This window comes from Bacillus sp. COPE52 (assembly GCF_003355115.1).
Taxonomy (GTDB): domain Bacteria; phylum Bacillota; class Bacilli; order Bacillales; family Bacillaceae_G; genus Bacillus_A; species Bacillus_A toyonensis.
Genome location: NZ_CP031292.1, coordinates 1,862,675 through 1,920,345, shown reverse-complemented (window position 1 = coordinate 1,920,345; position 57,671 = coordinate 1,862,675). Strand labels below are relative to the sequence as shown.

Below are 57,671 nucleotides of genomic sequence, written 5' to 3'. Positions count from 1 at the left end.
AATTCTTCTACTAAATGAATCAATCGGTCTGTCTCACCGGAAATAATCCCCATACCTTGCTTGATTTCTTCTTCTGTTAAATGTTCTACTGTTTTAAGCGTCTCACTCCAACCTTTAATTCCTGTTAAAGGTGTTCGTATTTCATGAGAAATAGAAGCGATAAATTCATTTTTCATCTGTTCCGCTTTTTCTATTTTATCAGACATATAGTTTAAACTATGTGCTAATTCACCTAATTCACCAGGATAATCTTCTTTAATTTTATTTTTCAACGTTCCTTCTGCGATTTGTGAAGAAGCTTGAATGATAGATTCAATTGGCTCAACAAAAGAATTTGCCAAGCGTCTACTAATTGAGAAGACAATACATGAAATAACAATACCAACGGCAATAGTAAACATAATAATTTCAATAATCTTTGCATTCACATGTGTTAATACTGTCGTATATTTTAAAACACCGATTGTTTGTCCTTGATGTATAAGTGGGCTTAGCACTTCTAGTTGTTTTTCATTATCTTTCGTAGTAGTAACTTGATTATACATTTCACCTTCCAATAAAGATTGTGGGATATTCACTTTACCTTCTACTTTTTCACCACTTGAAGATTGTATAACCGAACCATGACGATCAATTAACTGTAATTCCGTTCCATCTAATTGAAAACTACTAATTATGTCACCACTATATTCTTGCAAACGAATAAAATATAATGAATTGTATTCTGAGAAAAATCGAGTACTCGTCTTCGCATGAGATTCTATATATTGCACAATACCATTATAATAATATCGATAAATTGAGACCGAAAATACTACCTCAAACAATACAAGCATAAGTGTAATGACCGTCATAAAATATAAAGTCACTTTCCGTTTCATCTTATACTTTCCTTCCACACATATCCTTTTCCCCACACTGTAAGGATAAATTCGGGTTCTGATGGATTACATTCTATCTTTTGGCGTAACCGTCTCATATTTACATCTACGACTTTCGTCTCGCCTACGTAATTCGTTCCCCAAATCATATTTAAAATTTCATCACGTGAAACCGGCTTTGAGGATTGATTCATTAAGTATTGTAAAATCATATACTCTGTAGGTGTTAAATCAACCAATTGTCCATCTCTATATAATCTTTCTTCTATAATATTTAACGAAAACGGACCAGACGTAATTGTATTCGTTTTTTCTTTATGCACTTCTATTCTTCTTAATAGAGATTGTATACGTGCAGTTAACTCTACTGGACTAAACGGTTTTGTAATATAATCATCTGCACCAATTCCTAGTCCTTGCACCACATCTCCATCTTGTACACGTGCGGTTAACATAATAATGCCCATTTTTTTATTTTCTTCCCGAATAGTTTTACAAACTTGAAAACCATCAATTCCTGGTAACATGACATCAAGTAACGCTACATCAACAGTGTGATCACATAAAATCTGTAACGCTTCTTCTCCAGTACTAGCTTCTAATACATAAAATCCAGCACGCTTTAAATTTAAGACAATAAAACTACGGATTGGCATTTCATCTTCTAAAACTAAAATTGTTGACATAATTTCCACCTCCCTACTCTTGTTGATAATCCGCTAGCGGTTTTATATATGCTTTCACTTTTTTAAACTTTGATCGCTTCGGCACTGCATATACGTGAGAAGCCGTTTTCACCGCTGCCTCGAATCCTTTTATTTTGAACCATTCTTTCCGCTTAAAAATTTGGACTTCAAGCCATATTTCATTTGTATTTACGTCCAAAAACTTTTGAGAATTTGATTCCTTCTGCTGATCTGGGATAGTAATTTTCCCAATCAACTCTTCAGGGATTTTCACAAAATACCCTTTTTCTATATCGATATATCTTTCTTCTATAGGTTTCGTTCCATCTTCACTCCACTGTATGTAACGTTCAAAGAGCGGACTATCTCCATGTGATTTATCTTCCCAACCTTTTGGTCGTACAGTACGAACAAATTCAATAATACCATCTTCATTTACATCTTTACTTTCCACCACATATTCATTGAATAAATCTTCTTTCCCATCTATAGGTAGTACCTCATAATGATCCTTATCAAATTTTGCTACATAAGTTATACCTGAATGAGCCCCAATTCCTGCATCAATTACAATCGCCTTTAATGTTTTAGAAATATGGCCCATTTGTATTCTTTGAATACTATTTATAAATGGATCAAATGTAACTTCTGATATTGTCTTAAACTGCTCAATAAGCTCAACTGTCAACTTCTCATCTTTTTCATAAGTAACAAGGCTTATATCATTAAGACCATTTCTATTTAGATCCTCTATAAATAACTTCGTGTAACGCCGATTATAAATCTCCTTCATATCATCATTTTCTTCTGAAAAAGCATACATAACATGTTCTAACGATTCACGATTTACAGAGATTCCAATTAATAATTCTCGCTTCCCATTCCCTGTAAAATCACCGACTTCAACGATATCTATATCCTCACCATCAAATTTATGCGTGGACTTTATTTTCCACTTATAGCCGATTTCCTCATATACAGCTAAATATACGCTACGATCTTCATTCGGCAATTTATAAAATACGATGGCTTCTTTTTTATTATCTTGTTTAAAATCCATTGACCAAATCATTTGTTTATCTTTATTAGACTTTGGAGTAAGCAACCGATAATTAACAGGCAAATCTTTATCTATTTGCTCTTTTAGTTCATTAATCCACTTTTCATTTGCAGGAGCTCCCATTAAACTGGTTGGAGCTTCAGACATTTTACATCCAGTCAATATAAAGACGATTCCCATAATGCTTATCCATTTTTGCATATGTTATCTTTCCTTATAACAGTATTTATCTTTACTTTTTGCTTATCCAATAATCTCATACATATGAGTATAATTTTTCTAGAATAAAAAATCGTTACAGAAAAGTTACAAATCCATTTCCATAAAAAAAGATTGGCAAAGGCCAATCTTTTTTACTTTTCATTTAGAACTGATTTTGGCGTTACACCTAGATGTTGATTCAGTTTATTTGAAATATCTTTCACATTTTTTTCATTTGGAATGTAATAATAAATACCACCAATACGTTTATCAGTACCTTCAATTTGCATCTTTTCCATTTGTAGATCCGATCCTGCCATGTTTTTCGTAATAGCAAGCATATCATCAAATGTTAAGTTTGTTTTCATGTTTTTATCAACTGCATCAAGTAGAGAGCCCATTTTGCTAATTGATTGAACAGACATTGCTTTTTTCGCAATTGCTTCTATTACAAGTTGTTGTCTCTGTCCGCGCATTGCATCACTATCAATTTTACGTGTTCTTGCAAGTGCAAGTGCCTGTTCTCCATTTAAATGTTGGAAACCTTTTTCTAAATGAATCATACCTGCTTGGTCTTTACTATCTTGCTCTGTGAACGTAACAGGTACATCAATATCAATACCACCTAGTGAATCTACAATTTGAACAAATGACTCAAAGTTAAACTTCACATAGTAATCAACTGGAACATTTAAAAATCTTTCCACAGTATCTCGTGTACTTTCAACACCACCAAATACATGTGCATGCGTAATTTTATCTAATTTTTTTCTAGATGGAATATAAACACGTGAATCACGCGGAATACTAACTAATTTAACAGATTTATCATCTTTATTAATTGTTGCTAATAAAAGTGCATCTGTTCGAACCGCTTCACCATATTGACTTTTCCGCATTTCACTACCGTCTACACCCATAATTAAAATTGAGATATTATCCTTTAAAGGTTCCACTTCTTTATCACGTTTTGATGATTTATCAATTTGTGCATATGCATCACTTACAACCGCTTTTGCTTTATTATATATTAACGACCCATATCCTACTCCACCAAAAACAAGTAAGAACAATGGAATTATTATAAACCACTTTATTGACTTTCTTTTAGAACGCTTTTTATTACTTCTCGTATTTTGTTCTAATTCAGAGCTCATACCCATTCGCCTCTCTTTCTCTTTCCCTAGTATAATGTATGTCTAGTAATCTTCATATTGAATTTCCTTTCAATTACCTTACAAATTTGTAAGGTTACATTGTGGATTCAATATGTATTCCATTTCACATTATACTCTCGTACTTATTTTTGGCAAGTCACTATTTACTAACTTCAAAAATTTAGCACTTCGTAACATTCGAAATTACAGATTTATCAACCTTTTCATTTCAAATAATCTGACTTTCAACTGAAAGAACGAACAAAATAGTGAGTCAAGTTATTTATTAACTCTCTATTCATACAGTTATATTTCACATTATTGTTTCGCCAACGGCGTATACATGATTTTCTTCCCATTATTATAAATTAAAGCAGTCTTTGCTTTTAATTTCGTTTTTTCTATTTCCACATCTTCATTTGAGAAATTCACAATAATTTTAATATCATTTCCATATGAAGTAGATTGTACTAGCTTATCTTCTGACAAGTATGCAAAGTTTGTCATTTCTTCTTTTACTGCCTTTTTATGAACTTCATTCCAAACTTTCAGATGCTCTGTAATTTCTTTTTTATGCTGATTCCACTCTACTTCATCTAAATGGTACAAAGGAGGAACATTATACAATAACTCATATAGCATACGGTTTCCTGCCTCATCTTTTACTTTCAAACTTCCCCATTCCCAGTGGTGCGTTGTAATAACGGAATCGTTGTATACTAATTTATATAAAGGAACCGAATATACTGGACTTAAATATACTTGTTTATATTCTTCTTTCAACGGTACTTGTTTTGCATATTTTTCTGGAACATTTTGATTTGGTGAATAATATCCACCGACATAATACGGGCTTGTTTTGTTTTTCCGCATATCTTCATCGTCCCATTTAATAACTGGAGTTTCAATTCCATGAGCAAATGCAATCGTACTACTTGCAAAATCATTTCCGCCCTCAGAGCCAACTACCATACCTTTTTCTTGGGCGATATAATCCATTCGTTGTAATCTCGCTTTTAAATCTTGTTCTTGTGTCGTTACATGTTTTGATGAATAGTCATCATAAATTTCACCCGTTGCATCACAATCAATAAACCAGGAATTATATTTAGGGCCATTTTGTAATATATCGTTTATCCGTTCTTTTACACTAGGAAGTGATAATGTTGGATTTAGTTTTCGCCCTCTACCTAAAAACCCTTGCACCTTTTCTCCATTTCTCTTCGTTACAGTTGCCTCTTCATATAACGATGGATCATTAAAGGAAGCTGTGTTCCAATTTTTATCACCTTTCTCATGAATAGAATGATAAGAATCATACGGACCAACTAAATATCCCATTTTCTTAGCTTCTGTAACAAAATTAGGTTGCATAAATCCTTGTTCCCAGTTCGGTAGACCAATCCAAGCTTTGTCTATCCCTGCTTCTTTCATTTCTTTTGTTATATCCGTTCCATCTGCGTTTCCCCATTTACTTATATCTTCAACTGAATCACCAAGTACTGACTTTAATAAATGCTTATTTAAGCTATACAGTTCTGCTTTCGATAATTGATCTACACTTTTGTTTAATAACTCACTAGCCTCCTGATCAACTTTCGAGAAAATATCCTCTTTATATAAATCCTTCATTGATAATACTTCGTTTACATAACGCAAAATAACATTTTTTTGATACTTATCAATGAAGTCTTGTTTACTTACTTGCTCAAATACATTCAATTCCCCAGGCTCTGAACTATTTTTTTGAATAAGCTCTTTTATATGACTAAACACTGGGCTATTTATTTGCTCTCTTAACTTCGGCCAATTTACATTACTTGCTGATAAACCATTTTGATTCCAAAAATAAAAATGAGCCGCTCCATAAAGTTTTTCAATTTCTTTATTTCTTCTTGCCTTTTCTTGTAATGTTTTAAATTCACCTTTTTCCATAATGTTATCCTTATACAGCTTAGCAATACTTACTGCATCAGTATTTGTGACATATAATTGAAAACCATATGTTTTATTTTTATTTATACTCGGGAATTCATGTATAAAATCAAACCCTATTTTCGGATCTGAATGAAATTTCACTTCATTATTAAATATATTATTCGCAATATATACAATGGAATATTTCGAACCATTTAATGCAAAAAACTTCATAGAAAATGATTCAGCAAATGAATATGCATCATCCTTTAAAAACTTCTTCCAATTCTCATCATTACTTGGAATTTGTTTACCTTCCCATAACGGAAGTGTATAATTTTCAGCCTGTACTTTCGGCCATGTAAAGCTTTCTGCACCAATCGATTCTACTTCAATATTTAAGTGGTCTTTTTTCTTTTCTAAGTTTACTTTTACTTTTTGATCTGGATATTCCCACGACGTACGATCCTTATCTTTTTTTACATTCGACACCTTCATTTTCGGCAGAGCTTGCGATGCCTGTTCCTTTACACCATCATGTTCTACAGTTAACGTGAAAGTCTCTGGATTTACATCGTAAGTAAAATCTTTATACGTCGCTTTCTTTATTTTAGACTCTTGTACAGCATTATTACCTTTTACATCACACCCGACTAAAGTCGAAAATGACATAGTTGTAAGAAGACATATCGCTATCATTTTTTTCATCTCCTGCACCTCCATCCCTGAATATACAGGGGCTTTGTTACAGGAATATGGCAAAAAATAATAGAGCTAGCATAACGCTAACTCTATTATGAGTATAAAAAATTCTCAAATAACTATAATTTATTTTTTAATATGTAATACAGAGGGACTTTAATCCTTGTTTTTTATTCTCACAAATAATGTGATTAAACAAATTAAAGTTTCACTAGGCTTTCCTTACCTGAAAAAGTAAGTGTATATAATATATCCTAAAACTAGCACTAAAATTAATATCCCTGTACCTTTCCAATTCATGCCCCCTGTCATATCAACAGGGCTACCTGATTCCGCTCTATTGAGCCCATCATTCAAAGATCCGGTAGGGTTATTTTTTAGCTCGCTTTGTCTTATACGTTCTCTTTTTTCTTCTGATGACTCTTTTGAACTCATATAATCACCTCCAAAATTAATACGCTCTTTACGGAATTATACAATACTCATTTTCATTTTATATGCTGATTTAAAGTATATGTACAACAAAAAAAGCTAGCGATGCTAGCTCTTTTTATAATCCAATATGTTCTTCCTTATTTACAGTAATCCCTTTATGATCGATTTCAAGCTCACATACTTTCATAGCGGTAAATACTTTCGCTAATTGCTCAGCGATTTCTTGACGTTTCTCATACGGCGTTAATATAAAAATAGATGGTCCCGCACCGCTAAGTGCTGTGCCGTACGCACCGAATTCTTTTGCGCATTTACGAATAGATGGTAATAACGGTACGAGTTCTAAACGATATGGCTCGTGAAAATGATCTCTTTCCATCATTTCACCTACAACTTCCCACCGCTTTTGGCATAATGCTGCTACTAATACGTTGCTTATCGCACTAGCTTTAACTGCTTCATGAAACGGAAACATTTCTGGTAATACAGATCGACTTTCATCTGTATTTAGCTCTTCATTTGGAATAAGAGAAATTACGCCTAATTCCTTACTTTCAATCCTTACAACTGAAACATTCTTTCCATCAAGTGCTCCGATTACAGTTCCACCTAATATAGAAGCTGCAACATTATCTGGATGCCCTTCAAAATTTGTAGCAATTTGAACCTTTTGATCAGTCGTTAAGTTCAAATTAGCAAGTTGATTCGCAAGCTCTATTCCTGCTACAATCGCTGAGGCACTACTTCCTAGTCCTCTTGTTAGCGGAATATTACTAGTAACTTCTATTATATGGGGTGATAAAGAAGGACATACTTTACATGCCGTGCTAACGATTAAATTTTTATCATCTGTCGGAATTGAATCTTCAAAGGAATGTATTACTTGCCATTTATCAGCTGTTCCCTTTACAACAACCTCTAAATATAATGACAAAGCTATTCCTACTGAATCAAATCCAGGTCCAACATTTGCTGTACTAGCAGGAATACGAACGCTTAGTGGTATCACGACATGATCACCCCTTTAATATGATCTTTAATTTGTTCTATATCATTTGACACACTTGCAATGTCTAATTTATTAGAAGAAATAGCGATATCAGGATCTTTCAAACCATTTCCAGTTAATACCACAACTACTGTTTCTCCTTTTTTGATTTTTCCAGATTGAACATGTTTCATTACGCCAGCTAATGAAGCATTTGATCCTGGCTCAGCGAAAACTCCCTCCGTTTTTGCTAACAATCTATACGCATGTAATATTTCCTCATCTGATACCATATCTATCTCACCTCGAGACTGCTCAGCAGCCTCTACTGCATATGACCAACTCGCTGGGTTACCAATGCGTATTGCTGTTGCAATTGTTTCAGGTTCTTCAATTACATGTCCCTTTACAATTGCAGCTGCTCCTTCCGCTTCAAACCCGTGAATTCTTGGCTTTTTGTAGCCTTTTTCTTTCTCATATTCACAGAACCCTTTCCAGTATGCTGTAATATTCCCTGCATTCCCAACAGGAATAGCGAGAACATCTGGCGCTTTTTGCAACTGGTCACAAATTTCAAACGCTGCTGTTTTTTGCCCTTCAATTCGATAAGGGTTCACTGAGTTTACTAATGTAATTGGCTCTTCCGCAGCAATGTTTCTTACAGCCTTAAGTGCATCATCAAAATTTCCTTCTATTGAAATGATTTCAGCTCCATAAGCGACTGCTTGCGCTAATTTTCCATGCGCAATCTTTCCTTCCGGGATTACGATAATACATTTCATTCCGAGGCGTGCCGCATATGCTGCAGCCGCTGCCGATGTATTACCTGTTGATGCACAAATGATTGCCTCAGAACCTTCTTCTTTCGCTTTAGCAACCGCCATTACCATACCACGATCTTTAAAAGAACCTGTTGGATTCGCTCCTTCATACTTACCATATAAGTGAATCCCTAATTGTTTTGATATATTTAATAATGGAATTAGAGGTGTATTCCCTTCCATTAAACTGACATCAGGTGTGTTTTCATTCACTGGTAAATAAGCAGCATACTGTTTTAATAGTCCTTTATACATATTGTTTTTCCTCCTCAATAATGTAATAACTGTTTATTTCACTTGCGACAGCTTCTATTGCTTCTAAAACTTTTTCGAATTGATATTTTGAAGTTTGATGTGTCACAACAACGACTTCTGCAAGCTCACGATTCAAAGGTAATTGAATCACTTCTTTTAAACTTACAGAATAATTAACGAAACATTCTGTTACTTTTTGCAACATCCCTGGCTCATCTTGTAATGAAATACGTAAGAAGTATTTCGAAACAACTTCTTCATCTCCTTGTAATTCATACGGCACTGGTTCTTTTAACGCACTTTTATTTTTCGGAACTTGATTCATATTTTTAACGATCGAAATAATATCACTTACTACAGCAGAGCCAGTCGGTAACTTCCCAGCTCCAGGTCCGTAAAACATCACTTCCCCTACTGCTTGACCGTGAACATACACTGCATTAAATTCATTATTTACATTTGATAACGGATGACGGCTTGGTAAAAGAGTCGGTTCTACACTTAAATGAATAGCTGATCCTTGTTTCTTCGCTTTACCAATTAGTTTCATAGTAAATCCTAACTTTTCAGCCATTTGTAAATCTTCTTTTTCAACCTTTCGAATCCCTCTCACTTGCACATCATCTAATGAAACATTCATCGAAAACCCTAAATTCGCAAGGATCGCTACCTTTCTCGCCGCATCTAGTCCATCTACATCTGCTGTCGGATCTGATTCTGCGAATCCTAATTTTTGTGCTTCCTGTAAAGCCTCTTCATACGACCATCCATTTTGACTCATCTTTGTTAACATGTAATTTGTTGTTCCATTTACAATTCCCATTATTTTTTCAATTTGATCTGAAGCTAATCCGTCTGTTAATCCTCTTAACACTGGAATACCACCCGCTACACTTGCCTCATAACATAGATCACAATCATTTACGTTCGCTAATTGAAGAAGTTCCGCACCGTATACAGCCATTAAATCTTTATTTGCTGTTACGACATGCTTCTTATTTCGTAAAGCCTTCACAATATGCTGTTTTGCTTCTTCAATTCCGCCCATTACCTCTACTACAATATCAATATTTGAATCATTTAGAACTTCATCTGCATGACTTGTTACTGCAATTCCATCAATACAAACATCGCGTTCTTTTTCCAAATCACGTACAACGACTGTTTTTACTTTCACTTCGTATCCTGTATCAAGTGCGATTTTTTTATAATGTTCTTTCAAAATGTGGACAACACCACTTCCGACTGTACCTAATCCTAACACCCCAACATTAATAACGTTATGCATCTTCTAATCTCCTCCTACAATTTTATTTTTTATCTCTATCAATCACCTTGTTCTGCTTTTTAATCATGCAGGTGGTGGTTATTTCCGTACGTACGAATCGTTTCATGTTACAGCACCTCCTTTCAAAGTAATAAAGTGAAACTTTAATCAGTGGAGATTTTGTCCATTCCTCACTGATTATTAGTTGAACCAATCGGGCTTTTACGGACAGTTGATCTCCCATCTAACTCCCTCGCATCTTCCAAATTTTGAGATGGGAGTCTTACTGACCGTTAATGCGGGATAAAAAAACACACTCATCCCTAGGAAAGGGACGAATGTGTTTTCGTGGTTCCACCCTTGTTCCAATCTAGACGTATCTCCTCCTAGATTGCTCAAGTTCAGATAACGGCTGATACCGTCAATAATTACTAGATTACTCGTTCACTATTGAAGTTCAAAGGTGGTAAAATCATTTCTCGTGTTAGGAAGCTCACACCCTTGGCTTCCCTCTCTGTAAACCGTAAAAATGATTTCGTGTCCTTATCGTTACTTTTTGGTTCATGTTTATTTGTTAACTCATTATACTCGCATAAAAAACAAAATTAATACCATTTTTTAATTATCCCAAATTTTCAATCTCTAAGGCCGTAAAAAAACACACTCATCCCTAGGAAAGGGACGAATGTGTTTTCGTGGTTCCACCCTTGTTCCAATCTAGACGTATCTCCTCCTAGATTGCTCAAGTTCAGATAACGGCTGATACCGTCAATAATTACTAGATTACTCGTTCACTATTGAAGTTCAAAGGTGGTAAAATCATTTCTCGTGTTAGGAAGCTCACACCCTTGACTTCCCTCTCTGTAAACCGTAAAAATGATTTCGTGTCCTTGTCATTACTTTTTCGTTCATGTCTATTTGTTAACTTATTATAGTTATCAAATTTTTAAAAAGCAAGCCTATTTTTATTAACTATTTTCAAGATCATTTTTTATTATATTTCACAATAATATTTTATACCGGCCAATCTATTTACCTATTTCGTAATTTCCCAACTTGTAAATTAATGTTTCACATAAAAGTATTCCATTCTAAGACGAGTAGATCTCTTCCTTTTAAAACTATACTAATAAAGGATTTTTAATACAATCTTTTCGTATAACTTTCTTCTAAAGAACGTGCAACATCTTCTTCTGAAGTATTCATTTTCGCATGCTCCAACAACATTTTTGCTGCTGAAGGTAACCCTTTTTTATTTAACCAAGATTCTGGATCCCACATCTTAGAACGAATAAAAGCTTTTGCACAATGAATGTAGCATTCTTCTATTTCAACAACAATTCCAAGTAACGGATTACGTCCATTCGCCTGCATCTCTTTCAAAATTTCTTCATCGTTTGTAATATATGCTTTACCGTTTATTCGGAGTGTTTCCCCAAGACCAGGAATAAGAAAGATTAACCCTACGTGCGAATTTGAAATAATATTTAAAATGGAGTCTATACGACGATTGCCCGGCCTTTCCGGAATGATAATTTTATTTTTATTCAATACATATACAAATCCAGGTGCATCCCCTCTTGGCGAAGCATCACACTCTCCTAATTTATTTGCAGTAGATAATACTAGAAAAGGAGATTTAGACAGAAAATCTACACAATGATGATCAAGTGATGAAATAACTTTTTTCAAAGCTCGCTCACTTGGTTGCCCCAATATTTGTCGTAATTCTTCCTCTGTTGAAATAATCGATTTTATTTCCTTACTTTCTATCCCCATTTACAACCACCCCTTTTTTCTTTATTTTCCCAAAATTCAATACAAATATTTTATAATAAAATTTGCAGAAAGGGGAATTAAAATGACAGAGTGGTTAACGATATTTGATTCTGAAAAAAATACACTTGGAAAGAAATTACGTGATGAAGTGCATCGTGACGGTGATTGGCACGAAACATTCCATTGCTGGTTTATAGAAAAAGATGATGAAGATATGTTCTTATATTTCCAATTACGCTCTAAAAATAAAAAAGAAGCTCCGGGTATATGGGATATTACTTCAGCTGGACATATTATGCATGATGAAGATGTACAAATTGGCGGCCTTCGTGAAATTGAAGAAGAATTGGGGCTTTCCTTTCAAAGGACTGATTTAGCATACAAAGGAATCTATAAAATAGATTATGAAATTTCAGATCTTACTGATCGTGAGTTTTGTCATATGTATTTTCACAACGTAATAAAGCCTCTTCCATTTGCACCAGGTGATGAAGTAGACGATGTGATGAAAGTACATGCAACTGCTTTTCTACAACTATTAAAAAGAGAGATTTCATCTTTTTCGGCTATTTCTGTTTTAAACAATAAACCAATTACAATAACATTTGAAGATATTTATCCGTATGATCTTACATACTATGAATTTGTTGTTGAAAAAGGAAAAGAATTACTAAAAAATAATGATTAATAAATAGAATAGGACTCCCTACCCATATTGGCCGGGAGTCCTATTTTTCATTATTGCTCAAGTGTCTTCAAACTTTTCTCTACTCGTATGAATAAGCGAATGATTAGTACTAACATAAAGATCATTATCGCTAACGTTGTATGGGGATATCTAAACAGTATACTAATAACACTTCCTATCAACATCATAATGAACCCATTTTGTTTCATCACTTCTGCACTATACCTGTTACCTGCATCCCATAACTTCTTATTTTTCATAGACCGTTTCGTCCGATAACCATACGCTGCGTTAATATCTGTCGGTGGATTCTTTTGAAGAATACGTGCAGCAAATATAAATATAATACCGATCAACATGCTTATTCCTATGTTTACTAGTGCATACATCAATTATATCCACCCCCTAATTTACACCTTCATTATACTATACAATTATCAATATTCCAATTATTAACATTTTCATTTTCTCTCTTTAGATGTCTGGAACATACTTGGAAGTGTTACAAAGCGTGCTCCTTTCGTTTTCAACTGTGGAATGATTTTGTCTAGCGCATCTACAGATCCTTGCAAATGTCCACCTGGAGTTGAATGCTGAAGTATGACACTACCTGGAAATGAATTCCCTAACACATTATTTGTAATTGTATCAGCACTTACCCCTTTCCAATCAACTGTATCGACACTCCACTGTACAATCATAAAATTTTGCTCTGTTGCCCACTTCAATTGATTTTCAAGTATTTCACCGTACGGCGGACGTATAAACTTCGGTGCATAACCAGCTAACCGATTTAATATTTCTTCCGTTTTTATAATTTGATTATGGTACTCAGCCTCATTTACTTTCGCTAAATTTGGATGACTATACGTATGATTACCAATTACATGCCCTTCATTTGCAATACGCTTTACTACATTCGGAAACTTTTCTGCATTTTCACCGAGCAAGAAAAAAGTAGCTTTCACATTATGTTGTTTTAACTTATCTAAAATTTTTGGCGTAAATACTAAATCTGGTCCATCATCAAATGTAAGAGCTACTTCCGCTTTATTGTATGGTCCTGAAAATGCATACGCATATTTTTCGACCCATGAAAATGGTGTCCATGATCCACGATCTTCTTCTTTCATTTGGGCTTCATAATTTTGAGGAACATGTAATGCGTATGGTAGCGCATTTACATAGTCTCCATAATAAAATGAATGATATGGCATATAAGCGTACGAAATATTACGTTCTAGCCCTAAAGGAAATGGAACGAACATTTCTGGTGAATAAAAATAATACATGATAAAAACCTCCCTAAAATTTCATATGTGATTCATCTGTACTTTGTTAGAGAAATTCTGATTCCTGAACAAAAATAAGACTGTCCGTAATTAGGACAGTCTTACTGATTTATATACTTAATAAATTACTTTACTATCTTTCGGTAATTTTCTTACATGCTTTAAATAACTCGTCACTTTGTTATCATCATCTTGCGGATATTGATATTCATAAGTGTTAGCAATTTCGTTCGCAACTTTCCTAAATAAATTACCCATTATGAAAAATGAATCCCAAATATTTTCATACTCTGCATTTGAAAATGTCCTTTTAAACTGCTCCCAGACATCTTTTTCAACATATTGTTCGAAATACTTCCCAAACTTCCCAGCATTAGCTGTAAACTTTGTTTTCATACCAATATGCCACTCTAGCATTACAACTAACATATCTCGCATTGGGCCTTCAAGCATTCCTTTCGCATAAGTAAGCTCCTCGCGCCATAACCCTTTTCCTACATTTGTACTGCACCACCAAAATTCATTACAGCAATCTAAAAACTCTTTTTCCCTAGGCTTTTTTACTAAGTAATCTTTATCGCTTGCTGGTCGGAATTCTTCCAGACAATTATCTTTATCAAGAAGCAGTTTACTTAAACTATCTTTTCCAACGAACTTTTTTATTAACTCAACTGGAACTAGTGTTAAATCAATCCGATTCCCATCCATGAACTGCATTAAATACGGAAACTTCCCGTCTTCATCTGCTGGAAGTAACGACATTTCTTCCGGCATTTGGACAATCATTATTTCTCCAAATCTATGAATCCAATTATAATTAGACGTAAACGACTGCATATCTTTTACAACATACATAATATCATAGTCTTGAAAACAATCTCTTTTCACATTTGGATTTACACGTGATCCATTCATGATGACTGCTCGGATTCTTTCATCCTCTTTTGCTGTATTTATAATTAAGTCTAACATTTCTTTTTCAGTTCTCATCTACTTATAGCCTCCAATTTTTTAATATATAATATAGTGTTATGTATACTGGAGGTCCACGAGCTAATCTCGTTATACACGATACATGTTATAATTTTTGAAACTTCTTTTTCATCCCTTTTTCCTCCTTACATCACTCTTTTACAACTGCCATCACAAACCCATCGTATCCCTTACTTCCTACAGTTTGAAGCGCTGTAGCACTAACACGTGGCTCAGCAGCTATTAATTCATAGAAACGGCGTATTCCTTGTACACGAGGATCGCTACTAGTATTGTCAATAACTTCTCCTTCACGTACTACGTTATCACCAATAATTACAGTACCCGGTCGTGATAGTTTTAGTGCCCATTCAAAATAAGCAGGGTTATTTTGTTTATCAGCATCTATGAAAATAAAATCAAAAGGTTCATACTGCTCATTTTTTATTTGTTGTAAAGAATCTAACGCTAATCCTGTTCGTATTTCAATTTTATCATTCAAATTAGCACGTTCAATATTGCTACGTGCAATTTCTGCATGTTTTTCATTTGCTTCCAATGTAACAACTTGTCCTCCAGATGGTAAGCCCCTTGCAATCCATATCGTGCTATATCCGCCTAGAGTACCAATTTCCAAAATGTTTCGAGCTCCTTGAATTTGTACTAATAGTTGCAAAAACTTCCCTTGCGTTGGCGATACATCATGTGCCGGTAAATTAGCTGCAGCGTTTGCTTGAAGGACCCTTTCTAATGTAGAATCTTTCGGTATTAATACATCACTCATATATTGATCAACAGCCGACCATTTCTCAATCGTACTCATGTATATACCATCCCCTTAAAGTTTTTTTATGCTTTTCTACCATTCACACTTGATTATACCGAAAATTCCGTTTTATACACAAAAAATAAAGAAGGAACACCCACTCCATTACAGAATAGATGTCCCTTCTTTGTTAATACATGTAGCCCTTACGGATTAGTAGACCAAAGTCCTGCTGATTTAATAAATGTACGTTTATTTAATTTCAGCTGTGCTACGATAAACTCTGCAATATCTTCTGCTTGCATTACTTTATCAGGATTTCCATCAGTTAACCCTAAATCTACAGCCATATCAGTTGCTACTGTACTTGGAGTTAAAGCCGTTACACGAATGTTATGTTTACGAACTTCCATCGCTAACGATTCTGTTAAGCCAAGAACACCAAATTTAGAAGCACTATATGCACTTGTTACAGGCGCGCCCTTTTGTCCTGCTGTAGATGAAATATTAATAATATCACCAGATTGTTGTTCAATCATGCTTGGTAAAGCGGCACGAGTTGCATAGTATACACCCATTAAGTTTACTTGAATGATTTTTTCCCAATCAGCAACGTCTAATTCTAAAAACTTACCAAATTTAGAAATACCAGCGTTATTAATTAAAATATCGATAGACCCTAAACCGTTTTTTAACGTTTCAATTGCAGTCGTTACCTCTTCATACGAAGATACATCAGCAGTCGCAATAACAGCTTTTACGCCTTCTGCTTCCACTTCTTTCGCTACAGCTTTTAAGTTTTCTTCTGAACGAGCTAAAAGACCTACATTTACGCCTTCTTTCGCTAATGCGATCGCTACAGCACGACCAATACCTCTACCTGCTCCTGTAATTAAAGCATTTTTACCTTGTAATAATTCTGCCAAGTATAACACTCCTTAATCTTCTCTGTTGTTTATCATATTAAAAGTGTATCTATGTTTATGTAAAAAGGCAATGATGCACTTTCATGTGCGTAGGTTACTTGTAGGTAACTATAGTAGCTATATATGCCTTTTTAAAGAAAAATAGTGTTAGAAATCTTTCCACCTAACACTACTTTTCTTCATATTTAGGAATACACACAATAAATTCTGTACCATTTCCTTCCTCACTCTCGACTTTTATTTCTCCTTCATGAAGATCAAGTACTTTTTTTACAATAGCTAAACCTAAGCCACTTCCTCCATAGGCACGATTTCGTGAAGAATCCGCTTTATAAAAACGCTCAAAAATATGTTGTTTCTGCTCTTCAGATATACCAATCCCCGTATCATGAATGCGTACCTCTACGAATTCCTCGTCTTCTTTTAACTGAATTGTAATCGTACCACCACTTGGAGTAAATTTAATACTATTATGAATTAAATTAACCCAAACTTGACTCATACTTTCTTGGTCAGCAGTAATATGCACTTTCTCTAAATTAAGTTCTAACTCAATTTCTTTTTCAGCCCAGAGCGGTTCACTATTTAATACAATTTGCTTTAACTGTTGATCTAATCGATACGTCACTCTTTCTGGTGTATACTCTTCCGATTCTAACAGAGTTAGTTTCAGTAAATTTTGACTTAACTTAGATAATCTCGTCGTTTCCGTTTCAATAATGGTAAGATAATGCTTTCTTTTCTCCTCGGAAAGATTATCGTCTTGTAGCGCCCTAGCAAATCCTTTTATAGAAGTTAATGGTGACTGTATTTCATGTGAAACATTCGATACAAATTCCTGGCGCATTTTTTCCATCGCATTCAGTTCGTCTGTCATATCATTTATACTTTTTACGAGCACACCAATTTCTCCATCATACTTTTCTTCATTTCGTATTTTTACGGAGAAGTCTCCTTTTGCAATTTTTTGTATCGGTTCAATAATAGCCCAAATCATTGCCTCTCGCTTCGGTCTCATTAATACTCCAATCAATACCCAAATAAGAACGATAAATACAAAACCGACCATATCACTAATTAAAAATGTAACAAACGGCGATACGTTTATTTCAAGAGCATTTATAATACTTGATGATACATAAAATGCGATAGACCAAATTATTGTTAGAAAAGAAAAGAGTGCTAATACCGCTCCAATTACTTTCAATATCTTCAACTTACTCATTTGTTTTCTTTTTCTCATTTACTTACCTCTAAGCGATACCCTAAACCTCTTATCGTTTTAATACTAAATTTCGACTTCTCTTCTTGGAACTTCTCACGTAACCGATTAATATGAACATCTAATGTACGTTCATTCCCTTCAAAATCATATCCCCATACATCTTCAATTAATTGCTCTCTCGAACAAGTTCTTCCCGCCTTAGATCCTAATGTAAAAAGTAACTCGAATTCTTTTAGCGGTAACGTAACCGTTTGTTCCCCCAGTGTCACTTCAAACGTTTTACGGTTTAACAGTACATTTCCAACTTGAATCGATTGCGATACTGTAATTTGGTAACGTTTCAGTAACGCCTTTACTCTCACTACTAATTCTATAGGATCAAATGGTTTTACGAGATAATCATCTGTTCCAAGGTGAAAACCTTTTACTTTTTGAGATGTTTCCCCTTTGGCAGTTAGCATAAGAATCGGGATATCATAGTATTTTCTTAATTCAAAACATACATCATATCCATCCATATTCGGCATCATAATATCAAGAATAACCATATCGACTTTTACTTCGTCTATTTTCTGAAGAGCATCTAGTCCATCAATTGCCTCATATGTTTGAAAGCCTTCCCGCTCTAAAAAAACAGAAACGAGTTCTCTAATATGTGGATCGTCGTCTACTATTAAAATTTTAGGTATCAAAGGAACCATTTCCTTTCTACTAAGCATCTTTTATATTTTTTAAAAATGAATCATCAGTGGAGTACAATCTCCACTGATGATTCATTTTATAATGCGCCCTCTTTAATTTTCAATTGTTGCGTTGCAAACTCACGATACATGTCATGTGTACGTAATAATTCATCGTGCGTACCGCTTCCTGTAAGGTTCCCTTTTTCAATAAAGATAATTTTATCTGCATCTACAACCGTAGAAAGCCTATGTGCAATAACCAAAGTTGTTCTGCCTTTCATTAAGTTATTTAATGCCTTTTGGACGACAGACTCGGATTTACTATCTAGACTTGAAGTTGCTTCATCTAACATAAGAATTTGCGGATTTCGAAGTAATGCTCGGGCAATCGCAATTCGCTGTCTTTGTCCTCCAGAAAGCTTCACACCGCGTTCTCCGACTTCTGTTGCATATCCATTTGGTAAATCATGAATAAATGCATCAACATATGCCATAGCTGCTACTTTTTCAATTTCTGCATCCGTCACTTCGCCCTCAACACCGTAACAAATATTATCACGAATCGTTCCATCGATTAACGGACTATCTTGTGATACATAACCAATTTGACGTCGCCATGACTGCAATGAATAGCTCGTAATTGATTCTTTTCCTAATTTAATAGCACCACCAGTTGGCTCATAAAAACGTTCTAATAATGAAAATAAAGTTGTTTTTCCGCTACCACTTGGACCTACAATCGCTGTTACTTTTCCAGATTCAATTGTGAAATCAATATTGTTCAATACTTTCTCATCTTCGTTATACTCAAAATGTACATTTTCAAGAACTATCGACTGCTTAGCATTCGAAACCTTCACACCAGTTTCATGATCTTCTACTTCATATTCTAAAATCGCATTAATTCTTTCCGTTGCACCAATTGCCTTTTGGAATTGTGTAAAGAACATAGATAACTGGCTCATTGGCATAATAATTTGAACTAAATATAAAATAAATGCTACAAGTTCACCTGTTGTTAATGCACCACTAGAAACTCGCATTCCACCATAGCCTACGATAATAACAAGCAGTGCCATTAAAACAAACGACATAACTGGTGAAATTAATGCTTGTACTTTTCCTTCTTTTAAACCAAATTGCAATAACTTTTGTATCCCTGTATTACCTGTCTCATATTCTCTTTTTTCTGTATTTGAAGATTTCACTAAACGAATTTCTGATAACACCTGTGTTAACACACTTGTAAAAGATGCTGTTTCATCTTGAAGCGCTTTTGAAATCTTATACATTTTTCGTCCAAGAGGAACTAAAATTAATACAGACAACGGAATAACCGTTAAGAGTAAAGCTGTCATTTTCAAATCTAAAACAAATAATACAATTAATGATCCAACAATTGAAATACCGCCTGTTAATAAATTTGACAAGTGCTCAGAAATTAATGTTTTCACAACACCTGTATCATTTGTCATACGGCTAATCGTATCGCCTGTTCTATTTTGATCATAATAAGATACTGGTAAAACAAGCACCTTTTTCCACAAACGTTCTCTCAGTCCAGCTACAATCTTCTGCCCAATATAATTTAGTAAATAAATAGACAATCCTGCAGCAATGGTTTGCATGACAAAGAAGGCAACTAACCCAACAATTTGTCCTGTACTAATTGACGAAAGCGAAAAATTATCTACTAATCCTTTTGTTAACATCGGAATAAATAAACTCGCTCCTGTAGAAAGCAAACTCATTAACAATGCAAAAACAAGAATCCCTTTCGGAGGATTTGTATCTCGAATAAGGCGTAAAAACTGCCTCCAACTTCCTTTTTTCTTCATTTCATTTCTAACTTCCATTCCTGTTCATCTCCTCGTGTTAAGCCAAACTGCTCTTTCTAAAACTAGAATACAGTACAAATGTAAACTGAATGTAAACACACTTTTTCTAGTTTTACAAAATATACATAAAAACTCATCTTTACAACAGATATAAACATCTGATATTATTACCTGGTACTTAATATTATTGTATGTGAATTATAGATAACTAATTTAAAATACTATATAAATCTCCAGTTATTGAAAGGAGTATCCTTTTTGCAAACAAATATACATTCTGAAAAGGAAACAATCATTTTTATTCACGGCTTAGTTGGCAATCGTCGCGCCTTCAAAAAAGAGCATAAACGATTTTCTGCCTCCTACAACATTATAACTTATGACTTATTAGGTCACGGCGACGATAAAGGAGAAGCTATTGAATTTTCATTACAGCGCCTCGTAGATCAATTATTGAAATTATATGAAAAAGAAGGTATTACAGAGGCTCATATTTGCGCTTTAAGCTATGGCTGTTATATCTCCACTATTTTTGCACAAATGCACCCGGAAAAGGTATTAAGCATTTGTCATATTGGTGGACATTATAATAATCCATCCCTTTTATATAACGTATTTCAAAAATTTTGGGAGAAGCGAGGAGACGAATACTCTAAATGGCTCTCTCAATACGCAAATACTATTTTTCCAAGCGGCATATTAAAAGCGAATCCGTTCGCAGTCATTTCAAGAAATATTTACTACCGTTTCGGATTACAATTACATTCATCCATAATTGCCCAATCATTACGACACCGGTTAGAATTCGATTTAAAATCTAAATTAAAATCACTTCCCCACCCTATATTATGGGTAATGGGTGAACAAGATCATCTCTATAAATCTTGCCTATTTGATTTAAAATCTATTTTGCCAAACGTTCTATATAAGGAAATACCTTTAGCAGGACATGCTGCAAACTTATTTCGTCCTAACTATTTTCATGACTTATATGATCGATTTTTAAATGGAAAGTTAAAATAAAAACTACTAAACTTCCAATTTATTCAACTATAAAAAGGCTTCCCAAGTTTCCTTGGAAAGCCTTTTCTCTATACGAAAAGTATAAAATACTTTTTCTTAGTATGCTTTTGTGTAACCTAAAATGTGCTTGCTCCAGTAAGAGTTGCTTACAGAACTAATACGTACACCAGTTGCATCAGTTTCTGCACTAATGAACTGACCGTTTCCTAAGTAAACACCCATGTGAGAAGGACCTGATTTATAAGTATTTTGGAAGTATACTAAATCACCTGGTTGTGGATTACTAGTTTTTGTTTTAGAGCTCCAGTATCCAGCAACTGTTTGACGAGCGCCTTTATGACCAGTTTGATTTAATACGTAGTGAATGAATCCACTGCAGTCAAAACCAGCAGGTGTTGTACCAGCAGTTCTGTATGGTGAACCATTTAAAGATCTAGCGAATCCAGCGATTGAAGACGTATCTCCACCTGTAGGTGCTGTTGGTTTTTGTACTTGGTTAGAACCTTGGTTAGAACCTTGGTTACCACCAGTCACTCCACCTTTTACAAACTTAACATAGTCTGCACTTACGTAACCTGTGCGGCCATTATGGTTAATCTTGTACCAACCATTTTCTGCGCCAGTAACGTTTAATACTTTACCGTTTGTTACCCCACCAATTACAGCATTGTATGTAGCTGGGCCTGTACGTACTTTTAAAGCACCAGTGTTAACAACATAAGAACCACCAGTTTGAACTGTAGTAGTATTGTTGTTGTTTGTAGTTGGTTTTTGTGTTTCGTTAGATACAGCAGAACCACCTTTTGTTACGAAGTCTTTGCTTACGTATCCAGTTCCACCGTTGAAGTTGATTTTAAACCAATCTTGTACTTCACCTACAACTTGTACTGTTTTCCCTTTATTTACAGAACCTAATACTGTATGAGAAGTACTTGGGCCTGTACGTACGTTAAGTGAAGAAACGTTTACTGTGTAAGTACCTGTTCCTTGTTGAACAGTTGTTCCTTTGTTACCACCAGTTGTTACGAAGTCACCACTTACATAACCTGTTTGGCCGTTTACACTTACTTTGAACCAACCGTTTTCTTGTCCAATTACTTGTAGTACTTGACCTTGTTTTACTTTAGAAATAACGTTATGTCCTGTACCAGCACCTGAACGAACATTTAATACATCAGCAGTTACTGTGTATTTTAATTCAGAAGTTGTTTCTACTTTTTTTGTTTCAGTTACAGTCGTTTGAGTTTGTGTTTGAGTTTGTCCATTAATTTCTTTTAGCGCTTCGTTCGAAACTTGTGCATGAGCAGAATCCATACCTGGAACTGCAACACCTGCTACTGAAGCTGCTGCTAAACCTGCAATTACTTTTTTCATAAGTTGTCTTTACTTCCTTTCCCTACTATCCTCTTAAAAAAACATATAAACTTAATACTTTACAATATTATCAAAGTAAAATATTCATCAAGTTCCATTTTTTAACAAGAGTTTTATTTTTCACACGTAGTTCATTTTAAATGCATGAAGTGAATTCCGTGTGAACTTCATGTGAACTTTATCATTAAACATAGTAATTTTGCAACGATTTCCTTCAAATTTCTTATGTATTGCATGAAAATTCGACATTCCATTCATTATCTCAATATAGAATACTTATTTTCTATCCAATAAAAAAATTTATTAACGAATACAAAACAAACTATGTGTTTTCTTGATAAAATGAATTACATGAAGCGTACTCTTATCATGGCAAAAATTACTTAATTAATCAATAGTATAATATTTTCAGAAAACTAATTCCCTATACGATTTATGTTTTTTAAATAATTTGACGAATTGTAAGATTTGGTTCTCAAAACCTCATTCTATGTTAAAGAAATTACACACTCCATTGACTATTTTTTACTAACTATGGAATTTTCGAAATATTTCCGTTATTATTTATATAGCCATATAATATGAAACTCTTATCAACAAAGAGATGTACAATGGGAATTTAAGGACTGCCGACTTCCACCATTCCAAATTGTATTCTTACTAATAATGAACAAGGAGGTGCATTTGTGAAAAACATAATAGACGATCACATAAACAAAAATATAGAACTATACTACGCCTCTATTCAGTTCGTTTCATTTATAACATTACAAAAAATATCAACTATTGAAACACGTAAAAAAGAATTGAAAAATCAGATGAAAAATAGCCAACAAAAAAATCCTTACTACTTATAAAGTGAAACTTTATAAGTAGTAAGGATTTTTTGCATCTCCCACTAATTATTATCCTTCATCAATCGGGCGTTTGCGCGCCGTTAATGCGGGATAATAAAAGGTGAACAGGTCGTATCCCTGTTCACCTTTTATTATTTCTACCTTATTTATAAATTTTCACACGATTTTCTAATGGTTGGAACTCTTTTTCGCCAGCAAGTACTACTGGTTTACCAAATGGCATTTGCGCAGTTAGTTTCCAGTTTTCTGGAACATCCCATTCTTTTCTTACTTCTTCATCAATTAACGGATTATAATGTTGCAATGTAGCACCAAATCCTTCAATTTCTAAAGCTGTCCAAATTGCAAATTGTAACATCCCTGAGGATTGCTGTGACCAAGTTGGAAAGTTCTCTTTATATAGTGCAAATTTTTCTTGAAGCCCTTCCACTACTTCACTGTCTTCAAAGTATAAAACCGTTCCATAACCACTTTTAAATGCATTCATTTTTTCTTCTGTAGGTGCAAAGTTATTTTCAGGTACAATTTTCCGTAACGTTTCTTTCGTAAGATCCCATAATTTATCATGTTGTTCTCCTAATAAAACAACAACACGAGCACTTTGAGAATTAAAAGCTGAAGGTGTATGTTTTACAGCATGATAAATCACTTCTTGAATTTTCTCATCAGAAACTACTTGCTCTTTACTAATTGCATAAATAGATCTTCTGTCTTCAATTGCTGAGTAAAAATCTTTTGCCATCATAATTCCCTCCAATTTTCAATTGAGGCTATTTCATATGTATACATCATACAACGCCCCTTCAAACTTATTATTAATAAGTTTATAACTTTATACTATCAACAAACATTGATAAACTCAAATAATAACTCTCACATTTTTTACCTTTTTACTTCCCGTGTTTTAAATAAAAAAGCAGTTTATCGTTACTAAAAATAAGTAACAATAAACTGCCTTCCTCATGTAATGTTCTAACTTAGCATTTTACTTAATTAACTAATCCAAATGTATATGACATTAACTTATTCGTCTCTGTAAAACGTTTTGTTTTACTTGAAGTCCCCATGACTACTGTAATAATTCGAGTATCTCCTTGTTTTGCAGTACCTGTAAAACAGTACCCTGCACTATCTGTAAATCCTGTTTTTAATCCGTCTATTCCTTCTATATATAAACTTTTATTATTTTTGTTTAGCATGTCATTTGTACTGATAACATTAATATTATTAAATGCTAACTGACTTTGACGTAAGTGAGTCACTTCTAATATCTCCGGATAATCTTTTATAAGATGATACGCCAGTTTTGCTACATCGGCAGCTGTCATCTTAGTCTCACTTCCATCAGGCTCTTGTAGCCCTGATGCATTTGCGAATTTAGCATGTTCCGACATTTCTAACTGTTTCGCTTTTGCATTCATAAGTTGAACGAAATCTTTCTCCGTCTTTGCCATATGTTCTGCTAACGCCACCGCCGAATTATTTGCTGATTCAATCATTAATGCATGGTACAAGTCTTTCACAGTCAATGTGTCATTCACTTGGACTGGGATTCTCGCACCCTCTGTTTGCGCTGCTTTCTCACTCATTTTCACCGGATCTTCCCAGCGAACTTTCCCATTATGTACACTCTCTAATAAAAGGTACGCTGTCATCATCTTAGACATACTAGCTGGCGCAAAAGCTTCATTTTCGTTATGTTGATAAATAACATCTCCATTACTCGCATCGATAATCATAGCTGCTTTTGCATCAACTTTTGGTGGGATGTACTTTGACGGAACTACTTTTTCAGTTAACCCAGTTTTAGGTAGCTCTGCCACTTGTAAAGGTGGTCCCTCTACATTTGTTGTACTCTTTTGAGTTCCTTGGAATAAGAACCAACATATCCCTAAAATAATGACTAATAGGATTGTTACTCTTCCCCATTTCAACCGATTCATTTCAAAACTCCTTTAGCAAACCTTTTATACACTCACAGTCAACCATAACAACAATTCCTGCATATCGTCAAGGTAAAAAGTATATTTATTCATATACAACAATTATTATTTCAATCTATTTATGTTACACTATGAATACTGAAATATAAGAATATTCAATGATAAATCCATAAACAAACTATTTAATAGAAAGGATTCATACAAATGATACTTCCAAAACCATTAAAATACGGTGATACTATTGGGATTTATTCGCCCTCTTCACCAGCAACCTACACTTCCCCAAAAAGGTTTGAACGAGCAAAATCTTACTTAAAACAGAAAGGGTTTCATATATTGGAAGGTTCACTTACAAATCAATATGATTATTATCGTTCTGGCAGCATACAAGAGCGTGCTGATGAACTAAATGATTTGATAAGAAATCCAAATATTTCTTGTATCATGTCAACAATTGGTGGGATGAATTCCAATTCATTATTACCTTATATCGATTATGATGCTTTTCATAATAACCCTAAAATAATGATTGGCTATTCAGACGTAACAGCTTTATTACTAGGAATTTATGCAAAAACAGGAACTCCTACATTTTACGGTCCTGCACTCGTTCCTTCTTTTGGAGAATTTGAGCCTTTTGTAGATGACACATACAAATATTTTTCAGAAACATTACTAAACGATCAACCTCTTCCTTACAATATAAAGCAACCGTTATTTTGGTCAGATGAATTTATTAATTGGGAAGAAAAAGTGAAAGAAAAAGAACTTAGACCAAATAATTGGATTTCTATAACGAATGGACAAGCTACTGGGCGTATGATTGGCGGGAACTTAAATACAATACAAGGAATTTGGGGCAGTCCTTATATGCCATCTATTCAAGAAGGTGATATTCTATTTATTGAAGATAGCTCAAAAGATGCAGCTACTATTGAAAGAAGCTTTTCCTTACTTAAACTTAACGGAGTATTTGATAAAGTTTCTGGTATCATTCTTGGAAAACATGAGCAATTTGATGATTGCGGTACGAATCGAAAACCTTACGAAATACTATTAGAAGTACTACAAAATCAAAGAATCCCTTTTCTAGCTGACTTTGATTGTTGTCATACGCATCCAATGATCACTATGCCCATAGGTATTCCAATTAAGCTGGATGCGACCAATAAAACGATACATATTTTAGAAAAATGGACGGTCTAAGCACACTTATATTATAGGAAGAAAATATAATGAACTTACCGTTAGAAAACAATGAAAAGCTCCGTTTATGAAAAACGGAGCTTTTCATTATTGACCTAAATTTTGTATCTTATCTTTCAAATCTCGCACTTGATCCATCGTCTGCATAAGCTCAGAGTTTTTAAATTGCTCTACATCAATTTTCCCTTCCTCTACCTTCTTCATAGACGTATCAATTAATGTATTTAACTTTTCATTATATCCGACGATTTGTTGGTGAAGATCCTTCGCAACATCTGGTGGTGTTAATTCATTAAAAGCTGGTATATCTTGTTTAATTTCATTTAGCTTCGCTTCCAATTCTTTTCGGGCTTCTTTATCATTAACAGCCTTTTCCGCTAACGCCGGAGCTTCATTTGCAAATGCGCTTATTTCATTCACATAGTCTGTTGCCTTTTGAGCATAATCTAATGAGTTCTTTCCTTCCTCTACTATCGAACAACCTATTAAACCAATTGAAACTATCAATACTAATAAAATTGATTTTATTTTCATTTTAGACTCCCTTCGTCTTTATAATTGTCTGTAAGCTTCCCTTCATAACTTCTAGCTTAATTGCTTATAACCTTTTTTCAAATAGCAATTTACCCACTTACATGCCCTATTATTGTTACAACATCAATTTCTATATGTACGCTAATAATATCTTCAATTATATCCATATATCCTTGTCCTATAGCTGTTCCATAGTGTAATGACAGCCCCTTCTTTTCATAAACTGACTTTGGCACTGTAAAAATAAATCTCCTCAAGTTTCTTTCATCAGCTGGTTCCATAATTAAAACAATCCCATCCTCATCAAACATATACACTCGCCCTCCAACTTTACATTCACTATGGCTCAGTATTGCCTTGGTCAACTAAATTTAAAACCTAAAAATACGATACACGCTGCTCTATAATTAAAATAAGAAGCATTCATTCTTTTTTTAAAGAATGAATGCTTCTTCAAAACGTTGTTTTAAAGGTCCTTCCCCCCTGTAGATGGGGGATATCACTCCCCCTCAATACACAACTCTTGCCTATCATTTTCGGACAATATAGAGCATATCTGTTTCAGATAACCCAAATTTCTTAGCGCTTTTCATTCCTTGTTTTTCAGCTACGTTATACAGTTCCACCTTAAATCCTGCATTCATTAATCGTTGAATAAATCCTGATTGATTATAAATTCTTACATGATCTTCATGACCAAAAGCTAATTTTCTTAATTTCGGTGTTACAATTAATTCATTCTCTATAATAGAATCTACATTCATTACGATTGGCACTTGAATAATTCCCCATCCATTTGGCTTTAATATTCTATATAACTCTCGCATCGCTTTTTCATCATCGAAAACGCGTTCTAATACATGGTTACATAAAATCACATCAAATGTGTTATTTTCATATACAATTCTTGTAACATCTATTTCTTTCATTAACGGATCCTTCGGTTCAATATCTCCACATACATATGTAATGTTTTTATACTGACTAAACCATCCTCTTACCCTTGCTTCTGGTGCAATATGAAGTACAGTATCATTTCCACTTAATAAATCAGTTTCCATTTCAATATAAACACGATATAACCGTTCACGATCCATCGAATCACATACCGGACAAATCCCTGTATCTTTATTCCACATCTCGAATTTATATTTTGGAAAATCGTAATGTGCTGGCCAAGGGGAAAATTTTGCAAATTGTTGATTGCAATATTGACAATAACATACTTCTTTCTCAAATATACGAGTAACTACCTTATTTAGTGCCTTCTCTATCTTTCCATTATCAATTTCATTTAATTGCCCACCTCTTACTGCATCTTTCATTATGAACACCGCATTTTCCAAACAATAAGTCAAGCACTCTTTATAATCTTGCTCATCATTTAAAAATCCACTATTATATGCATCTATTACTAATTCAATCCATTCCTCAATTGTCATGAATATAAACTGCTTTTGCTTTCGTCCACTATACTGTCTAAAATAACTAAGAGGTTCCTGTATATAAACGACTCTACCTTTCTTCATCATATCGAGCCATGTTGCAATGTCATGAATAGCAGAATAAGCTTTCCCCTTAAAACAACCAAACTCCCCTCCAAAAAACTTCCGATTAAACAGAACTGTTGTAGGTTCACCAACTACATTTTTCAAGTTTTTTAACATATAATTCCCTAATTCTTTCCCTTCAAAAAGTGTAGTTTCTTTGGCAATTTTCATATTCAATGTTGATGGTGGTAAAACCTCTCCATTCTCATCAATTAGTTCCCGATATGATGTCACAAACGAAATGTTTTCTATTCTAAAAAAACAATTCATCATTCTTTTAATCTTTTCAGGATGAAACAAGTCATCATCTAATAAAAAGTTTATATACTCTCCAGTTGCAAGTTCTATACATTTATTAAAGTTCTCAGCTTCTAATGGGGTTTCACTTTTAACATATGTAATGCATTCATATTCACGTAAATATGGTTGGATCATCGCGTGAACTTCAACGTTCGTACTGTCGTCAGAAATTATTATTTCAATATTTTCATATGTTTGATTCAAAGCACTTTTGAGAGCTAATTCCAAATAATGAGGTTTATTGTAGGCAGGAATAAGTATGCTAACTTTCGGTAAATGAGAGTTATAATTCATATATTGTTTTTTCTTTTCTATATTAATTTTCTTTAGCTTAATTTGTTGATAAAAATCTAATGTATATAATAGTGATGATGGAACTATTCTTCTTGCATAGTCTAGAAAATTAGTTATTGCTTTGTCTAACTCTGTTTCATTAGCTAAAAAACCATATTTTTCTCCAACTATAATACTATGTGAAAAATCTTCTAATCCATCCATAAGTTTATTAGATTCATTTAACTGTTGACCTGGATGTAATCGGAAGTAACTAAGTGTCTCCGCTATATATACTGCTTTTCCTTTACTTAATAAGGATAACCATGAGGCGATATCTACGTTGCATAGATACCTCCTTTTATCAAACATACCATACGGTTCTTTCAAATCATTTTTACGAAATAATACCGTTGTAGGTTCTCCTATATAATTCTTTTGATTTACAATTACCCTATTTGCTAATTCCACCCCATCTACTATTGTGTCATTTTCAAATAGACGTACTGTTGAATAAATATGTCTTAATTCGTTCTCTTCATCATCAATTACTTGACGATGGGATGTTACGAGCTTAATTTCATGATTTAAATCATTGACATAATATTTCATCATTTTTTCAATTTTATTAACATGAAATATATCATCATCCATTAAAAAGTTAATATACTCGCCGTTCGCCTCATTACATAACATAAGTGCATTTTCAAATTGCCCTAGAGTTGAGCTATTTTTTATATAATTAATATTTGAATACTTACACAAATATTTTTGTAATACCTTTTCTGTTTCGTCATTCGTACTATCATCTCCAATAATAATTTCTATGTTAGGATATGTTTGTTCTAACACACTACATAATGCTTTTTCAAAGTAGTGAGGACGATTATAAGTAGGAATTAATACACTCACCAATGGCATTCGATCTATCGCCTCTTTACTTTTTTCAAAAGGACCTCTCATCTTATTCCTCCACCTTTTCGCATATTATTTATATACGCGACACAAAATCACATGACTAAAACCGTATGGAACCTTTATACTTTTATGCAAGCTCGTAACAAAATATCCTACTTTTCACTCCTATATATACACATTCAATAATACAGACATTTGATTTACAGCTTTCCATTCATAATGATTACCATCCTAAAACAGTATTGAGCCAAATAAATCTATACGTTGAAATGAATATATATTTCTTAACAAAAAACAGCTACACCATAAGGTGCAGCTATTTTTACGATAAGTACTTAATCAAATTATATTCCTTTATCTAGCTCATAAAGCATACGATATCTCTCATTTTCTTTAAGTAATTGCTCATGACTTCCTTGCATTACAATTTGACCATGATCAAGGAATATAACTTCATCTACATGTTCAATTCCTACAAGATGATGCGTAATCCAAATGACTGTATTTTCTTCCGTTGCAGAAAACATTGTTTCTATTAAAGATAACTCTGTCTTTGGATCTAACCCGATAGTAGGTTCATCAAGTACAATAATCGGCGCTTCTTGCATAAGCGTTCTAGCAAAAGCAACCCTTTGTCTTTCTCCACCAGAAAATCTCTTCCCCATTTCATGCATTTTTGTTTGTAATCCATCTGGAAGAGAAGCGATATGCAAAGCTAATTGTGCTTTCTCTAAAGCGTTCCATATCTCTTCATCATTAGCCTCTGGTTTACCGATTCGCACATTGTTTCCAATTGTCGTATCGAACAAATGCGGTTTTTGATTTAATACGGAAATATATTTGGATAAAAGATTCGTATGCGCTTGTTCACCATTCAATAAAACTTGTCCATGTACCGGACTTAACGCCCCTGTTAACAATTTTAGTAAAGTAGATTTCCCTGTCCCACTTCTACCTAAAATGGCAATTTTTTTTCCTGCTTTTATTTGTAACGATATATCTTTTAATACAGTCTCGTTACTGTCTGGATAACTATACGATACATGATTCAGTTCAATATCTACATGTTTTGGTGCACCGTAATCCTTATCTTCATGCAAATCCATTTCATCATGTAAAACACTATCACTTTCTACACGATTCAGACGATGAGCAGATTCTACATAAGATGGGATTCGATCGACGGCATCTGAAATCGGAATAAGCGCATTCGTTACAGATAAAGTCATTAATACGAAGGCCGCGATAACTGTAGGTGCAATCTGTTCACTTGCCGCTTCATTCCCAGTCCATATAATCATTGAAATAACTACAATACCTACTACTAAATGAATGAGACTGTCTCGAATATGATACCAGCGTTTCAATCTCTTCTCTGTTTTTAACAATCGATCATTTTGCTCTACATACTCATTAATAAATTCATCTTTTCGACCACTTGCCTGCCAATCCGATAATCCAAAGACTGCATCTGTTAGTTGTTGATACAAACGGCTTCTTCCCTGCTTTAAAGTAACATGATGTCGCCTCATCAATAGTAATGATACGAATGGAAGAAGAAAAACGATAATAGCTAACATACAACCAGCAATCAGTGCAAATACGAAGTCAAATGTACCGATAACAAGTACGAAAATGCTATATACAACTAGTGCTAATATACTAGGGAATATTGTACGTAAATATAGGTTTTGCAAATGCTCTATATCTTCGGATAGTACGCCTAACACATCACCCGTTTGAAATCGCGAACGGAAAAATAACGCCTGTGGTTCTACTATTCTGTATAGTTTCGTTCTCATTCGTTCTAATATGCGTAGTACGACATCATGTCCCACTAAACGCTCTATATAATGGAAAACAGCTTGCCCTATACTAAACGCACGTGTTGCAACAATCGGAACATATACAGCCATTACATTTTCTGGTCTAAGAGCAGATTTAGAGATTAAATAACCTGAAATAAAAAGTAACATCGCACCTGAACTAACTCCAAGAAGCCCAAGGAAAATAGTTAAAGTCATTCTACCTTTATTTTGCTGTATATAAGGTTTAACCCAGTTACTCATTTCTCTCTCCTCTCTTCCCTATGAAAATGTAATGTCTCTTTCTTTAACAGTTCTTCATACGTTCCATTTTCTTTAATTTTCCCTTTATTTAAAATAAAAATATGATCCATTTGTTTCATCCAATGCAGACGATGTGTTGCAAGAAATACTAACTTACCTTCAAACAGACGTAACATCGATTGCTTTATTTCAAATTCAGTTTCAATATCAAGATGCGCCGTAGGTTCATCTAATAAAATGATTGGTTTTTTACTTAAAAGTGCACGCGCCATAGCGACACGTTGTTCTTGCCCGCCACTAAGCATACGTCCACCTTCTCCGATTCTTTCGTACATCCCGTTCGGAAGGGATGTAACGAGTGAACGAAGACCAACTTCATTAATAACTCTTTCCACTTCTTCATCAGTTGTATTTGTTTCATAAAAACAAATGTTATCTTTTAATGAAAGCGGGAAAATATAAGGTTGCTGCGGAATATAAGCAATATTCTTTTGCCACTCTTCACGAGTAGCCCCGTCAATTTCCACACCATTTACAATCATCTTGCCACCCGAAGGAGTTAAAAATCCCGCTAATACGTCGATTAACGTTGATTTTCCTGCTCCACTTTCACCAATTACACCTATAGCGCCGGTGCCTTTCCAAGTAAAATCAATTCCCTCTAATATAGCTTTTTCAGATTCATCACTCTTTACTTTTACATCTTGTAAATTCAAGTTACTAGAGGAATTCCATATTAGACCTACATTTGATTCTTTTTTTCCTATTTCTTTTTGTTGCTGTAAAATCTCTTCTATTTGCTCCATTGCAAGTTGTCCATCTAACGTAGCATGATAATTCGCTCCAACTTGTTTAATCGGCAGAAAATATTCCGGAGCTAAAATTAAAATCGTAAGGGCTGGTAATAGTATAATTGTCCCGTCTATTAAACGTATCCCTAATCCGACCGCCACAAATGCAATTGATAAACTCGTAAAGAAATCTAATGCAAAAGAAGAAAGAAAAGCAACTCGCAAAGTACGCATCGTTGCTTTTCTATACCTTTTACTTACTTTTTCAATCTTTCCTTCGTGCTGTTTACTTTTCCCTAAATACTTTAATGTTTCTAATCCTTTTAACGTATCTACAAAATGATTAGAAAGTACACGATATGTTTCATATTGACTATCAGCCATTTTCTGCGCTGCTAATCCTAAAAGAATCATAAATATGATTACAATAGGAATCGTTACAACTAAAATGATTCCAGACTTAATATCCAGCGTAAAAACATATAGTACAATTAATCCCGGAACGATACTACTTCTAATCATTTTAGGGATTGTTAATTCAATATATGTTTTAAATTTTTCAATCCCTTCAATCGATAAGGTAACCAGATGACCTGTTCCGACAGTTTGAACATACCGTGGACCTAATGTGAAATACGCCTCTATTAATTGTTTTCGCAGTAGCGATCCTGTTTTTTCAGCGAAACGTTCCACTAATATTTGCGATATTCGCACTAGCATGTGACGTACTACAAACGTGATTCCAAAATAAACAGTTTCATTTAACACAGATTGCACTGTTTCTCCTTGAAATAAAAACGTAATAGCCCGCGCTAAAAACACTGTTTGCGCAATAATACTTATAGCTTCTAAAATGCTAATGATTGTTAACACTACATATAAAACTCGGCTACCAGGATACGACGGAAGTCCTCTTTTTCTTTTCATTAGTACTCCAAATCTTTATCTGACTTAACAGGTTGTCTAAACACATAGAAACTCCATATTTGACTTCCCATAACAAATGGCAATATAGCAATTGAAAAATACGTCATCAGTTTTAGTGCATAATCTCCTGATGCTGCATTATAAATTGTTAAATCGTATATTGAACCTAACGAGCTAATTAAGACACGTGGGAACATGCCGGCAAACACACTCGCACTTAGTAAAATGATTGTTAAACTCGTCATAACGAAAGCCCAACCATCTCTTCTTCTTTTATTTAATAATGTTGACGCACATAATGCTACAAAAGCTCCGATCGGAACCATAACCCACTCTGTACCATGACCAGTGAATATATCTGTTTTCCATAACCCTACACCGGCAAAAATAAGAAGTGCTATAATTGCAAGCGGTGCAATTTTCAACGCAGCAATACGTGCACGTTCTCTTAACTTACCAGTTGTACGTATAGTAAGGAATTGCAATCCATGAACAATACATAGCAGAAGGAACATAACTCCTCCAAGTAATGCAAATGGATGAAGTAGTTGTAAGAATCCACCTACAGCATTTTTCGTCTCATCAATTGGAATACCTACCATAAAGTTAGCAATGGCAACTCCCCAAAGAATAGGCGGTAGCAAACTTCCTAAAAACATACCCCAATCCCAAAAACCTTTCCATTTATGATTATCTATTTTCGCACGGAATTTAAAGGAAACACCTCTAATAATTAAAGCAAGAAGCATAAATACAAATGGAATGTAAAACCCGCTAAATAAAGTTGCATACCAGTGCGGGAATGCTGCGAACATAGCTCCACCTGCACAAACAAGCCATACTTCATTCGCGTGCCAAAATGGACCAATTGTATTTAAATATATTCTTTTCTCTAAATCGTTTTCCCCTAAAAACCTTGAAACTATACCTACACCGAAATCGAAACCTTCAAGTACAAAGAAGCCTACGAATAAAACTGCAATAATGATAAACCACAACTCATTAAGAGATAACATACTCTTCCTCCTTATCAAATGGATCATGGCTTTGAGAATCCTGTTTCGTTTTCTTATTCTCATGTCCTTTTATGACACGAACGAATAAGTAAACAGTAATCCCTCCTATAATTAAATATAGTGATGTGAATGAAACTAAAGAGAATAATACTTCTCCGAACGTAACATTTGGAGATACAGCATCTTCCGTTTTCATAACACCGAAAACTACCCAAGGCTGACGTCCCATTTCAGTCATAATCCATCCTACTGTATTACCGATAAACGGTAGTGCAATTGCATACACCATTAATTTTAAATACCAAGTTTTTTCAGCTAAACGATCTTTTCTTGATAAAAACCATCCGTATGCTCCTAGAAGAAGCATAAATGTTCCACTCATTACCATCGCTCTAAAACTCCAGAACATAGTATGTACTGGCGGTATATAATCTCCAGGCCCATATTTTTCTTCATATTGTTTTTGAATTTGATTCATTCCTTCTACTTGACCACTAAATTTATCAAATGATAATAGACTTAGCATATAAGGGATTTGAATTTCAAACGAATTTTCTTGCTTCTCTGCATCAATTTTCGCAAATACTGTAAATGGCGCTGGATCCTCACTCGTATTCCATAATGCTTCAGCTGCTGCCATTTTCATTGGATGTGTCTTAATTAATTGTTGTGCTTGCGCATGACCGAAGAATAATACTAGCGCAGTTGTAAGTGTTCCAACAATGATAGAAATGCGGAACGATTTTTTAAACACTTCAGTTTCTTGAGCTTTCGTTATTTTCCATGCACTCACACCTGCAATAAAGAATGCACCCGTTGCAATTGCCGCTGTAATTGTATGTGGGAATTGTACCCATAATTGTGGGTTTTGAATAATCGCTAAGAAATCATTCATTTGTGCACGTCCATCTGCTGCCATTTCATACCCTACTGGCGATTGCATAAACGCACTTGCAGTTAAAATCCAAAATGCTGATAACATTGTTCCAATTGAAAGGAGCCAAATACATAAAAGGTGAATACGCTTCGGTAATTTGTCCTCACCGAATAACCATAAACCTAAGAATGTTGACTCAATGAAAAATGCTAATAAACCTTCAATAGCAAGTGATGGACCAAACACATCACCTACGAAACGTGAATATGTGGACCAGTTCATACCAAACTGGAATTCTTGTAAAATACCAGTTACTACACCTACCGCAAAGTTTACAAGGAATATTTGTGTCCAAAACTTTGTCATCTTCTTATAAATTTCTTGTCCCTTTACCACATATAACGTTTGCATTAACGCAATGATAAATGCTAAACCAATAGACAGCGGAACAAAAAAGTAATGGAAAATCGTTGTTGATGCGAATTGTATTCGTGCCAATTCGAGCGTCTCCATACTACAATCACTTCCTTCATAATTTTTTATATCGTAATTTCAATTGAGTTGTGTGAATAAAACAACTCAATTCTTAGAAATGTAGAAAGATAAATTTGTTTATGTACTTTTAGAAAGTATAAATTTTCAGTTTTTAAGATAATTACAAAAGAATTTTCTCATAAAATTTACCTTTTCACTATTTCAGTAGTGTTTTATCCGTTAATCGAATTGTATAATATACCTGCATAGTAAATTCAGCTGATTTTTGACGTATTATTGACATCATTTTGTCTGAAATATGTCTTTTGTCATTTTTTTGAATTAGATTTTTCTCATTACTAAAATGTATTTTTTTAATATAAGACTTGCTTTCACATCAATAAAATAACCGTTTTTCTCTTCATACACTTGACTTTTTCACGAAAAAATGTCCAAAAAACCCACAGATAAATCAGTTAGTTTTTTGTCAAGAGAAAAATGCATTTTAAAAATTCAAACACAAATATTGTTATTCAAAAATAGAAACTACCCTCCCTCTTCCTAGACTAAAAATTCATTTTTTTGTCATTTTTTCAAACTAAATTCATACATAAAAAATACCGAGAATCGATTAGACTCTCGGTATTTTTTAAATTATTTTGCTGTATGTTTTCTAACAGCCGGTAAAATTTCAGTAGCAATTAATTCAATATTTTTCTCAATTTTATTAAGTGGTACACCACCAAAATCAATTTGTGCCATAAAACGTTGTTGTCCAAACAATTCATATTGGTAAAGCATTTTTTCAATAATTTGTTGCGGGCTACCAACCATTAATGCATCACGGTAATCTACTGCATTTGTAAATTGCTCTTTCGGATACCCACCACCGCGTAGTGTAAGCATACCAGCATTAATATGAGGATAGTATTCATTAAATGCATCTTGCGAATTTTTTGCTGTATAAAATAAACTCGTTGTTGCAACTGGCAAACTTGCTGGATTAAATCCACTTTGCGCCGCAGCCCCACGGTAAGCATCTACTGATCCTTTAAAGTTAATAGCTGGGCCACCTAGTGTTGTTATCATCATTGGCACACCCGCACGTCCTGCTTTAATCGCACTAGCTGGTGGGCCACCAACTGCACGCCAAATTGGTAAGTTATTATTTTTCGCTCTTGGAATAACCGATGCATGTGCAAGCGGTGCTCTGAACTGCCCATTCCATGTTACATGTTCCTCTTTATTAATTTTTAATAAAAGATCCATCTTCTCTTCAAATAATTCTTCATAATCATTCACATCATAACCGAGTAAACTATATCCCCCAATACGAGACCCACGACCAGCTACAATTTCTGCACGTCCATTAGAAATTAAGTCAATTGTAGCAAAATCCTCATATACTCGTACCGGATCAGATGTACTTATTATCGTAGCTGAACTTGCAATTTTTATATCTTTCGTAGCTTGTGCAATAGCTCCTAAAATAACTGTATGAGCTTGCGTTGTAAAATGCGTTTGATGACTTTCACCGACAGCAAATACATCAAGGCCAGCTTCATCCGCTAACTTAGCTGTTTCAATTAATTCATGAATTCTTTGTTCAGCACTAATTTTCTCTCCATTATGCGGATTTAATACATGATCCCCAATCGAATATAATCCAAACTCCATTCCTTTACTTGTATCCATACGGTATTTTTCCATAGTTGCTCTCTCCCTTAATCAAGTGGTGTTAACTTCTCTTCTATCTCTTGTCTTCTCTCTTCTAAAAATGGTGGTAAATCAAGTTCTTTTCCTAATTCTTCAACTGCTGAATCTATAGTAAAACCTGGTCCATCAGTCGCAATTTCAAATAAAATCCCATTCGGTTCACGGAAATATAAACTTTTAAAGTAAAAACGATCAATAATCCCCGTCGTTTCAAAACCTTTTTCTTTCACTGCTTCATTCCAATAGTTTAGCTCTTCATCATTTTTCACACGAATTGCTACATGATGAATACTTCCCTTTCCAGGTCTTTCATTTTCTCCCTCTTGCTCTTTCACTAAAATTTCTCCGAAAGACTGACCTAGGACAGATTGATATATCCCTTCACCCTCAGAGAGAGATACTTCTTTATACCCAAACAAATCTGTTAACGTTTTTGATAATTTATTTAAGTCCCTTACAGTCATTTCAACTGTACCCATGCCTAAAATACGATGATTTTGCTTTACAGAAGATTCATTCCATGCAGTCCAATATTCTGGTACTTCTTCACCGTTATTATTTAACAGTACTAAGCGGAGACCGTCTGGATCTTCAAAATGCAGTGCATCTCGCTTGGCATATGTTGTAATTTCTCCATGTGTCACTTGAAGTGATTTAAAACGCTCCTGCCAAAATGTAAGGCTCTCTATTGAAGGTACGAGTAATCCTATTTGCGTTATCGCATTCGTACCATGAATTGTTCTCCCAACATTCGGCATTTCAAAAAATGATAGTTCAGTCCCTGCACTACCTGTCAAATCCCCGTAAAACAAATGATACATAAAAGGATTATCTTGATTGACTGTCTTTTTCACTCGTCGTAGTCCTAAAACATCTCGATAAAAATCATTATTCGTTTTCGCATTTTTTGTTACCATAGAAATGTGGTGGTGTCCTGGAATTGTATACATAAAGCTTCCTCCTTTTATCACTTGATTAGTCAATTGATTCTGTAAAAAAAATTACTCTTGCGGTAATTCTTTTTTTTCACTATGCTTATGAACTTTTGTCATTAACTCGTATAGTATTTTCTGTTCTTCCTCGTTCAATACATCATCAAAAAATGATGATTGAAATGCAAGTTGCTCTGGCAATGCTTTTTCTAAAGCTGCTTCCCCTTGCTCTGTAAGACTAATGGTTTTCGTTTTCCAATCTTGCTTTCGTACAATATATCCTTCTTTTTCAAGACGAGTTAACATTCGAGAAATACCGCCTTGCGTAACAGTAACCTTTTCAGCTAACTCCATTTGTGTCAACGGCTGGTATGTCCGTATTTGCAAAAGGACATCAAATTGGGCTGTCGTTAAATCAAACCGTTTTAAAAATTCGTTTGACATTTGATTACTTTGATTCGTAAATCGTATTAAACGTAACCATATTAACGATCCTATCGTATTATCACGCATGTTTTATCACTTCCTAGCGTTTATCTTATTATCACTTTACTACGCAAGTGATAATAAAGCAAGGGATAAACTAAAAAAACATCTCACTATATTATCGTTACTGTTAGCTTTCCATTTGAATTATTTTTCTTAATTTAACATTCAACAAAATATCATCGTGAAATGTGTAGAATTTCATAAATAGTAACATTGTCCATTACATCTATTTCAGGCTTTTCATTATAAAAACTAAATTGACTATATCCCCACTTATCCGGATTATATACGATTACATTGCCTAAACATTTTTCTATGTTTTGCACATTTTTATTTAATCGCGTCTCAATCAGCGATTTATTTTGAGAAATACTCCCTACATATTCAACAACATATCTACTTTTTCTAAAGTCATTACTTACATTAACAACGAATGGAACACCTATATTTATTTGTTGCCACCCGAACGATTGTAAAATATTATCGTAATACCCTTCAAAGATAAATTTGTTCATCCCTTCATGACCATTCCAAATATATAAAGGTGCATAGCAATTATAGAAATTCCCGTCCTTACCTGCCTCAGTAATTAAATAGGCCTTAAAATTCAACTCTTGAAAACCATCTGTTTTATGACCATTCTTTTTTACCCTTTCTCTAATAATCCTTATATCATAATCCTTTGGCAAAATAACCTTATATTGCATTCCAATCATGTTTATCACTCACTTTCAATCTTATATACATAATGATAAACCGATGGCTAACTAACGTAAAATAGGTATAAATTATGTTTGGTATCATTTATAATGATACCGTATAAGGGGCTGAAATGAATGGAAATAAATGATCTTATCATATTTAAAACTGTAGCGAATGAAGGCTCTATTAGTAAAGCTGCTAAAGAGCTAGGTTATGTGCAACCGAATGTAACGGAGCGAATAAAAAAATTAGAAAAAGAGTTAGAAACACCATTACTACATAGAGATAACAAAGGTGTTTCATTGTTACCTTCTGGTGACATTTTATTAGACTACACGAATAGAATATTAACTCTGTTAGAAGAAGCGAAAAATGAAATTAAAACGAGTGGTTCTTCTTATGTAATTGCGACATCACAATCTATTTTGACAAATTATTTAAGTATGCGCATTAAAGAAAATTTTAGGAGTTACCAACTATACATTGAAAGTAGTAGCCACTTACAAACACTATTACAGCAACAAAAAGTTGATATGGTCATAACTTATGAGGATTATCCTGACGCAGCGTTTAAAAAAGTATTCACCACTTCAATTTCTGTAGGTTTATTAAAAGCGAAAGAAAAGTGTAACATTGACTATTCAAAAGAACTTTTCTTCGTTAGTAATGACAAGAAGTGCCCTTTTAGAAATAAGACAATACAATTTTTAAAAGAAAACAATCTATCTCAGCGCCAACTTCAACAGTTAGATTCTTATTCGCTTATGGAAGAATTTATCGTTGAGGGAAATGGGATAGCTTTTTTACCGATTAAAAATGATAAGTTAGTAACAATTGAAAATGTTCCAATAGAGAAATTAGCTGTTCATTTTTTTACGAATCGAAACTTTATTAAGCATACCCCTGATGAACTATTTGAGTAATAGAATGACTTTGTTTACAAACTTTTTTCAAAATAAAAACCCCTCTTGAACGTATATAAAAGAGGGATTTTTTTTATATACAATTGATTTTTCACACGTTCTGCTCCACACCTGCGCTTTTCTCCTTCTTACTCCTTTTAACACTCTTCAACTGCTTAACCGTTCCAACTAATCCTTTCGGAAAAACTAGTAACACGATTATATACAATAACCCTAGAATAATCGTCCATCTTTCAAAAATCGGATACTCCGTCGCTAATTCTGATAAATAATATTTTAGTGATTCAATGATACCAGCTCCTGCAATCGCTCCGATTAACGTTCCAACTCCTCCAATCATTGTCATCAATAATGCATTTAACGTCATTTCAATTGAAAATACAGTTGTATTTACAAAGCGTAATGTGATGACGAATAGACCACCGCTAATCGCTGCAACTATTCCTGCCACTACACTTGCGATAATTTTATAATGAAGAACTTTATAACCAAGTGCTTCAACTCTTTGTTCATTTTGTGAAATTGCCTTTAATACTTTCCCAATTGAAGATTTTGTGAAAAGACGTAGCAAAATGAAAATATTGATTAAACATATAAACGTTACATAATAAAATGTAAAACGATCACGGAATATTTCTGGTACTCCAAATGTAAATCCATCTCCTCCGTGAGTTAGCCCACGCCATTTTTCAGCAAGTACGAAAAACAACTGTGAAATAGCGAGCGTTAACATTGCATAAAAATGACTTTTCAACCGTAAAGAAAGCAAGCCGATTATATAACTAACGATTGCTGAAACGATAATTGCCGCTATTATACCGATGAAAAAGTTTGTTATTGATACACCTTGCCGATCGAATAAAAGTGCTACCCCATATGCTCCTATTCCAAAGAACATACAGTGGCCGAACGATACAATTCCTGTATAACCAAGCAATATATCAAAACTCATTGCAAAAATAGCAAAGATGAAGATTTGAGTGAACAAAATTAACAAGCTCCGTGAATCATTTACGAACGGAAATACACTTAAACAAATGAGCATAAATACTCCGAAGTATACTTTAATTCGATTCGATGTGTTGTTCACCATTTCACCCCTTTTCACCAACAAGTCCAGTTGGCTTCACTATTAAGAAAAACAGTAACATTAACATATTGATTGCAAGTGATAAATCTGGCATGAAATATGCTGTAAAAGCTCCGGCTAATCCGACAATTAAAGAAGCGATAGCTGAACCTTGGACGCTACCTAACCCTCCAATTATTACTACAATGAAAGCTAAAATTGCATATTGCATACCCATTTCGGCGAAAACAACGCCTGAATATGGTGCAAATAAGAATCCACCTAACGCTGCCATTCCTGCTCCTAATAGAAAGACGAACGAAAATATAGCTTTCACGTTAATGCCGAGTGCTTGAACCATCTCCTTATCCATTACACCCGCGCGGATCATAAGACCTATCTTTGTTTTTTTGAGTAGTAATAGTAGAGCAATGTAAATTAGTATCCCAACTAAAATAACGAACAACCGGTATTTTATTAATATAACCCCTCCAAATGTATAGCTACCTTGTAACCATATCGGTAACTTTGCACTAATTGGATTCGGTCCCCAAAATATTTTTATACACTCACTAAGAACGAGCATTCCTCCGAGTGTAACGAGTAGCTGGCGAACATGGTTTCCATACACTGGCCTAATAAGAAATCGTTCTAAAATAAAACCAAGCAACATTCCCATAGCAACCGCTCCAACTAACGCTAACACATAACTACCTGTCATATTAAATAACCAAACGCCTGTAAAAGCTCCCCATGCAAATAAACCACCATGTGCAAAGTTTAAAACGCTCATTAGGCCGAAAATAAGTGAAAGACCTGATGCTAATAAAAAAATAAGCATCCCGGTTGAAACGCCGTTTACAAATAAGTTAATTAACACATCCACGTTCTATCCCCCCGTATCAATGTTAAGAAATACCTAAATATTTATGACATGTTTCTTTATCCTCTCGCAGTTCATTCATAAAACCTTTATGCACAATACGCCCATTATCCATAATGTAAAAATAATCACCGATTTGACTAGCCATCATAAAATTTTGTTCAACAAGTAAAACAGTCGTTTTCTCCTTCATTTTCAAAATTGCTACCATTAATTTTTCTATCATAATTGGTGATAGCCCTTTACTTGGCTCGTCAATAAGCAATAGTCCATCACTATTAATAAACGCTCTTGAAATAGCCAACATTTGTTTTTGTCCCCCGCTTAAAAGCCCACTTTTCTTATTCCAAAACTGCTTTAAATCAGGAAATAGCTCGAGCATCCAATCTATTTTCTCGTGAACTTCTTCTCCTTTTCCACTCGCAAGTGCGAACGTCTCTTCTACTGTTAAATCATGAAAAATCCCTTGATTTTCTGGTACATAGCCTATTCCTTTTCTTGAAATTAAATGTGTAGATAATCCATTGACCTGCGTACTATCATAATAAATCTCACCATTTGCTATCCGATGAAATCCCATAACCGATCGCAACGTTGTTGTTTTTCCCGCCCCGTTTCTTCCAAACAGTACAGTAATCGTCCCTTTCTCAACAGTGAGTGATACCCCTTGTAAAATATGAAACTGATCTAAATACGTCTCTATATTATTCACTTGTAATAGAGCCACTATATAATCCCCCTAAATAAGCACTTTGTACACGCTCATCTTTCATCATTTCTTCTGGTAACCCTTCCGCTAATAACTCGCCATGAAATAAAACGATAAGATGGTCCGACAAACCTAGTACCATATCCATTTTGTGTTCGATGAGTACGATTGTGCTCTCTGGATGTTTTTTAATATTTTCAATCACTTGTAAAATAGCCGGAACTTCCTCAACTGAAATACCCGCAGTTGGCTCATCAAGCAGTAATACATCTGTCTTTAATGCTAATAACATAGCAAGCTCTAACTTTCTTTTTTCCCCGTGAGCTAAATCTTTTGCTAATACCCCCTCTTTCTCATGAAGTAGCACTGTTTTTAAAAGACGTCTCGCCTCTCCAGTTTGCTGCTTTAACTTAGCTACATTCGGGAAAAAACTGTAATAATCTTGAACGAATGATTGAACACTTAAACGTACATTTTCAAGTACCGTTAACTCTGGGAATATATTTGTAAGCTGAAAAGAGCGCCCGATTCCTAATCTTGTTCGGTCTGAAATCGATAATTTTGTAATCTCTTTTCCTTTAAAATACACTTCACCTTTCGTCGGAGAAATTTGTCCACTTAGTAAGTTAAATAACGTTGTCTTGCCGGCACCATTTGGTCCAATAATTGAAATGAGCTTTCCCTTTTGTACCGTTAAATTAACATCTTTAATAACATGATGTTCACCAAAAGATACACAAAGATTTTTCGTCTCTAACAAATGTGTCACGAAATCCCTCCCTTTAAAGCTTTCAGTATGAAAGAAATACGTATAAAGAGGGTATCCCCTCTTTATACAAAAACAACAGAAAATTCAGTCTATTTATTTTGAACTGGTGGTTCTGTCTCTTTCATCGTTAATTCTCGCTCTAACACTGGTACCGGATAATCAACACCATCTTGCTTTTTCAACGTGATAGAATATAGCGTCTGCATCGCTTGGTGGTCTTTCTCTCTAAATTTCATCTTTCCTTTCGGTGTATCAAATTCCATTCCTTCCATTTTCTTAATCAATGTATTTACATCTGTATCACCATTTGATTTCTTTAATGCTTCCACAATGGAAATTGCCGCTGACATTCCTCCTGCTGTAAATAAATCTGGTACTGCACCATTAAATCTTTTTTTATGTTCTTCAACTAACCAGTCATTCACCTTATTTTTTGGAAGTGCATGATAATAAACAGAAAAACCTTGCATTCCTACTAATGCATCCATCGTTTTTAATGCTGGTATATCCGGTGCACCAGTAGAGACTTTAATACCTTGCGCTTCCACATTCATATCTTTCAACTGTTTCCAAGGTGAATTTGCCCCTGCCCAAACGATAAATAAGTAATCTGGTTTTGATCTAATGATATTTTGAATATTTGCCGTAAAATCTGTTGAATTCGTGTCAGCGTATTGCTCGTTTACAATGTTTGCTCCTAATTTTTTCGCACCCGCTTTAAATGCCGCAATCCCTTCACGACCAAAAGCGTTATCTGGAGCAAACGTCGCAATCTTTACATCTTTTTTCGCAATTGCTGCTGCTCCTGCAATCGCATCTTGTGAGGAACTTCTTCCAGTTCTAAAAATATATTTATTCCAGTTCTTCCCGGTAATACTATCAGCAACTGCCGGTTCTACAACCATAATTTTTTCATATTCTTCAGCAAGTGGTAAAACCGCTAACGTATCACTTGAACTAGACGATCCGACTAAGAAATCAACTTTCTCTTCTTCTAATAATTTCGTAGCTTTCTTTACCGCTACATCGGCTTTCGTTTCTGTATCTTCTACTACAAACTTAATTTTTTTCCCTTCCACTTTCCCTGTTCCACCAGTTGCATAGTCTAACCCTAATTCAAATCCGTTCACTGTTTGCTTTCCATACGATTCTAATGGACCTGTTAATGATGCAAGAACCCCTACCTTAATCGTTTTTTCATCCTCTGTACTTGTTTTCTTTCCTGAACAAGCTGCCGTTATTAATAACGAACCTAAAACACAACCAGTAAACATTGTTTTTAGCCACTTACGTTTTTTCATCGACATTGTGATCCTCCCCATACTTTACTTTCTGATAGAATCAAACACGCCAAATTCCCCTGCCCGTAATCATGACTTTTAAACTATAAGATAGATAATGGAAAACTGTTGTAGTATCCTCTACATTCGGCACAAATCTATAATCACCTTCCTATTAAATGGAAACGGACATACAATCAATATATATTCCGTTATCCAATTGAAAATACTGTTTCATTACAGTATTCATCACGAAAAAAAGCTGCAATAATTAACTTAAGTTAATTATTGCAGCCTACATAAAAAGCACTTAATTATTTTCTACCCTTTCTAACCCTTCAACCAATTGTTTCTTATCTAGCCCTTCCCCGATTACTACCAAGTTTGTCGGGAAACCAAAATCTTGCTCCAGTAAAGTTGGTACGCCAAACGAATATTGGAATAGATGAGGGTATTTATCTCCATGGAATTTCACAAAACCTTTCACTCGATAAATACTATCTGGTAAATTCGAAAGCCATTCATATAATTTGTCTTGATCAATCGATTTCGTAAATTGATACGTCATCGTTTGTATATGTAAATGCTGTTTAACATGAAGTGTCTCGTGTTCCCCAGCACTCACAAATTCAGCTTCTTCTATATCATCTAAAGATATATTACAATATTTTGTTTCAAACAATTTCGCATGATTATTTATTGCTTTCACTTCTTCAAGTACTTTGTTCTTATCTTCTTCTGTTAGTAAATCTGATTTATTAATAAGAAGGTGACTACTAAATTTCATTTGCTCATGCAGTAACTGTTGCACATTTGCACTTAATATACTTCGATTTAACCATCTTACTGCATCTAAAACGACTACAATTGATTTCACTTCTAAGAAAGGTGCTAAAATTGGTGATACACATGCATCTAATACTTCAATTGGATGTGCGACGCCTGTTGTTTCTATGTAAATTACATCTGGTCTTTCTTGCTGATATAATGAATGCAATTGTATTTCAAGTTCTTCCTTTAACGTACAACAAATACATCCTTTTAGTAATTCTCTTAACACATTCTCTTTACCAATAATATCTGTATCTACTGAGTATTCACCAATTTCATTCATTAAAACAGCAACTTTTCTATTCTTCTTCTTCTCCGCTAATAATAAATTTTGTAATAATGTTGATTTTCCACTACCTAAAAAACCACCTAATATATGAATTTCCACTTTATTCATTTGATCAACCATCCATTTCTTTATTTCAAACGTATTCAAAGCGTAATAATTACGATTTATATTTATCATTTTATTAAAAGAATAACAATTTGTAAATATATCTTCTATCTTCACTTTTCATTTACTTCATGAGCAACTCTAATTCCAGACTCAATCGCTCCCTGCATCCACCCATGTGTCAACGTTGTATGTTCTCCTGCAAAGTGTACGTTTCCAGCCGGCGACGCAATATAAGGAAATAATTCTAGCTCTTGGCCTGGTTCAAAAGCTGTAAATGCTCCGCAAGAATACGTATTCTTACTCCAGCTAAAAGATTCCCCTGTTATAAACTCACTATAGACTACATTCCCATATATTTGCGCTAAATTTTTCAATGCGTAACGAATACGCTCTCTATGCGGGAGACTATCCCATGTTAAAGCCTCATCCGCCCACGTATAACTTGCTATAACGATAGCTGCCCCTGGTGACTGAATGCCATAGCTCGGATAATATGTAAAACGTATCGGTAAATCCGTAATAGATTTCCCACCATACTGCCCGACTCTTTCCCAAAATCTACTTTTGAACTCTATCGCAATTTTAGTTGCAGCAATATAATTTAATTCACGAATTGCTCGTCTTTTAAAATAAGTGAATAAATGAAATGGCTGAACTTCTACAAATCGTAACGCCGAAAACGGAATTGTGATAATAGCAATATCACTTGTTATTGTAAATGGATCTAACGTTTGTTCATGGTTTACTTGCAGCATCACTTTATTATCTTCTTGTATTATTTTTTCTACTTTATAGGACATAAAAATATTATCCTTTAGCTGTGGCAAAAATGCATTTGGTAATGCATCCATCCCGCCCGTTATCTCGTAATATTTCGCCGTTGAAGTAAAAAAAATCATTTCCCGTAATACTTCAATTAAAGACATTCCCATATATGCTTCCATATCAAGAAGTACACCAATCATATCTATTGCTCCATCCGAATAATACTCCATTAAAAATGAACCAAGCGAATACGTTTTATACTTTTTTTCAACGATAAACCAGTTTTTATTAGGATCCTTCTTAATATAATTTAGTATTGGTTCTAATACCTCAAGCATTAGCTCTTCTGCCGTTTTTCCTCTTTCTTTATCCAAAACCGGATATTCAAGTATACTTGGATCATTTTCAAACACATTCAATCTCGTTTGAATATGATTCGTATAAATGATATCTGCAAAAGTTTTATTTATAAAAAGGTTTAACGGTAGTTTAAATTTACGAATATACGCTAAAGTTAACTCATGCGTATCAGGAATTCTCATCGGTCCTGCATTAAAGTATAAACCCGCACTAAACGGTTCACGAATCGTATACACCCTGCCACCTATTCTATTATTTGCTTCTATAATCGTTACTTCATGTCCAGCCTCTTTTAATAAAGAACCTGCAACTAATCCAGAAATCCCTGCACCGGCAACTGTAATTTGTTTGGGGTTATTCGTTTTGGCAAGCCCTTCATGAACAATTTGAAGCATTTGTTCCATCGATAATGGATTCCCCATACCATTTCCCCTTTTAAAAAGGATTTTACTGAATTATATTCAGTTAACTGAATTCCTATGTTTTGTTCGCAAATTTGAACGGATACATTTTCAAATACTTGAATATCTTTTATAAAATGTAATAAACTAGATATGAATCTATAGAAGTAGGACGTATTATCTTACATAATAAAATCAATGAAATTGCGAGGAATTGTGAAATGAAAAAAGGTATTAACCGTGTTGTATTAGTAGGAACAGGTGCAGTTGGATGTAGCTATGCTTACTGCATGATTAACCAAGCTGTAGCTGAAGAATTTGTTTTAGTTGATGTAAATGAAGCAAAAGCTGAAGGAGAAGCAATGGATTTAAGTCACGCTGTTCCATTTGCACCAGCTCCAACTAGAGTATGGAAAGGCAGCTACGAAGATTGTAAAGATGCTGATCTTGTAGTCATTACAGCTGGATTACCACAAAAGCCAGGTGAAACACGTTTAGATTTAGTTGAGAAAAACGCTAAAATCTTTAAACAAATCGTTCGCAGTATTATGGATAGCGGATTTGATGGCATCTTCTTAATCGCAACAAACCCTGTAGATATTTTAACGTACGTTACTTGGAAAGAATCTGGTTTACCAAAAGAACGAGTAATCGGTTCTGGTACAACGCTTGACTCTGCTCGTTTCCGCTATATGTTAGGTGAGTACTTCGACATTGGTCCACACAACATTCATGCTTATATTATCGGAGAACATGGCGATACAGAACTTCCAGTATGGAGTCACGTATCAGTTGGTATTCAAAAACTACAAACGCTTCTTGATAAAGACAACACATACACACAAGAAGATTTAGACAAAATTTTCATAAATGTTCGTGATGCAGCCTACCATATTATTGAGCGCAAAGGTGCAACTTATTATGGTATTGGTATGTCACTTCTGCGTGTTACAAAAGCTATTTTAAACGACGAAAATAGCGTATTAACAGTTTCAGCATACTTAGAAGGTCAATACGGTCAAAAAGATGTTTATATCGGCGTACCTGCTGTTTTAAATCGCGGCGGTGTTCGTGAAATTTTAGAAGTAGAATTAAGTGAAGACGAAGAATTAAAATTCGATCACTCTGTTCAAGTGTTGAAAGAAACAATGGCTCCCGTTCTTTAATCGTATATTTCATTCAAAAAAGCAATCCAATTCATATTGGATTGCTTTTTTATATTTTTATTGTTCATCCTCAATCTAAACCGTAATATGATCCATAATAGAAAGGAGTGATTTTATGGATGATTCTTGGACAATTGTCATCCTCTTACTAGCTGTAGCGTCATTAATACTTTTTCTCTTTTTAATCATCAGAACGCTATTTCCAACTAAAAAATATGATAAGAATCTCGGGTTGATCCTTATTATTTTAAGCTTATTAGCAATACCGATAAGTATGTTCCTTATAGGAGGATGGGCAGGTATGGGGATTGGCATAATCGCGGTCCTTATTTTTACTGCTGTTATTATAGCTTTAATTGCAAATAAATTTATAAAACTACCTCCTCAAAAAAAAAATAAGAAATAACCGATGTTTTCAAAAAGACAACATCGGTTATTTCTATCACTTATTGCTTTTAATCAATTTATCATTATTTACGTCAAGTACATCTAATAAAAAGATAAAGATCGGTATCCCGATAATAAGCCCCCATATTCCGAGGAAATGCTCTGAAAAGATGAGAATCATAAATGTATAAAAGACAGGCAAATTCGTTTTTGCAGACATAAATTTTGGATTTAAAAAATAACTTTCAAGAGCGTGAATCACTGTAATGAACACTAGTATGTACAAAACGTACATAACCCCACCTACGTTATAGGCAATGATACAAAGTGGAAACAGTGAAATGATTACGCCGGCAACAGGAATCAACCCTAATAAGAAAATCATAACAGCTAATACGAGAAGCTGTGGAAATCCTAAAACGATTAATGCAATGACAGTCAGGATACAATTTACAACTGCAATTAAAAATTGTGCTTCAATTACTTTACCGAACGACCTTGCAAACCTTTCACCAAAATATGCAATCTCCTCATAAAAAATCTTTAGCTTACTCTCTTTAAACTTAGAAGTAAATGTAATAATACGCTCTTTTTCTAATAAGAAAAATAAGCTTAATATTAGAGACAATAATATTTGTAAACTCACCTTTCCTATATTCGCTATCGATTGATAGATGACGTCTACACCTTGTTCTATATATTTTGATACTTCCATTCCATTAATTGTCGAAAGTGCATATTTAATGATCTCATTATCCGGTGGATTTTGAAAAAACAGTTTAAATTGATAAATCAATTGTGAAATTTGTATCGTTAGCACAGGCAAATATTTATACAATGTCGTGCCGATAAAGGAAACTAATATTATATACAAACATGCGATAACAATTTTTCGATTCACTTTCAATTTCTTTGAAATAAAACGTTGAAACCGATCCATTAAAAATGTCAGTATAAACGTAATCAATATTAAATTGATCATACTTTTTAATCCATATAATACAAACGCTAATATTATTAAAACGATAAACCGTTGAAACCCTCTACTTCGAAAAAAATTTTTCACTTCATTCATTAAGATTTAACCTCCCCCTTCTATGGATGGAAATTTGATATATTACAAAACGAACGTATTCATTGTAATACTATTACATTTTATGAACTTCTATAGACAATCTTTCTTACTAATTTGGAAGAATCCTTTTTTTCTTTTTTAATGTCTGATTTTTAATCTAATCCTTTCCTAAAAACTATTTTTAAATTCTATATTTTAGGAGAACGTCTATTTTTAGACTGTTGTTCATACGCATATCCAATATTGAAAAGTTCTTTTTCACCAAACTGCCTCCCGACAAATACAACACCTACTGGCTCTCCATTTTTATCATAACCTGCTGGTACCGCTAATTCAGGATAACCAGCTACAGCTGATAAAAGAACTTCATCGTTATTAATCATGACTAAAGCGTCCAATCCTTTTTCTACTAAATATCTATCTAGCTCTTTCCTTGCATTTTCTTGACTCGTTTGAACTACTTTTTCAAATTCATCTTTCGTTATAGCAGATTTTTCAGAGCCCTCAATTAATGTTTGTCCATATTTCATTCTTCTTTTACTATCTTTTTTATTAAACGCTATAATCTCTTCTAACGATTTTACAGGCACATTTTTTTGCTTCGAAAGATAGTCGTTAACATTATGTTTGAACTCATATTCTAATGTTTGCAGATTATCTACACCCTCGCTACTTAACTGAATATCATCAGTCAATATCGCACCGGCATCTTGAATGTCTTTTCTAATCTTTTCTGCTACTGCTTTTCTATTTTCATCTTGTTGATCTACAGAAAAAAGAATCCCTATCTTTTTTCCTTTTAATCCATCTATTGATAAATCATTCGTATAATCTATTCTATCTCTATCTTTCATTTTTTCTGTCATAGCATCTTTTTCATCATAACCTACCATTGTATTAAATAACGTTGCCGCGTCTTTTACCGTTCTTGCCATTGGCCCTGCAGTATCAAGTGCTTCAGCTAATGGGATAATGCCAGCTCTGCTAACCATACCTAACGATGGACGTAACCCAACTACAGATTGCTGCGTCGCTGGTGCGACAATAGACCCCGTCGTTTCTGTCCCAATTGCAAGCGGTGCAAAATCTGCCGCAACCACTGTAGCAGACCCCGAACTCGATCCTGATGTATCAAATGTAATTGGACCGTACGGATTTAAATTTTGCCCTTTCTTCCCGCTATATCCACTTGGCATTGTAAAAGATAAATAATTCGCCCATTCAGACATATTTGCTTTACCTAAAACAAATGCCCCCTCTTCTTTCAACTTCTTCACAATCGTCGCATCTTCATCTGCAACCCAATCTTTTAATACAAAAGTGCCTGCGCTTGTCGGCATCACTTTTGCAGTTTGTACATTATCTTTTACGATGACAGGAATGCCGTATAAGTTCGATTTTTTATTTAACGACCTCTCTTTATCTAACTTTCGTGCTTGCTCTATTGCATTTGGATTAATCTCTGTAACAGCATTTAATGATATTCCATTTTGGTCATGTTCTTGTATTCTAAAGAGATAAATACTCGTTAATTCTTCATATGATAATTTTCCATCATCGACCATATTTTGAAGTTCATCCACAGTTGCATTTACAACTGCTTTTTCTTTTATCTTTACATTATCTATGTTGATTCCTTTAAGCTGCTTATGTATCGGCTTTAACACTCTGTCTTTATCATATACAATACGCTCTGGTTCCTTTGGAAAATAATTTTTATACACGTAATATCCACCGGCACATACCAATAGGACAATACCTCCGGCGATAGACAACGTTATCTTTACCCACTTTTTCATGTTGCTTCCTCCACTCTTACAGTTGCTCAGTTATATAAAAAAGAGAGTTATCTTTTACTTAACTCTCTCCAATCAAAATGTTAAATGAAAAAATGAATGATTTCAATCTAATCACTTCTTTTTTTGCATTTGCTTCGCTAACATTTCTTTCACTTGATTATACGTTAATCCTGAATTTTTATTTAAACGTTTTACTTCCTCGACATCAGTACCTACCACTGTATATTTTTTCTCGTCATTCATTTTCCTACTTCCTTTCTCACCTGACTATTTGTTATATTCCTTCCCTAAATGCTTATAAATTAACACTAATACAAAAAAGGAAGCTGTTTCTAAGCACAGCTTCCTTCTCGTTACATATTGTATTTCTTAATAAAATTTCACTACATCTTCAGTAGGTAAGAATGTTCTTTCTGCTGGCTGTTCATTTGGTTCACCAAATGGCATTTGACCTACTAAGCTCCACTCTGCTGGAATGTTCCAAGTTTCTTTTACTTCAGCATCTACGATTGGGTTGTAATGTTGCAGTGATGCGCCAATTCCTTCATCAGATAATAGCATCCACACAGTATGTTGTAACATTGCATTACCTTGATGAGACCAGAATGGGAATTGATCTTTATATAACGGTGCATTTTCTTGCATTTTTTCTACAGTTGCTTGGTCTTCAAAGAATAAAACTGTACCTACACCTGTATGGAAACCTTTTAGTCTTTCTACAGTCGCTTCAAAGTTTTCTGCTGGTACGCGTGATCTAAGCGTTTCTTTTACGATATCCCAAAACTTTTCATGCTCTCCATCCATTAATACAACCATACGGCCACTTTGCATATTAAAAGATGTTGGTGCGTGTAAAGCTGTTTTTAACACTTCTTCAATTCTTTCTTTCGTAATCGCATCGTTTTTTGTTACTTTACGAATTGAACGACGGTTCACGATTGCTTCTTTTAAATTTGTTGTAGTTGCTGACATTTTAATTCCTCCAAATATTTGTTTTATTATTTATTTTGTTATTTCATAACAATCGAATTAGCAATATCCATCGGTATTACATTGCACACCTTCAAATGAATTTGTTTTATCCTTTTCAATTTCTTTATCAATGACCCTTTCTAGTGTTTCTTTACTAGCAAGCCCTTGAATGACTTCATCTCCAATCATGACAGTTGGAACAGCCATAATATTCGCTTCATCATATGCGTGCTGAATTGCTTCTTGATGCTTTTCTTTATATTTACGAGTTACTAAAGCATCTTTAAATTCCGCCTCAGGAAGTCCTACTTCTACCGCTAATTTTGTTAACACATCAATATCTTCAATGTTTTGCTCTTCTTGGAAAAATGCTGTGAATACGCGGTGATGATACTCATTACCTAGTCCACGTTCTTTCGCAAATTGACATCCTTCGAAAGCTAAATGCGTATATGGATGTGGGGAAACACGTGGCAAACGCATATCAATTCCTAACTTCTTCGCTGTCGGAAGAATGAAAGCATCCCATGAACCTAATTTTTCTGGCTCATTCCATGGGTCTATTTTTGAATATGGACTTGGACGTAATTCAAATGGCATCCATTCAATCTCTACATCTTTCTCTTTCACTACCTCATCTAATGGACCTTTTGCTAAAAAACAAAACGGACATATAAAGTCTGAGTATACTTTCATTTTTACAGTCATAATTTTTACACCTTACCTTTATAGTTGTAATCAATATAGTTACATCGATAATAAAAAAATATAGATAATATTTTAAGCATTCATTTTCTCTTGTAAAGATTCAAACAACTGCCCCATCGAAATATTTTTCAAAACTTCTTCCATCGCGGATTGTGCTTGAATTAATATAACTTCTAACACCACTTGAATATTCGCCCCAATTGGACAATCTGGATTCGGTTGCTCGTGAATATGAAATAGCTTGTCTTCTTCGACTACGTTCACTGCATGATACACATCTAACAATGTGATTTCATGTAAATCCTTTAATAATCCCGCACCACCTGGCCCGCGATTTACGTAAACAAATCCAGCTTGTTTCAAGTACGACATAATTTTACGGATTACTACCGGATTTGTATTTACACTTTCAGCCATATAGTCTGAAGTACAAAGTGAAGATGGATTGTTTTTCAAAATAGATAAAATATGAACAGCTATAGAAAAGCGGCTACTAATTTTCATCGTCATCACCACCTCGATGTAATCATTATAGTTACAACTAAAAAATAAGTCAATCCTTTTCACAGATTTTTTATAAGTAAATTAAAAAGTGTCCCATTATGATATATGAGACACCTCTTTTTATTCTGCAAATAGCGCTTGAAATTCTTCAATAAATAGCTGCACAGCGATTGAAGAATCCTTTAATGAAGGAGCAGCTAAAGCAATTTCTCTCCATACTTGTGGTTCCAATTCTCTCGTTTGCACATTTTTTGGTAAATTCGTTAAAGATAATTCAGCCAATATTGCAATGCCTAATCCTTCTTGAATCATATTTAAAGCTGTAGTAACTGTCGAAATTACATACTCAGCCCGAAGTGGTACGTTTGCTTGTTTAAACATATCAATAATGGGTGGTTCGTATCCACCCTTACATAATATGATCGGTTCATTCTCTAAATCACTAATTGTAATAGCGTCCTTCTTACAGAGAGGATGATCCTCTCTTAAGATAACAACCATTTTCCCCTTCGCTAATGGAACAATCTCCATATCTTTATTAGGCAAAATAACAATTCCTATATCAATAACCCTCGATACTAACCAATCTTCAACTTCTTTAATCGTTCCTTCACAAAGAACGACTTCTAAGTTCGGATACTTCTCCTTAAAAAGGTTTATCATTTTGGGTAAGAAATGTGCAGAAGCGCTCGGAAAACTCCCAATTCGAATCGTCCCAACTTCGTGTCCTTTCTCCATCGCAACTTCTTGCTCAATTTTCTCAATTCCATTCAATATTTCTCTAATATGAACAAGAATTCTCTCTCCTACGTCAGTAACAATTAAACCTTCTCTCTTATCACGTATAAGAATCGTAATATCTAATTCTGACTCAATACTTGAAATGGCATGACTGACAGCAGGCTGTGTCATATTAAGTGCTTTTGCTGCTTTCGTAAAACTACCTAATTCAACCGTTTTAATCAAAACTTGTAGTTGTGTAATGGTCATAACTAATCACTTATACCCCTTATAAAAAAGATTCATTTTATTTATCACAGTCGATATCATATCATAGTGAAATGAAATACAACAAGGAGGTCTTACCGTGACACAGCTTTCTCGAACAAAAACGGCCATAATCCTTACTTTTCTCGTTATTATGTGGGGAATTAATTGGCCTTTATCTAAATTTGCCTTGCATTATACACCACCTGTTTTATTTGCAGGCGTTAGAACTTTAATTGGGGGATTCATTTTACTTATTTTCGCATTACCGAAATACAAAGCGCTACATTTAAAAGAAACTTGGCATTTATACGTTATTTCTTCTTTACTTAACATCATTATCTTTTACGGACTACAAACTATCGGTCTTCAATACATGCCCGCTGGATTATTTTCCGCAATTGTATTTCTACAGCCTGTTTTACTCGGCATTTTCTCGTGGATATGGCTTGAAGAATCAATGTATGGCTTAAAAATTTTCGGTTTAATTCTAGGATTTATTGGCGTGGGGGTTATTAGCTCTAGTAGCTTAACCGGCCATATTTCTATCATTGGAATCCTTCTCGCATTAGGTTGTGCGATTGGATGGGCACTAGGTACAGTATTTATTAAAAAAACCGGGCACCGCGTTAATGCTATTTGGATGGTAACACTTCAGCTTATTATTGGAGGTCTTTGCTTAGTCGGATTTGGATCAGAGTTTGAAAGCTGGTCTAGTATCGCTTGGAGTATGCCATTTGTTAGTGTGCTACTCTTTATTTCGTTCTTTGTTATTGCAATGGGATGGCTCGCTTACTTCACACTTGTTGGAGCTGGTGAAGCAAGTAAAGTTGGAGCTTATACGTTCCTTATCCCTCTTATCGCTATTATTGTAAGTTCAATTTTCTTACATGAGGCCATTACAATGAGCTTGTTTATCGGTCTATTATTTATTGTCGTGAGTATTTGCTTTGTAAATATAAAGCCGAAAACACTTACTGTAAGGCAGCAGGTTGAAGTGAAATAAATAAACGTGAAAAAGAGCCTACTATTTGTAGGCTCTTTCTTCAGGCTGTGGAGAAAGTCTTCTCCACAGCCTGTTTATGTGTCTGAACCTCTTTTTATGTGTCAACACTGATAAAAAAGAGGTAAAGGAGAGATTTTTTATGATGGGTGCTTTAAAAAATCATCGTGATG

Annotated in this window: 54 protein-coding genes and 2 other annotated features (1 of these 56 cut by a window edge); of the genes, 8 read left to right on the top strand and 46 right to left on the bottom strand. The window is 34.3% G+C overall.

The features are described 5' to 3' along the window. The 10 genes from DPQ31_RS09650 to DPQ31_RS09605 all read right to left on the bottom strand — a co-directional run. On the bottom strand, window positions 1–881 hold the 5' portion of the coding sequence (locus DPQ31_RS09650; RefSeq protein ID WP_000824522.1) for a HAMP domain-containing sensor histidine kinase. The gene continues 481 nt to the left of window position 1, outside the view; only the first 881 of its 1,362 coding nucleotides appear in the window; its start codon is at window positions 879–881; its stop codon lies off the left edge, out of view. Continuing rightward, entirely contained in the window at window positions 878–1,567 is a 690-nt protein-coding gene (locus DPQ31_RS09645; protein ID WP_000104235.1) for a response regulator transcription factor, read from the bottom strand. Before DPQ31_RS09645 ends, DPQ31_RS09650 begins: the two co-directional genes overlap by 4 nt. A 13-nt stretch (window positions 1,568–1,580) precedes the next feature. Beyond that, complete coding sequence (locus tag DPQ31_RS09640; RefSeq protein WP_097879079.1) at window positions 1,581–2,828, bottom strand: hypothetical protein; 1,248 nt, start codon at window positions 2,826–2,828, stop codon at window positions 1,581–1,583. Window positions 2,829–2,980: 152 nt separating this feature from the next. Continuing rightward, complete coding sequence (locus DPQ31_RS09635; protein ID WP_000525840.1) at window positions 2,981–3,991, bottom strand: LCP family protein; 1,011 nt, start codon at window positions 3,989–3,991, stop codon at window positions 2,981–2,983. Between the two features lie 312 nt (window positions 3,992–4,303). Further along, the gene (locus tag DPQ31_RS09630) at window positions 4,304–6,610 is read right to left on the bottom strand and encodes a glycoside hydrolase (RefSeq protein WP_208731829.1); all 2,307 of its coding nucleotides are present in this window, start codon (window positions 6,608–6,610) and stop codon (window positions 4,304–4,306) included. A gap of 216 nt (window positions 6,611–6,826) precedes the next feature. Continuing rightward, window positions 6,827–7,039: a DUF6366 family protein gene (locus DPQ31_RS09625; RefSeq protein WP_000095428.1), complete on the bottom strand. Its 213-nt coding sequence runs from the start codon at window positions 7,037–7,039 to the stop codon at window positions 6,827–6,829. A 115-nt stretch (window positions 7,040–7,154) separates the two neighbouring features. Next, on the bottom strand, window positions 7,155–8,048 hold the full coding sequence (gene thrB / locus DPQ31_RS09620) for a homoserine kinase (RefSeq protein ID WP_000612680.1): 894 nt from the start codon (window positions 8,046–8,048) through the stop codon (window positions 7,155–7,157). Beyond that, the gene (thrC, locus tag DPQ31_RS09615) at window positions 8,045–9,103 is read right to left on the bottom strand and encodes a threonine synthase (RefSeq protein ID WP_070173038.1); all 1,059 of its coding nucleotides are present in this window, start codon (window positions 9,101–9,103) and stop codon (window positions 8,045–8,047) included. The genes thrB and thrC overlap by 4 nt, the downstream gene beginning before the upstream one ends. After that, the gene (locus tag DPQ31_RS09610; protein ID WP_208731828.1) at window positions 9,096–10,391 is read right to left on the bottom strand and encodes a homoserine dehydrogenase; all 1,296 of its coding nucleotides are present in this window, start codon (window positions 10,389–10,391) and stop codon (window positions 9,096–9,098) included. Before DPQ31_RS09610 ends, thrC begins: the two co-directional genes overlap by 8 nt. A gap of 306 nt (window positions 10,392–10,697) precedes the next feature. Next, window positions 10,698–10,929: a binding site (T-box leader), on the bottom strand. A 115-nt stretch (window positions 10,930–11,044) separates the two neighbouring features. Further along, window positions 11,045–11,276: a binding site (T-box leader), on the bottom strand. A gap of 234 nt (window positions 11,277–11,510) precedes the next feature. Next, window positions 11,511–12,149 (bottom strand): pyridoxamine 5'-phosphate oxidase family protein, encoded by a 639-nt coding sequence (locus tag DPQ31_RS09605; protein ID WP_098711831.1) that lies wholly within the window; start codon window positions 12,147–12,149, stop codon window positions 11,511–11,513. An 82-nt stretch (window positions 12,150–12,231) separates the two neighbouring features. On the opposite strand from DPQ31_RS09605, the gene DPQ31_RS09600 reads away from it, so the two are divergent. Next, complete coding sequence (locus tag DPQ31_RS09600; RefSeq protein ID WP_097959146.1) at window positions 12,232–12,837, top strand: NUDIX hydrolase; 606 nt, start codon at window positions 12,232–12,234, stop codon at window positions 12,835–12,837. A gap of 50 nt (window positions 12,838–12,887) precedes the next feature. Here DPQ31_RS09600 and DPQ31_RS09595 read toward each other — a convergent pair whose 3' ends face one another. From DPQ31_RS09595 to DPQ31_RS09560, 8 genes are all read right to left on the bottom strand, one after another. Then, complete coding sequence (locus DPQ31_RS09595) at window positions 12,888–13,226, bottom strand: SdpI family protein (RefSeq protein WP_141556005.1); 339 nt, start codon at window positions 13,224–13,226, stop codon at window positions 12,888–12,890. A gap of 72 nt (window positions 13,227–13,298) precedes the next feature. Continuing rightward, on the bottom strand, window positions 13,299–14,129 hold the full coding sequence (locus DPQ31_RS09590) for a peptidoglycan-N-acetylglucosamine deacetylase (protein ID WP_000291210.1): 831 nt from the start codon (window positions 14,127–14,129) through the stop codon (window positions 13,299–13,301). A gap of 117 nt (window positions 14,130–14,246) precedes the next feature. Continuing rightward, a complete protein-coding gene (locus DPQ31_RS09585) occupies window positions 14,247–15,119 on the bottom strand; it encodes an aminoglycoside 6-adenylyltransferase (protein ID WP_208731827.1) in 873 nt (290 codons plus the stop codon). Window positions 15,120–15,252: 133 nt separating this feature from the next. Beyond that, window positions 15,253–15,924, bottom strand: coding sequence for an O-methyltransferase (locus DPQ31_RS09580; RefSeq protein WP_000103829.1), 672 nt, complete (start codon window positions 15,922–15,924; stop codon window positions 15,253–15,255). A gap of 149 nt (window positions 15,925–16,073) precedes the next feature. Then, a complete protein-coding gene (locus DPQ31_RS09575) occupies window positions 16,074–16,793 on the bottom strand; it encodes a 3-ketoacyl-ACP reductase (protein ID WP_000818985.1) in 720 nt (239 codons plus the stop codon). A gap of 169 nt (window positions 16,794–16,962) precedes the next feature. Continuing rightward, window positions 16,963–18,036, bottom strand: coding sequence for an envelope stress sensor histidine kinase HitS (gene hitS / locus DPQ31_RS09570; RefSeq protein WP_208731826.1), 1,074 nt, complete (start codon window positions 18,034–18,036; stop codon window positions 16,963–16,965). After that, window positions 18,033–18,710 carry an envelope stress response regulator transcription factor HitR gene (gene hitR / locus DPQ31_RS09565; RefSeq protein WP_000612407.1) on the bottom strand — a complete coding sequence of 226 codons (678 nt, stop codon included), beginning with the start codon at window positions 18,708–18,710 and terminating at the stop codon, window positions 18,033–18,035. Before hitR ends, hitS begins: the two co-directional genes overlap by 4 nt. Before the next feature lie 86 nt (window positions 18,711–18,796). Continuing rightward, window positions 18,797–20,557: an ABC transporter ATP-binding protein gene (locus DPQ31_RS09560; protein WP_208731825.1), complete on the bottom strand. Its 1,761-nt coding sequence runs from the start codon at window positions 20,555–20,557 to the stop codon at window positions 18,797–18,799. Window positions 20,558–20,797: 240 nt separating this feature from the next. On the opposite strand from DPQ31_RS09560, the gene DPQ31_RS09555 reads away from it, so the two are divergent. Beyond that, entirely contained in the window at window positions 20,798–21,562 is a 765-nt protein-coding gene (locus tag DPQ31_RS09555; RefSeq protein ID WP_001194291.1) for an alpha/beta fold hydrolase, read from the top strand. 96 nt (window positions 21,563–21,658) lie between these two features. On the opposite strand, the gene entFM is transcribed toward DPQ31_RS09555, so the two are convergent. Then, window positions 21,659–22,936 (bottom strand): enterotoxin EntFM, encoded by a 1,278-nt coding sequence (gene entFM, locus DPQ31_RS09550; protein ID WP_000755505.1) that lies wholly within the window; start codon window positions 22,934–22,936, stop codon window positions 21,659–21,661. 686 nt (window positions 22,937–23,622) lie between these two features. On the opposite strand from entFM, the gene DPQ31_RS09545 reads away from it, so the two are divergent. Next, window positions 23,623–23,793, top strand: coding sequence for a hypothetical protein (locus tag DPQ31_RS09545; protein ID WP_000789338.1), 171 nt, complete (start codon window positions 23,623–23,625; stop codon window positions 23,791–23,793). Window positions 23,794–23,935: 142 nt separating this feature from the next. On the opposite strand, the gene DPQ31_RS09540 is transcribed toward DPQ31_RS09545, so the two are convergent. Together DPQ31_RS09540 and DPQ31_RS09535 are read right to left on the bottom strand one after the other, a co-directional pair. Then, window positions 23,936–24,538 (bottom strand): nitroreductase family protein, encoded by a 603-nt coding sequence (locus DPQ31_RS09540; protein WP_173780911.1) that lies wholly within the window; start codon window positions 24,536–24,538, stop codon window positions 23,936–23,938. 244 nt (window positions 24,539–24,782) lie between these two features. Next, window positions 24,783–25,736, bottom strand: a complete 954-nt coding sequence (locus DPQ31_RS09535) for a D-alanyl-D-alanine carboxypeptidase family protein (RefSeq protein WP_001080885.1) — start codon at window positions 25,734–25,736, stop codon at window positions 24,783–24,785. A gap of 204 nt (window positions 25,737–25,940) precedes the next feature. Between DPQ31_RS09535 and DPQ31_RS09530 the strand changes: the two genes are divergently transcribed. Beyond that, complete coding sequence (locus DPQ31_RS09530) at window positions 25,941–26,942, top strand: S66 family peptidase (protein WP_199631552.1); 1,002 nt, start codon at window positions 25,941–25,943, stop codon at window positions 26,940–26,942. Window positions 26,943–27,029: 87 nt separating this feature from the next. Here DPQ31_RS09530 and DPQ31_RS09525 read toward each other — a convergent pair whose 3' ends face one another. From DPQ31_RS09525 to DPQ31_RS09475, 11 genes are all read right to left on the bottom strand, one after another. Further along, window positions 27,030–27,476, bottom strand: a complete 447-nt coding sequence (locus DPQ31_RS09525; RefSeq protein WP_000695210.1) for a DUF6376 family protein — start codon at window positions 27,474–27,476, stop codon at window positions 27,030–27,032. 89 nt (window positions 27,477–27,565) lie between these two features. After that, window positions 27,566–27,787, bottom strand: coding sequence for a hypothetical protein (locus DPQ31_RS09520; protein ID WP_000459109.1), 222 nt, complete (start codon window positions 27,785–27,787; stop codon window positions 27,566–27,568). Between the two features lie 219 nt (window positions 27,788–28,006). Continuing rightward, window positions 28,007–30,562, bottom strand: coding sequence for a glycosyltransferase (locus tag DPQ31_RS09515; RefSeq protein WP_208731824.1), 2,556 nt, complete (start codon window positions 30,560–30,562; stop codon window positions 28,007–28,009). Between the two features lie 299 nt (window positions 30,563–30,861). Continuing rightward, a complete protein-coding gene (gene cydC, locus DPQ31_RS09510; RefSeq protein ID WP_199631555.1) occupies window positions 30,862–32,586 on the bottom strand; it encodes a thiol reductant ABC exporter subunit CydC in 1,725 nt (574 codons plus the stop codon). After that, the gene (cydD, locus tag DPQ31_RS09505; RefSeq protein WP_208731823.1) at window positions 32,583–34,304 is read right to left on the bottom strand and encodes a thiol reductant ABC exporter subunit CydD; all 1,722 of its coding nucleotides are present in this window, start codon (window positions 34,302–34,304) and stop codon (window positions 32,583–32,585) included. Before cydD ends, cydC begins: the two co-directional genes overlap by 4 nt. Further along, window positions 34,304–35,320 carry a cytochrome d ubiquinol oxidase subunit II gene (gene cydB / locus DPQ31_RS09500; protein WP_063261808.1) on the bottom strand — a complete coding sequence of 339 codons (1,017 nt, stop codon included), beginning with the start codon at window positions 35,318–35,320 and terminating at the stop codon, window positions 34,304–34,306. Before cydB ends, cydD begins: the two co-directional genes overlap by 1 nt. Further along, a complete protein-coding gene (gene cydA / locus DPQ31_RS09495; RefSeq protein ID WP_208731822.1) occupies window positions 35,307–36,710 on the bottom strand; it encodes a cytochrome ubiquinol oxidase subunit I in 1,404 nt (467 codons plus the stop codon). Before cydA ends, cydB begins: the two co-directional genes overlap by 14 nt. 615 nt (window positions 36,711–37,325) lie before the next feature. Continuing rightward, the gene (locus DPQ31_RS09490) at window positions 37,326–38,381 is read right to left on the bottom strand and encodes an LLM class flavin-dependent oxidoreductase (RefSeq protein ID WP_199631557.1); all 1,056 of its coding nucleotides are present in this window, start codon (window positions 38,379–38,381) and stop codon (window positions 37,326–37,328) included. 14 nt (window positions 38,382–38,395) lie between these two features. After that, a complete protein-coding gene (locus tag DPQ31_RS09485) occupies window positions 38,396–39,337 on the bottom strand; it encodes a ring-cleaving dioxygenase (protein ID WP_087970035.1) in 942 nt (313 codons plus the stop codon). A 51-nt stretch (window positions 39,338–39,388) separates the two neighbouring features. Continuing rightward, a complete protein-coding gene (locus DPQ31_RS09480) occupies window positions 39,389–39,832 on the bottom strand; it encodes a MarR family winged helix-turn-helix transcriptional regulator (protein ID WP_001205517.1) in 444 nt (147 codons plus the stop codon). 152 nt (window positions 39,833–39,984) lie between these two features. Continuing rightward, entirely contained in the window at window positions 39,985–40,524 is a 540-nt protein-coding gene (locus tag DPQ31_RS09475) for a DUF4865 family protein (protein ID WP_087970034.1), read from the bottom strand. Between the two features lie 120 nt (window positions 40,525–40,644). Between DPQ31_RS09475 and DPQ31_RS09470 the strand changes: the two genes are divergently transcribed. Further along, window positions 40,645–41,433, top strand: coding sequence for a LysR family transcriptional regulator (locus DPQ31_RS09470; RefSeq protein WP_087970033.1), 789 nt, complete (start codon window positions 40,645–40,647; stop codon window positions 41,431–41,433). A 91-nt stretch (window positions 41,434–41,524) separates the two neighbouring features. On the opposite strand, the gene DPQ31_RS09465 is transcribed toward DPQ31_RS09470, so the two are convergent. From DPQ31_RS09465 to DPQ31_RS09435, 7 genes are all read right to left on the bottom strand, one after another. After that, window positions 41,525–42,478 (bottom strand): branched-chain amino acid ABC transporter permease, encoded by a 954-nt coding sequence (locus DPQ31_RS09465; protein ID WP_002093784.1) that lies wholly within the window; start codon window positions 42,476–42,478, stop codon window positions 41,525–41,527. A 49-nt stretch (window positions 42,479–42,527) separates the two neighbouring features. Continuing rightward, on the bottom strand, window positions 42,528–43,388 hold the full coding sequence (locus DPQ31_RS09460; RefSeq protein WP_000382809.1) for a branched-chain amino acid ABC transporter permease: 861 nt from the start codon (window positions 43,386–43,388) through the stop codon (window positions 42,528–42,530). 22 nt (window positions 43,389–43,410) lie between these two features. After that, window positions 43,411–44,112 (bottom strand): branched-chain amino acid ABC transporter ATP-binding protein, encoded by a 702-nt coding sequence (locus DPQ31_RS09455; RefSeq protein WP_001196711.1) that lies wholly within the window; start codon window positions 44,110–44,112, stop codon window positions 43,411–43,413. After that, window positions 44,090–44,863, bottom strand: coding sequence for an ABC transporter ATP-binding protein (locus DPQ31_RS09450; RefSeq protein WP_098911508.1), 774 nt, complete (start codon window positions 44,861–44,863; stop codon window positions 44,090–44,092). Before DPQ31_RS09450 ends, DPQ31_RS09455 begins: the two co-directional genes overlap by 23 nt. Before the next feature lie 89 nt (window positions 44,864–44,952). Next, window positions 44,953–46,170, bottom strand: a complete 1,218-nt coding sequence (locus DPQ31_RS09445) for a substrate-binding domain-containing protein (RefSeq protein ID WP_208731821.1) — start codon at window positions 46,168–46,170, stop codon at window positions 44,953–44,955. Window positions 46,171–46,453: 283 nt separating this feature from the next. Continuing rightward, window positions 46,454–47,371 (bottom strand): CobW family GTP-binding protein, encoded by a 918-nt coding sequence (locus tag DPQ31_RS09440; protein ID WP_199633646.1) that lies wholly within the window; start codon window positions 47,369–47,371, stop codon window positions 46,454–46,456. A gap of 110 nt (window positions 47,372–47,481) precedes the next feature. Beyond that, complete coding sequence (locus DPQ31_RS09435; RefSeq protein ID WP_000528020.1) at window positions 47,482–48,918, bottom strand: flavin monoamine oxidase family protein; 1,437 nt, start codon at window positions 48,916–48,918, stop codon at window positions 47,482–47,484. Between the two features lie 200 nt (window positions 48,919–49,118). On the opposite strand from DPQ31_RS09435, the gene DPQ31_RS09430 reads away from it, so the two are divergent. Then, the gene (locus tag DPQ31_RS09430) at window positions 49,119–50,063 is read left to right on the top strand and encodes an L-lactate dehydrogenase (protein ID WP_000715319.1); all 945 of its coding nucleotides are present in this window, start codon (window positions 49,119–49,121) and stop codon (window positions 50,061–50,063) included. 115 nt (window positions 50,064–50,178) lie between these two features. Then, window positions 50,179–50,469, top strand: coding sequence for a YesK family protein (locus DPQ31_RS09425; RefSeq protein WP_199631559.1), 291 nt, complete (start codon window positions 50,179–50,181; stop codon window positions 50,467–50,469). A 36-nt stretch (window positions 50,470–50,505) separates the two neighbouring features. Here DPQ31_RS09425 and DPQ31_RS09420 read toward each other — a convergent pair whose 3' ends face one another. From DPQ31_RS09420 to DPQ31_RS09395, 7 genes are all read right to left on the bottom strand, one after another. Then, complete coding sequence (locus DPQ31_RS09420; RefSeq protein ID WP_001006567.1) at window positions 50,506–51,525, bottom strand: AI-2E family transporter; 1,020 nt, start codon at window positions 51,523–51,525, stop codon at window positions 50,506–50,508. 188 nt (window positions 51,526–51,713) lie between these two features. Next, a complete protein-coding gene (locus DPQ31_RS09415) occupies window positions 51,714–53,324 on the bottom strand; it encodes an amidase family protein (RefSeq protein ID WP_199631560.1) in 1,611 nt (536 codons plus the stop codon). Window positions 53,325–53,435: 111 nt separating this feature from the next. Continuing rightward, window positions 53,436–53,567: a hypothetical protein gene (locus DPQ31_RS29285; RefSeq protein ID WP_000997344.1), complete on the bottom strand. Its 132-nt coding sequence runs from the start codon at window positions 53,565–53,567 to the stop codon at window positions 53,436–53,438. 126 nt (window positions 53,568–53,693) lie between these two features. Further along, on the bottom strand, window positions 53,694–54,296 hold the full coding sequence (locus DPQ31_RS09410; protein WP_097959115.1) for a nitroreductase family protein: 603 nt from the start codon (window positions 54,294–54,296) through the stop codon (window positions 53,694–53,696). A 57-nt stretch (window positions 54,297–54,353) separates the two neighbouring features. After that, on the bottom strand, window positions 54,354–55,004 hold the full coding sequence (locus tag DPQ31_RS09405; RefSeq protein WP_000216688.1) for a DsbA family oxidoreductase: 651 nt from the start codon (window positions 55,002–55,004) through the stop codon (window positions 54,354–54,356). 72 nt (window positions 55,005–55,076) lie between these two features. Beyond that, window positions 55,077–55,508 carry an Rrf2 family transcriptional regulator gene (locus DPQ31_RS09400; RefSeq protein WP_087970027.1) on the bottom strand — a complete coding sequence of 144 codons (432 nt, stop codon included), beginning with the start codon at window positions 55,506–55,508 and terminating at the stop codon, window positions 55,077–55,079. Between the two features lie 120 nt (window positions 55,509–55,628). Beyond that, on the bottom strand, window positions 55,629–56,498 hold the full coding sequence (locus DPQ31_RS09395) for a LysR family transcriptional regulator (RefSeq protein ID WP_000156755.1): 870 nt from the start codon (window positions 56,496–56,498) through the stop codon (window positions 55,629–55,631). Window positions 56,499–56,595: 97 nt separating this feature from the next. On the opposite strand from DPQ31_RS09395, the gene DPQ31_RS09390 reads away from it, so the two are divergent. Further along, window positions 56,596–57,501, top strand: coding sequence for a DMT family transporter (locus DPQ31_RS09390; protein ID WP_097959109.1), 906 nt, complete (start codon window positions 56,596–56,598; stop codon window positions 57,499–57,501). Window positions 57,502–57,671 lie beyond the last annotated feature (170 nt).

Coding starts and splice junctions, on each gene's coding strand:
- DPQ31_RS09405 (WP_000216688.1), bottom strand. CDS start 55,004: ATGACTGTAAAAATGAAAGTATACTCAGACTTTATATGTCCGTTTTGT.
- entFM (WP_000755505.1), bottom strand. CDS start 22,936: ATGAAAAAAGTAATTGCAGGTTTAGCAGCAGCTTCAGTAGCAGGTGTT.
- DPQ31_RS09600 (WP_097959146.1), top strand. CDS start 12,232: ATGACAGAGTGGTTAACGATATTTGATTCTGAAAAAAATACACTTGGA.
- DPQ31_RS09580 (WP_000103829.1), bottom strand. CDS start 15,924: ATGAGTACGATTGAGAAATGGTCGGCTGTTGATCAATATATGAGTGAT.
- DPQ31_RS09590 (WP_000291210.1), bottom strand. CDS start 14,129: ATGTATTATTTTTATTCACCAGAAATGTTCGTTCCATTTCCTTTAGGG.
- DPQ31_RS09480 (WP_001205517.1), bottom strand. CDS start 39,832: ATGCGTGATAATACGATAGGATCGTTAATATGGTTACGTTTAATACGA.
- DPQ31_RS09490 (WP_199631557.1), bottom strand. CDS start 38,381: ATGGAAAAATACCGTATGGATACAAGTAAAGGAATGGAGTTTGGATTA.
- DPQ31_RS09595 (WP_141556005.1), bottom strand. CDS start 13,226: ATGTATGCACTAGTAAACATAGGAATAAGCATGTTGATCGGTATTATA.
- DPQ31_RS09585 (WP_208731827.1), bottom strand. CDS start 15,119: ATGAGAACTGAAAAAGAAATGTTAGACTTAATTATAAATACAGCAAAA.
- DPQ31_RS09485 (WP_087970035.1), bottom strand. CDS start 39,337: ATGTATACAATTCCAGGACACCACCACATTTCTATGGTAACAAAAAAT.
- DPQ31_RS09465 (WP_002093784.1), bottom strand. CDS start 42,478: ATGCTCATTTGTTTAAGTGTATTTCCGTTCGTAAATGATTCACGGAGC.
- DPQ31_RS09475 (WP_087970034.1), bottom strand. CDS start 40,524: ATGATTGGAATGCAATATAAGGTTATTTTGCCAAAGGATTATGATATA.
- cydD (WP_208731823.1), bottom strand. CDS start 34,304: ATGAAAAGAAAAAGAGGACTTCCGTCGTATCCTGGTAGCCGAGTTTTA.
- DPQ31_RS29285 (WP_000997344.1), bottom strand. CDS start 53,567: ATGAATGACGAGAAAAAATATACAGTGGTAGGTACTGATGTCGAGGAA.
- DPQ31_RS09470 (WP_087970033.1), top strand. CDS start 40,645: ATGGAAATAAATGATCTTATCATATTTAAAACTGTAGCGAATGAAGGC.
- DPQ31_RS09425 (WP_199631559.1), top strand. CDS start 50,179: ATGGATGATTCTTGGACAATTGTCATCCTCTTACTAGCTGTAGCGTCA.
- DPQ31_RS09630 (WP_208731829.1), bottom strand. CDS start 6,610: ATGAAAAAAATGATAGCGATATGTCTTCTTACAACTATGTCATTTTCG.
- DPQ31_RS09410 (WP_097959115.1), bottom strand. CDS start 54,296: ATGTCAGCAACTACAACAAATTTAAAAGAAGCAATCGTGAACCGTCGT.
- DPQ31_RS09430 (WP_000715319.1), top strand. CDS start 49,119: ATGAAAAAAGGTATTAACCGTGTTGTATTAGTAGGAACAGGTGCAGTT.
- DPQ31_RS09535 (WP_001080885.1), bottom strand. CDS start 25,736: ATGAATCGGTTGAAATGGGGAAGAGTAACAATCCTATTAGTCATTATT.
- cydA (WP_208731822.1), bottom strand. CDS start 36,710: ATGGAGACGCTCGAATTGGCACGAATACAATTCGCATCAACAACGATT.
- cydC (WP_199631555.1), bottom strand. CDS start 32,586: ATGAGTAACTGGGTTAAACCTTATATACAGCAAAATAAAGGTAGAATG.
- hitS (WP_208731826.1), bottom strand. CDS start 18,036: ATGAGAAAAAGAAAACAAATGAGTAAGTTGAAGATATTGAAAGTAATT.
- DPQ31_RS09440 (WP_199633646.1), bottom strand. CDS start 47,371: ATGAATAAAGTGGAAATTCATATATTAGGTGGTTTTTTAGGTAGTGGA.
- DPQ31_RS09525 (WP_000695210.1), bottom strand. CDS start 27,476: ATGAAAATAAAATCAATTTTATTAGTATTGATAGTTTCAATTGGTTTA.
- DPQ31_RS09520 (WP_000459109.1), bottom strand. CDS start 27,787: ATGTTTGATGAGGATGGGATTGTTTTAATTATGGAACCAGCTGATGAA.
- DPQ31_RS09400 (WP_087970027.1), bottom strand. CDS start 55,508: ATGAAAATTAGTAGCCGCTTTTCTATAGCTGTTCATATTTTATCTATT.
- DPQ31_RS09625 (WP_000095428.1), bottom strand. CDS start 7,039: ATGAGTTCAAAAGAGTCATCAGAAGAAAAAAGAGAACGTATAAGACAA.
- cydB (WP_063261808.1), bottom strand. CDS start 35,320: ATGTTATCTCTTAATGAGTTGTGGTTTATCATTATTGCAGTTTTATTC.
- DPQ31_RS09640 (WP_097879079.1), bottom strand. CDS start 2,828: ATGCAAAAATGGATAAGCATTATGGGAATCGTCTTTATATTGACTGGA.
- thrC (WP_070173038.1), bottom strand. CDS start 9,103: ATGTATAAAGGACTATTAAAACAGTATGCTGCTTATTTACCAGTGAAT.
- DPQ31_RS09635 (WP_000525840.1), bottom strand. CDS start 3,991: ATGGGTATGAGCTCTGAATTAGAACAAAATACGAGAAGTAATAAAAAG.
- DPQ31_RS09415 (WP_199631560.1), bottom strand. CDS start 53,324: ATGAAAAAGTGGGTAAAGATAACGTTGTCTATCGCCGGAGGTATTGTC.
- DPQ31_RS09560 (WP_208731825.1), bottom strand. CDS start 20,557: ATGGAAGTTAGAAATGAAATGAAGAAAAAAGGAAGTTGGAGGCAGTTT.
- DPQ31_RS09530 (WP_199631552.1), top strand. CDS start 25,941: ATGATACTTCCAAAACCATTAAAATACGGTGATACTATTGGGATTTAT.
- DPQ31_RS09605 (WP_098711831.1), bottom strand. CDS start 12,149: ATGGGGATAGAAAGTAAGGAAATAAAATCGATTATTTCAACAGAGGAA.
- DPQ31_RS09515 (WP_208731824.1), bottom strand. CDS start 30,562: ATGAGAGGTCCTTTTGAAAAAAGTAAAGAGGCGATAGATCGAATGCCA.
- DPQ31_RS09610 (WP_208731828.1), bottom strand. CDS start 10,391: ATGCATAACGTTATTAATGTTGGGGTGTTAGGATTAGGTACAGTCGGA.
- DPQ31_RS09540 (WP_173780911.1), bottom strand. CDS start 24,538: ATGATGGCAAAAGATTTTTACTCAGCAATTGAAGACAGAAGATCTATT.
- DPQ31_RS09420 (WP_001006567.1), bottom strand. CDS start 51,525: ATGAATGAAGTGAAAAATTTTTTTCGAAGTAGAGGGTTTCAACGGTTT.
- DPQ31_RS09435 (WP_000528020.1), bottom strand. CDS start 48,918: ATGGGGAATCCATTATCGATGGAACAAATGCTTCAAATTGTTCATGAA.
- DPQ31_RS09395 (WP_000156755.1), bottom strand. CDS start 56,498: ATGACCATTACACAACTACAAGTTTTGATTAAAACGGTTGAATTAGGT.
- DPQ31_RS09645 (WP_000104235.1), bottom strand. CDS start 1,567: ATGTCAACAATTTTAGTTTTAGAAGATGAAATGCCAATCCGTAGTTTT.
- DPQ31_RS09445 (WP_208731821.1), bottom strand. CDS start 46,170: ATGTCGATGAAAAAACGTAAGTGGCTAAAAACAATGTTTACTGGTTGT.